At 62.3% G+C, this 55,554-nt stretch carries 54 protein-coding genes (1 of these 54 only partly in view); 12 read left to right on the forward strand and 42 right to left on the reverse strand.

Features of this window, described 5'->3' with window-relative positions; genetic code table 11:
* The 4 genes from AC0L28_RS17325 to dusB all read right to left on the reverse strand — a co-directional run.
* Positions 1-230 carry the beginning of a sensor histidine kinase NtrY-like gene (locus tag AC0L28_RS17325; RefSeq protein ID WP_287230465.1) on the reverse strand. It extends 2,056 nt beyond the left edge of the window, so 230 of the gene's 2,286 nt are visible here — the first part of the coding sequence; the start codon lies at positions 228-230; the stop codon falls past the left edge of the window.
* A gap of 169 nt (positions 231-399) precedes the next feature.
* Positions 400-1,860, reverse strand: a complete 1,461-nt coding sequence (gene ntrC, locus AC0L28_RS17330) for a nitrogen regulation protein NR(I) (RefSeq protein ID WP_023799224.1) — start codon at positions 1,858-1,860, stop codon at positions 400-402.
* Positions 1,857-2,999 carry a two-component system sensor histidine kinase NtrB gene (locus tag AC0L28_RS17335; protein WP_287260792.1) on the reverse strand — a complete coding sequence of 381 codons (1,143 nt, stop codon included), beginning with the start codon at positions 2,997-2,999 and terminating at the stop codon, positions 1,857-1,859. Before AC0L28_RS17335 ends, ntrC begins: the two co-directional genes overlap by 4 nt.
* Positions 2,996-4,024: a tRNA dihydrouridine synthase DusB gene (dusB, locus tag AC0L28_RS17340; RefSeq protein ID WP_287260791.1), complete on the reverse strand. Its 1,029-nt coding sequence runs from the start codon at positions 4,022-4,024 to the stop codon at positions 2,996-2,998. Before dusB ends, AC0L28_RS17335 begins: the two co-directional genes overlap by 4 nt.
* Positions 4,025-4,242: 218 nt before the next feature.
* Between dusB and AC0L28_RS17345 the strand changes: the two genes are divergently transcribed.
* Together AC0L28_RS17345 and AC0L28_RS17350 are read left to right on the forward strand one after the other, a co-directional pair.
* Entirely contained in the window at positions 4,243-5,472 is a 1,230-nt protein-coding gene (locus AC0L28_RS17345) for a bifunctional 2-C-methyl-D-erythritol 4-phosphate cytidylyltransferase/2-C-methyl-D-erythritol 2,4-cyclodiphosphate synthase (RefSeq protein WP_287260789.1), read from the forward strand.
* On the forward strand, positions 5,469-5,978 hold the full coding sequence (locus AC0L28_RS17350; protein WP_023799228.1) for a CinA family protein: 510 nt from the start codon (positions 5,469-5,471) through the stop codon (positions 5,976-5,978). Before AC0L28_RS17345 ends, AC0L28_RS17350 begins: the two co-directional genes overlap by 4 nt.
* On the opposite strand, the gene AC0L28_RS17355 is transcribed toward AC0L28_RS17350, so the two are convergent.
* From AC0L28_RS17355 to AC0L28_RS17430, 16 genes are all read right to left on the reverse strand, one after another.
* A complete protein-coding gene (locus tag AC0L28_RS17355; RefSeq protein ID WP_023799229.1) occupies positions 5,954-6,412 on the reverse strand; it encodes a type II toxin-antitoxin system RatA family toxin in 459 nt (152 codons plus the stop codon). The two genes, AC0L28_RS17350 and AC0L28_RS17355, sit on opposite strands and share 25 nt — an antisense overlap.
* Before the next feature lie 12 nt (positions 6,413-6,424).
* Positions 6,425-7,390 (reverse strand): lipoyl synthase, encoded by a 966-nt coding sequence (lipA, locus tag AC0L28_RS17360; protein WP_027153994.1) that lies wholly within the window; start codon positions 7,388-7,390, stop codon positions 6,425-6,427.
* A 126-nt stretch (positions 7,391-7,516) separates the two neighbouring features.
* Entirely contained in the window at positions 7,517-7,774 is a 258-nt protein-coding gene (locus AC0L28_RS17365) for a GlsB/YeaQ/YmgE family stress response membrane protein (RefSeq protein WP_023799232.1), read from the reverse strand.
* A 96-nt stretch (positions 7,775-7,870) separates the two neighbouring features.
* Positions 7,871-9,334: a dihydrolipoyl dehydrogenase gene (gene lpdA / locus AC0L28_RS17370; RefSeq protein WP_023799233.1), complete on the reverse strand. Its 1,464-nt coding sequence runs from the start codon at positions 9,332-9,334 to the stop codon at positions 7,871-7,873.
* Positions 9,335-9,353: 19 nt separating this feature from the next.
* Positions 9,354-9,992, reverse strand: a complete 639-nt coding sequence (locus AC0L28_RS17375; RefSeq protein WP_023799234.1) for an SGNH/GDSL hydrolase family protein — start codon at positions 9,990-9,992, stop codon at positions 9,354-9,356.
* A 147-nt stretch (positions 9,993-10,139) separates the two neighbouring features.
* On the reverse strand, positions 10,140-11,549 hold the full coding sequence (locus AC0L28_RS17380; protein WP_287260785.1) for a pyruvate dehydrogenase complex dihydrolipoamide acetyltransferase: 1,410 nt from the start codon (positions 11,547-11,549) through the stop codon (positions 10,140-10,142).
* Between the two features lie 101 nt (positions 11,550-11,650).
* Positions 11,651-13,036, reverse strand: coding sequence for a pyruvate dehydrogenase complex E1 component subunit beta (locus AC0L28_RS17385; RefSeq protein WP_023799236.1), 1,386 nt, complete (start codon positions 13,034-13,036; stop codon positions 11,651-11,653).
* A 15-nt stretch (positions 13,037-13,051) separates the two neighbouring features.
* A complete protein-coding gene (pdhA, locus tag AC0L28_RS17390; RefSeq protein ID WP_023799237.1) occupies positions 13,052-14,098 on the reverse strand; it encodes a pyruvate dehydrogenase (acetyl-transferring) E1 component subunit alpha in 1,047 nt (348 codons plus the stop codon).
* A 172-nt stretch (positions 14,099-14,270) separates the two neighbouring features.
* Positions 14,271-14,594, reverse strand: coding sequence for an FtsB family cell division protein (locus tag AC0L28_RS17395; protein WP_023799238.1), 324 nt, complete (start codon positions 14,592-14,594; stop codon positions 14,271-14,273).
* 199 nt (positions 14,595-14,793) lie between these two features.
* Positions 14,794-16,068 carry a phosphopyruvate hydratase gene (eno, locus tag AC0L28_RS17400; RefSeq protein WP_023799239.1) on the reverse strand — a complete coding sequence of 425 codons (1,275 nt, stop codon included), beginning with the start codon at positions 16,066-16,068 and terminating at the stop codon, positions 14,794-14,796.
* A gap of 403 nt (positions 16,069-16,471) precedes the next feature.
* Complete coding sequence (locus AC0L28_RS17405) at positions 16,472-16,837, reverse strand: PRC-barrel domain-containing protein (RefSeq protein ID WP_023799241.1); 366 nt, start codon at positions 16,835-16,837, stop codon at positions 16,472-16,474.
* A 97-nt stretch (positions 16,838-16,934) separates the two neighbouring features.
* Entirely contained in the window at positions 16,935-17,138 is a 204-nt protein-coding gene (locus tag AC0L28_RS17410; RefSeq protein WP_023799242.1) for a dodecin family protein, read from the reverse strand.
* 101 nt (positions 17,139-17,239) lie between these two features.
* Positions 17,240-18,070, reverse strand: a complete 831-nt coding sequence (gene kdsA / locus AC0L28_RS17415; protein WP_023799243.1) for a 3-deoxy-8-phosphooctulonate synthase — start codon at positions 18,068-18,070, stop codon at positions 17,240-17,242.
* Positions 18,067-18,978 carry a VOC family protein gene (locus AC0L28_RS17420; RefSeq protein ID WP_287260784.1) on the reverse strand — a complete coding sequence of 304 codons (912 nt, stop codon included), beginning with the start codon at positions 18,976-18,978 and terminating at the stop codon, positions 18,067-18,069. The genes kdsA and AC0L28_RS17420 overlap by 4 nt, the downstream gene beginning before the upstream one ends.
* Before the next feature lie 207 nt (positions 18,979-19,185).
* A complete protein-coding gene (locus tag AC0L28_RS17425; RefSeq protein WP_023799245.1) occupies positions 19,186-19,476 on the reverse strand; it encodes a Dabb family protein in 291 nt (96 codons plus the stop codon).
* Between the two features lie 108 nt (positions 19,477-19,584).
* Complete coding sequence (locus AC0L28_RS17430; RefSeq protein WP_023799246.1) at positions 19,585-19,719, reverse strand: hypothetical protein; 135 nt, start codon at positions 19,717-19,719, stop codon at positions 19,585-19,587.
* Between the two features lie 243 nt (positions 19,720-19,962).
* Between AC0L28_RS17430 and AC0L28_RS17435 the strand changes: the two genes are divergently transcribed.
* Complete coding sequence (locus AC0L28_RS17435) at positions 19,963-21,219, forward strand: SAM-dependent methyltransferase (protein WP_023799247.1); 1,257 nt, start codon at positions 19,963-19,965, stop codon at positions 21,217-21,219.
* 207 nt (positions 21,220-21,426) lie between these two features.
* Here AC0L28_RS17435 and AC0L28_RS17440 read toward each other — a convergent pair whose 3' ends face one another.
* Positions 21,427-22,692, reverse strand: a complete 1,266-nt coding sequence (locus AC0L28_RS17440) for an NAD(P)/FAD-dependent oxidoreductase (protein ID WP_023799248.1) — start codon at positions 22,690-22,692, stop codon at positions 21,427-21,429.
* Between the two features lie 241 nt (positions 22,693-22,933).
* Between AC0L28_RS17440 and AC0L28_RS17445 the strand changes: the two genes are divergently transcribed.
* A complete protein-coding gene (locus AC0L28_RS17445) occupies positions 22,934-23,590 on the forward strand; it encodes a 5-formyltetrahydrofolate cyclo-ligase (protein WP_128174463.1) in 657 nt (218 codons plus the stop codon).
* Here the strand turns inward: AC0L28_RS17445 and AC0L28_RS17450 are convergent.
* The gene (locus tag AC0L28_RS17450) at positions 23,587-24,060 is read right to left on the reverse strand and encodes an Lrp/AsnC family transcriptional regulator (protein ID WP_023799250.1); all 474 of its coding nucleotides are present in this window, start codon (positions 24,058-24,060) and stop codon (positions 23,587-23,589) included. The two genes, AC0L28_RS17445 and AC0L28_RS17450, sit on opposite strands and share 4 nt — an antisense overlap.
* Before the next feature lie 159 nt (positions 24,061-24,219).
* Between AC0L28_RS17450 and ald the strand changes: the two genes are divergently transcribed.
* On the forward strand, positions 24,220-25,335 hold the full coding sequence (ald, locus tag AC0L28_RS17455) for an alanine dehydrogenase (protein ID WP_091591151.1): 1,116 nt from the start codon (positions 24,220-24,222) through the stop codon (positions 25,333-25,335).
* A gap of 201 nt (positions 25,336-25,536) precedes the next feature.
* Entirely contained in the window at positions 25,537-26,838 is a 1,302-nt protein-coding gene (locus AC0L28_RS17460) for an outer membrane protein (protein ID WP_287173857.1), read from the forward strand.
* Positions 26,839-27,059: 221 nt separating this feature from the next.
* On the opposite strand, the gene AC0L28_RS17465 is transcribed toward AC0L28_RS17460, so the two are convergent.
* The 6 genes from AC0L28_RS17465 to AC0L28_RS17490 all read right to left on the reverse strand — a co-directional run bounded on the left by AC0L28_RS17465 (position 27,060) and on the right by AC0L28_RS17490 (position 31,773).
* Entirely contained in the window at positions 27,060-27,527 is a 468-nt protein-coding gene (locus tag AC0L28_RS17465; protein WP_287260779.1) for a DUF1203 domain-containing protein, read from the reverse strand.
* A gap of 77 nt (positions 27,528-27,604) precedes the next feature.
* Positions 27,605-28,411, reverse strand: a complete 807-nt coding sequence (dapB, locus tag AC0L28_RS17470; protein WP_128169082.1) for a 4-hydroxy-tetrahydrodipicolinate reductase — start codon at positions 28,409-28,411, stop codon at positions 27,605-27,607.
* Positions 28,412-28,523: 112 nt separating this feature from the next.
* Entirely contained in the window at positions 28,524-29,087 is a 564-nt protein-coding gene (locus tag AC0L28_RS17475; RefSeq protein ID WP_023799255.1) for a GNAT family N-acetyltransferase, read from the reverse strand.
* A 5-nt stretch (positions 29,088-29,092) separates the two neighbouring features.
* Positions 29,093-29,944 carry a 3-mercaptopyruvate sulfurtransferase gene (gene sseA / locus AC0L28_RS17480; RefSeq protein WP_287260778.1) on the reverse strand — a complete coding sequence of 284 codons (852 nt, stop codon included), beginning with the start codon at positions 29,942-29,944 and terminating at the stop codon, positions 29,093-29,095.
* A 51-nt stretch (positions 29,945-29,995) separates the two neighbouring features.
* Positions 29,996-30,739 carry an alanyl-tRNA editing protein gene (locus AC0L28_RS17485; protein WP_077377797.1) on the reverse strand — a complete coding sequence of 248 codons (744 nt, stop codon included), beginning with the start codon at positions 30,737-30,739 and terminating at the stop codon, positions 29,996-29,998.
* The gene (locus AC0L28_RS17490; protein WP_077377624.1) at positions 30,739-31,773 is read right to left on the reverse strand and encodes a cysteine synthase A; all 1,035 of its coding nucleotides are present in this window, start codon (positions 31,771-31,773) and stop codon (positions 30,739-30,741) included. Before AC0L28_RS17490 ends, AC0L28_RS17485 begins: the two co-directional genes overlap by 1 nt.
* A gap of 214 nt (positions 31,774-31,987) precedes the next feature.
* Here AC0L28_RS17490 and AC0L28_RS17495 point away from each other — a divergent pair, with 214 nt between their 5' ends.
* Together AC0L28_RS17495 and AC0L28_RS17500 are read left to right on the forward strand one after the other, a co-directional pair.
* Positions 31,988-32,809, forward strand: coding sequence for an SDR family oxidoreductase (locus AC0L28_RS17495; RefSeq protein WP_287260776.1), 822 nt, complete (start codon positions 31,988-31,990; stop codon positions 32,807-32,809).
* A gap of 95 nt (positions 32,810-32,904) precedes the next feature.
* Entirely contained in the window at positions 32,905-33,879 is a 975-nt protein-coding gene (locus tag AC0L28_RS17500) for an alpha/beta hydrolase (RefSeq protein WP_023799260.1), read from the forward strand.
* Positions 33,880-33,980: 101 nt separating this feature from the next.
* Here AC0L28_RS17500 and AC0L28_RS17505 read toward each other — a convergent pair whose 3' ends face one another.
* A complete protein-coding gene (locus AC0L28_RS17505) occupies positions 33,981-35,402 on the reverse strand; it encodes a DEAD/DEAH box helicase (protein ID WP_245277658.1) in 1,422 nt (473 codons plus the stop codon).
* A gap of 769 nt (positions 35,403-36,171) precedes the next feature.
* Here AC0L28_RS17505 and AC0L28_RS17510 point away from each other — a divergent pair.
* Positions 36,172-37,704, forward strand: coding sequence for an acyl-CoA carboxylase subunit beta (locus tag AC0L28_RS17510; RefSeq protein WP_128169087.1), 1,533 nt, complete (start codon positions 36,172-36,174; stop codon positions 37,702-37,704).
* Positions 37,705-37,739: 35 nt separating this feature from the next.
* On the opposite strand, the gene AC0L28_RS17515 is transcribed toward AC0L28_RS17510, so the two are convergent.
* Both AC0L28_RS17515 and AC0L28_RS17520 read right to left on the reverse strand, forming a co-directional pair.
* Positions 37,740-39,743, reverse strand: coding sequence for a hypothetical protein (locus AC0L28_RS17515; protein ID WP_473478977.1), 2,004 nt, complete (start codon positions 39,741-39,743; stop codon positions 37,740-37,742).
* Positions 39,740-41,272, reverse strand: a complete 1,533-nt coding sequence (locus AC0L28_RS17520; RefSeq protein ID WP_473478979.1) for an NAD(P)H-hydrate dehydratase — start codon at positions 41,270-41,272, stop codon at positions 39,740-39,742. The genes AC0L28_RS17515 and AC0L28_RS17520 overlap by 4 nt, the downstream gene beginning before the upstream one ends.
* 437 nt (positions 41,273-41,709) lie before the next feature.
* Between AC0L28_RS17520 and AC0L28_RS17525 the strand changes: the two genes are divergently transcribed.
* The gene (locus AC0L28_RS17525) at positions 41,710-42,048 is read left to right on the forward strand and encodes a P-II family nitrogen regulator (protein WP_006205430.1); all 339 of its coding nucleotides are present in this window, start codon (positions 41,710-41,712) and stop codon (positions 42,046-42,048) included.
* A gap of 54 nt (positions 42,049-42,102) precedes the next feature.
* On the forward strand, positions 42,103-43,512 hold the full coding sequence (gene glnA, locus AC0L28_RS17530; RefSeq protein ID WP_023799265.1) for a type I glutamate--ammonia ligase: 1,410 nt from the start codon (positions 42,103-42,105) through the stop codon (positions 43,510-43,512).
* A 168-nt stretch (positions 43,513-43,680) separates the two neighbouring features.
* Here glnA and AC0L28_RS17535 read toward each other — a convergent pair whose 3' ends face one another.
* Both AC0L28_RS17535 and AC0L28_RS17540 read right to left on the reverse strand, forming a co-directional pair.
* Positions 43,681-44,721 carry a glutamine synthetase beta-grasp domain-containing protein gene (locus AC0L28_RS17535; protein WP_473478981.1) on the reverse strand — a complete coding sequence of 347 codons (1,041 nt, stop codon included), beginning with the start codon at positions 44,719-44,721 and terminating at the stop codon, positions 43,681-43,683.
* A gap of 80 nt (positions 44,722-44,801) precedes the next feature.
* Entirely contained in the window at positions 44,802-45,038 is a 237-nt protein-coding gene (locus AC0L28_RS17540) for a hypothetical protein (RefSeq protein ID WP_473478983.1), read from the reverse strand.
* Between AC0L28_RS17540 and AC0L28_RS17545 the strand changes: the two genes are divergently transcribed.
* Positions 45,038-45,232, forward strand: a complete 195-nt coding sequence (locus tag AC0L28_RS17545) for a DUF2735 domain-containing protein (RefSeq protein ID WP_473478985.1) — start codon at positions 45,038-45,040, stop codon at positions 45,230-45,232. The genes AC0L28_RS17540 and AC0L28_RS17545 overlap by 1 nt on opposite strands.
* A gap of 92 nt (positions 45,233-45,324) precedes the next feature.
* Here AC0L28_RS17545 and AC0L28_RS17550 read toward each other — a convergent pair whose 3' ends face one another.
* The 9 genes from AC0L28_RS17550 to AC0L28_RS17590 all read right to left on the reverse strand — a co-directional run bounded on the left by AC0L28_RS17550 (position 45,325) and on the right by AC0L28_RS17590 (position 55,409).
* Positions 45,325-47,211, reverse strand: a complete 1,887-nt coding sequence (locus AC0L28_RS17550; RefSeq protein WP_473478987.1) for an MFS transporter — start codon at positions 47,209-47,211, stop codon at positions 45,325-45,327.
* A 286-nt stretch (positions 47,212-47,497) separates the two neighbouring features.
* Complete coding sequence (locus tag AC0L28_RS17555) at positions 47,498-48,289, reverse strand: ATP12 family chaperone protein (RefSeq protein WP_023799269.1); 792 nt, start codon at positions 48,287-48,289, stop codon at positions 47,498-47,500.
* An 11-nt stretch (positions 48,290-48,300) separates the two neighbouring features.
* Positions 48,301-49,215 (reverse strand): DMT family transporter, encoded by a 915-nt coding sequence (locus AC0L28_RS17560; RefSeq protein ID WP_473479150.1) that lies wholly within the window; start codon positions 49,213-49,215, stop codon positions 48,301-48,303.
* 11 nt (positions 49,216-49,226) lie between these two features.
* Positions 49,227-50,207 carry an RluA family pseudouridine synthase gene (locus AC0L28_RS17565; RefSeq protein WP_091591186.1) on the reverse strand — a complete coding sequence of 327 codons (981 nt, stop codon included), beginning with the start codon at positions 50,205-50,207 and terminating at the stop codon, positions 49,227-49,229.
* Positions 50,208-50,340: 133 nt separating this feature from the next.
* The gene (crcB, locus tag AC0L28_RS17570) at positions 50,341-50,718 is read right to left on the reverse strand and encodes a fluoride efflux transporter CrcB (protein ID WP_128169094.1); all 378 of its coding nucleotides are present in this window, start codon (positions 50,716-50,718) and stop codon (positions 50,341-50,343) included.
* A gap of 67 nt (positions 50,719-50,785) precedes the next feature.
* Positions 50,786-52,096 (reverse strand): replication-associated recombination protein A, encoded by a 1,311-nt coding sequence (locus AC0L28_RS17575; protein ID WP_473478990.1) that lies wholly within the window; start codon positions 52,094-52,096, stop codon positions 50,786-50,788.
* 51 nt (positions 52,097-52,147) lie between these two features.
* Complete coding sequence (locus tag AC0L28_RS17580; protein ID WP_473478993.1) at positions 52,148-53,635, reverse strand: DegQ family serine endoprotease; 1,488 nt, start codon at positions 53,633-53,635, stop codon at positions 52,148-52,150.
* 195 nt (positions 53,636-53,830) lie between these two features.
* The gene (gene rplQ / locus AC0L28_RS17585) at positions 53,831-54,262 is read right to left on the reverse strand and encodes a 50S ribosomal protein L17 (protein WP_023799277.1); all 432 of its coding nucleotides are present in this window, start codon (positions 54,260-54,262) and stop codon (positions 53,831-53,833) included.
* 136 nt (positions 54,263-54,398) lie between these two features.
* Positions 54,399-55,409 carry a DNA-directed RNA polymerase subunit alpha gene (locus AC0L28_RS17590; protein ID WP_023799278.1) on the reverse strand — a complete coding sequence of 337 codons (1,011 nt, stop codon included), beginning with the start codon at positions 55,407-55,409 and terminating at the stop codon, positions 54,399-54,401.
* Positions 55,410-55,554 lie beyond the last annotated feature (145 nt).

Here is a 55,554-nt window from a genome sequence, read left to right on the forward strand (position 1 = left end):
AGCGCGATCAGGAACAGGATGAACGCCGCATTGACGGCGATTAGCGCCAGCGTTGTGCTCTCGTCCGGCGTGATCGGCGTGGCACCGACGAGGATGGCGAAGGAGATCGCCGCCGTAACCAGCGCACCGGCAATTGCCACCACGCCCGGCAGCGCAAGCAGCCGGCGCCCGTCACTTGTGCGGGGTTCGCTGAAAAGCGTTTCGCTCAGTCTCGATGCCCGTGGAGCCATGTCGCCGTCTAGAGCCAGTGATTGCGTCGGATGTATGCAACGCATTGTGGCGATTATGCAACAAGTGTGGCCTGGACGGAACTGTTTCGGCGCTCGATCCCCCGGAAAAGGCTTCGCTCTGTCTCACCGGCCCGAAATTCGGGCACGATTTGATGAAAGAAACGGCGCTCTAAGCTTGCCTGGTCGATTTGTAGACGTTGACGCCGAGTTCGCGAATCTTCTTGCGCAGGGTGTTGCGGTTGAGCCCGAGGAGTTCCGCAGCCTTGATCTGGTTGCCGCGGGTTGCCGTCATCGACGCGAGCACCAGCGGATATTCGACCTCGGAAAGGATGCGCTGATAGAGGCCGGCGGGCGGCAAATCGCCGGCGAACGACGCAAAATAACGCTGCAGAAAATGCTCCACCGCCTGGCCGATGGACAGATCGTCGGGTATGAGATTGCCGCCGCCGGGAACGACCGGCCTCTCGCCGGTCTTCAGTTCCGCCTCGATGACTTCGGCGGAAATCTCGTCCTGCGAATAGAGCGCGGCAAGTCTGCGGACAAGATTTTCGAGCTCGCGCACGTTGCCTGGCCACGGATAGCGCTTCATCAACTCGATGCCGCCTGTAGAAATGCGCTTGGTCTGCAGGCCTTCGCTGGCGCCGAGCTTGAAGAAGTGCCGGACCAGATCCGGAACGTCCTCGGACCGCTCGCGCAACGCCGGCAGCCTTAGCGGCACGACATTCAGGCGATAGAACAGATCCTCGCGGAAAAGCCCCTGATTGATCAGCGTGCGCAGATCCTTGTTGGTGGCGGCGACGATGCGCACGTCGGTCTTGATCGGCGTGCGGCCGCCGACGGTGGTGTATTCGCCCTGCTGCAGGACACGCAGCAGGCGGGTCTGCGCCTCCATCGGCATGTCGCCGATCTCGTCAAGGAAGAGCGTGCCGCCTTCGGCCTGCTCGAAACGGCCGGTGGAGCGGTTCTGCGCGCCGGTGAAGGCGCCTTTCTCGTGCCCGAACAGTTCCGATTCAATCAGGTCGCGCGGGATCGCAGCCATGTTGATCGCGACAAAGGGGCCGCCGCGGCGGCGGCCATACTCGTGCAGCGCGCGCGCCACCAGTTCCTTGCCGGTGCCCGATTCGCCTGAAATCATTACCGTCAGGTCGGTCTGCATCATGCGCGCCAGCATGCGGTAGATATCCTGCATGGCGGCCGAGCGGCCGACCAGCGGCATCGTTTCCGGCGGCTCGTCCGCCCGTGCATCGATCTTCGGCCGTCGGGGCTCGGAAAGCGCCCGGTTGACGATGTTGAGAAGCTCGGTCAGGTCGAACGGTTTCGGCAGATATTCGTAGGCGCCGGTTTCGGAAGCGCGAATCGCGGTCATGAACGTGTTCTGGGCGCTCATGACGATGACGGGCAGTTCCGGTCGCGCCTTCTTGATGCGCGGCAGCATGTCGAAGGCGTTTTCGTCCGGCATGACCACATCGGTGATGACGAGATCGCCCTCGCCCGCGGCCACCCAGCGCCACAGCGTCGAGGCGTTGGATGTAACACGCACCTCATGGCCGACGCGCGAAAGCGCCTGATTGAGGACGGTGCGGATGGCCGCATCGTCGTCGGCGACGAGAATATTGCCGCGAACCGTCATTTGCGGTCTCCTTCGCCGTCGTCGTCTGTGCCGAACGGCGTTTCTTTCCAGGCTGGCATCAGGATGCGGAAGGTGGTTGCGCGCGGCGTCGAATCGCATTCGATGATGCCGCCATGCTCGCCGACGATTTTCGCGACCAGCGCCAGACCAAGTCCCGACCCGTTAGGCTTGGTGGTGATGAAGGGATCAAACAGGATTGGCAGGATATCTTCGGAGACGCCAGAACCGTTGTCGCGCACGCAAAATTCCAGCGGCAGCGACACGCGGCCCTGCGATCCTGGAACGGAAACACGAATGCCCGGCCGGAACGCGGTCGACAGGGTGATCTCGCCTTGCGGGTCGCCGCCAATGGCCTCGGCCGCATTCTTGACCAGGTTGAGGAACACCTGGATGAGTTGGTCGCGGTTGGCGAAAACCGGAGGCAATGATGGATCATAATCCTCCAATATCTTGATCCGCTTGGCAAAACCGTTCTTGGCAATCGCCTTCACATGGTCGAGCACGACATGGATGTTGACCGGATAGCGATCGACGGGCCGCTCGTCGGAAAACACCTCCATGCGATCGACCAGCGAGACGATGCGGTCGGTCTCGTCGGTGATCAGCCGGGTCAGCGCGCGATCCTCGTCGGAAGCCGACAATTCGAGCAGTTGGGCAGCACCCCGGATGCCGGATAGCGGGTTCTTGATCTCGTGGGCGAGCATCGCGGCAAGGCCGGTCACCGAGCGTGCCGCACCGCGGTGCGTCATCTGACGATCGATCTTGTCGGCCATCGACCGTTCCTGGAACATCACCACGACGGAGCCCGGGAATTCCGACACCGGCGCGACATAGAGGTCGACGACCTTCTCGATGCCGAGGCGCGGCGACGATACGTCGACCCGGTATTCGTTGACGGGTGCCCGGCGCTCGCGCACCTGGTCGACAAGCGTCAGCAACGGACTGCCGAATGGAATGAGCTTGGGTAATGTGTTGCGGGCGAGCATGGTCGCGCTCGAGCGGAAGAAATCCTCGGCATCGGCGTTGGCGAAGGTGATGAACCCTTCCGCATCGAGCATGATCACCGGGCGGCGGATGGTGTTGAGCACGATGTTTGCGGCGTCCGCCATGTCCGTGTTTTGTGCAACGGTGGCATTCATGCTGCGCTCCGCAGGTTCATCGGTTCGGCAGCGCTTGAAAACACCTCGTGCAACGCGGCAATGACGCGGACGGGCTCGAAGCAGGTAAGGATGGCCTTTCGCTGTTCATCGACGACGCCAGCGGCGTGGCGGTCGAGATACCAGCCAAGATGCTTGCGCGCCTGTCGCACGCCGCTTTCGATGCCGTAGAGCGACAGCATGTCGTGGTAGTGAGCAACGACGTAGTCGGCCAGCGCTTGCGGGCTTTCCAGCACACCGGGCGTCATCTCTTTTGCCGCGGCTGCCGCGATGCTGCCTGCCGTCCAGGGTGCGCCGTAGTGGGCGCGGCCGATCATCACCGCGTCGGCGCCCGACTGGTCGAGGATCATTGCTGCCTCCGCCGGCGAGCCGACATCGCCATTGGCAACGACCGGGATCGAAACAGCCTGCTTTATGCGTGCGATGGCGCGCCAGTCGGCCTTGCCCTGGTAGAACTGGCAGCGCGTGCGGCCATGTACCGTCACCATCTGAACCCCCGCCTGCTCGGCGCGGCGCGCCAGTATCGGCGCATTGAGCGCGCTTTCGTCCCAGCCGAGTCGCATCTTGACCGTGACCGGCACCTCGACGGCGCCGACCACCGCCTCGATCAGCGACAAAGCGTGATCGAGATCGCGCATCAGCGCCGAACCGGCATAGCCGCCCGTCACCTTCTTGGCCGGGCAGCCCATGTTGATGTCGATGACGTCGGCGCCCTCGCCCGCGGCTATACGGGCGCCCTCTGCCATATGCACCGCCTCACGGCCGGCAAGCTGGACCATGTGCACCGGCAGCCCGGAATGGCGGATGCGCAGGCCGCAACCGGCTCTGCCCCTGGCAAGTTCGCCGCTCGCCACCATCTCCGACACCACCAACCCGGCGCCATGCGCATAGGCACGCTGCCGGAACGGCTCATCTGTTATGCCCGACATGGGGGCGAGAAAAGCGCGATTGCGGATTCTCACACGACCCACATCCAGCGGAGATGCCAATTTGGTCAGGTCAAGCATGCACAAAAACCAAGCATTTTTAATAGCTGCACATTCACTAGCCAGAATGGCGGCAATGTGCAACGCGCAATGACGTCGCATTAAGGCGCATTTGGGAAAATGCTGGCACTAGCCAAAGTGCGGTGCGTGTTGGGGACGCTATTGGCACTTTGCATCTGCACATGATCTGTTCCGAAAAGCGATTCCACTTTCTGGGATGATGCGCTAAGCGTCTCGGCATGACAGACGCAAGCGAAAAGCAGGCTTTGGCTGCGGACGACAAGGTTGCCGTCGTTATCGTCGCGGCCGGCCGCGGCGCGCGCGCCGGTCAGGCCGACGGGCCGAAGCAATACCAAAGGATCGGCGGCCGTGCCGTCATCGCGCGCACATTGGACGTGTTTTTGGCGCATCCGGGAATCGGTCCTGTCGTCGTCGCCATCCATGCCGACGACAGCGGGCTTTTTCGCAGCGCCGCCGGCGCCAATGCCGACCGGGTGGTCACGGTGACCGGTGGCGCGTCCAGGCAGGACTCCGTGCGGCTCGGATTGCTTGCGCTGAGAAGCCATGCGCCGCGCCGGGTTCTGGTCCATGATGCCGTCCGCCCGTTCGTCGACGCGGAATTGATAGACCGCACGGTCGCCGCCATCGGCGAGCGCCAGGGAGCGCTGCCTGCCCTGCCCGTCGCCGATACGCTGAAACGTGAATCGGCCGCCGGCATGATCGGCGAGACGGTTTCCAGGAACGGGCTTCATGCCGCGCAGACGCCGCAGGGCTTCCCGTTCTGGCCGATCCTGGCTGCCCACGAAAAGGCCCATCATCTGGGCAAGGCGGACTTCACCGACGACGCCGCGATTGCCGAATGGGCGAATATTCCAGTGAAAATCGTCCCGGGCTCGCCGGAAAATGTCAAACTCACCTGGGCAAGGGATATCTCGATGGCGGATCAGCGGCTTTCCGGCGAACGGCCGCGTTTTCCGGACATCCGCACCGGCAATGGCTACGACGTCCATGCCTTCGAGCCCGGCGACCATGTCGTCCTGTGCGGCGTCTCCATCCCGCACGACAAGAAGCTGTCCGGCCATTCGGACGCCGATGTCGGCCTGCACGCCTTGACCGACGCGCTGCTCGCCACTTGCGGCGCCGGCGACATCGGCACGCATTTCCCGCCATCGGACCCGCAGTGGAAAGGCGTGGCCTCGCGGATCTTCGTCGAGCATGCGGCAGAACTGGTACGCGCGCGCGGCGGGCGCATCGCCAATGCCGACATCACGCTGATCTGCGAGGCGCCGCGCGTCGGCCCGCATCGCGAAGCGATGACCGAAATCCTTTCGGCAATGCTGGCGATTTCCCGGGACCGCATCTCGATCAAGGCGACAACCAACGAAAAGCTCGGCTTTGTCGGACGCGAGGAAGGCATAGCCGCCATCGCCACCGCCAGCGTCGTGTTTCCAGGTGATGTCCCCGAATGAGCAACAGCGATCTCGCAGATGCCCTGCTTCAAGCCTGCCAACAGCGCGGCATCATGCTGGCGACGGCCGAGAGCTGCACCGGCGGCATGATCATCGCCGCCTTGACCGACATCGCCGGCTCTTCGACAGTGGTCGACCGGGGTTTCATCACCTATTCCAACGAGGCCAAGACTGAGATGCTCGGCGTTTCCGCCGCCACGCTCGAGGCGCACGGCGCGGTCTCACGGGAAACGGCGGTCGAGATGGCGGCCGGCGCCTTGGACCATTCGCGCGCCGGGCTAACCCTTGCCGTCACCGGCATTGCCGGTCCGGGCGGCGGCTCGACGGAAAAGCCCGTCGGCCTGGTCTGGTTCGGTATCGCCTTGACCGGCCGGCCGGTCGTCAGCGAATGCCAGTTGTTTGCCGACAAAGGCCGCAAGTTCATCCGCCGGGAGACGGTCAGGCACGCGCTTGAACTGGGCTTGCGCGCGCTCGCTGCGGATCAGGCTGCCGGCGCTGCGCCATAGATGACGTCGGCGCGCTTCTCGAACGCCTCGGAAAACATGCGGAAGGCGCGATCGAACATCGCTCCCATCACCGCACCCAGAATACGACTCTTGAATTCGTAGTCGATGAAGAAGCAGACATTGCAGCCGCCGTCGGCCGGCTCGAAACGCCAGGCATTGCTCAGATATTTGAACGGACCGTCGATATATTTGACGTCGATGGCCTTCTCGTCAGGCTTTAGCAGCACCTGCGTGGTGAAAGTCTCGCGGATCGCCTTGTAGCCAATGCTCATGTCGGCGACGAGGAGGGTGCGTCCGTCGCGTTCCTTGCGCGAGCGAACCGTCAGCGCCTCGCAAAGCGGCAGGAATTGCGGATAGGATTCGACATCGGCGACCAGAGCGAACATCTGTTCCGGCGTATGCGCAACGCGGCGATGGGCTTCGAATTGTGGCATGAAACCAGTGTGTTAGGCGGACTTCTTGAGAAACGCTTCCCGTGCCGCGCGCAGCTTGGCGAAATCGTCGCCGGCGTGATGCGACGAACGCGTCAGCGGGCTCGATGCCACCAGCAGGAAGCCCTTGGTCTTGCCGATTGTCTCGAAGGACTTGAATTCCTCCGGCGTGACGAAACGGATCACCGGATGGTGCTTTTTCGATGGCTGCAGATACTGACCGATTGTCATGAAGTCGACATTGGCCGAACGCAGATCGTCCATCAATTGCAGGATCTCGTTCCGCTCCTCGCCAAGGCCAACCATGATGCCGGATTTGGTGAAGATCGAGGGATCGAGTTCCTTGACCCGCTGCAGCAGCCTGATCGAATGGAAATAGCGGGCGCCCGGCCGGACCGTCAGATAGTTCGACGGAACGGTCTCCAGATTGTGGTTGAACACATCAGGCTTGGCCGCCACCACGATCTCCAGCGCGCCGTCCTTGCGCAGGAAGTCGGGCGTCAGGATTTCGATCGTCGTCGAAGGCGTTGCCGCCCTGATGGCGCGGATGACCTCGGCAAAGTGCTGAGCGCCGCCATCGGCGAGATCGTCGCGGTCGACTGAGGTGATGACGACATGGGTTAGACCCATTTGCTTGACGGCGTGGGCGATGCGCGCCGGTTCATCGGGATCGAGCGCGGTCGGAATGCCGGTGGCGACGTTGCAGAAGGCGCAGGCGCGCGTGCAGATCTCGCCCATGATCATGAAGGTGGCGTGCTTCTTCTCCCAGCACTCACCGATATTGGGGCACCCGGCCTCTTCGCACACCGTCACCAGCCTGTGCGACTTCACGATGTCGCGCGTCTCGGCATAGCCTTTCGACATCGGCGCCTTGACGCGGATCCAGTCGGGCTTGCGCAGCACATCCTGGTCAGGCTTGTGCGCCTTTTCAGGATGCCGCAGGCGCGGCGCATTGGCGATCGTGTCGAGGACGGTGACCATCAGAAATCCAGTTCATTCGCGATCGCTTCCGGCGTTCGCTTTCCATCTAGGACTTTTCGCTGCAAAGAAAAAGGCCGCGGCGACGCATGCCGCCACAGCCGTTTTCGCATGGCAAGAGTTCAGCAACTAACGACGCACCATGCGCCCTGCCAAGATCAGCAGGCAGGCGCCAACGAAACCGGTGATCAGATAGGCGATCCAGCCGGTGCCGAAGGCGCCGATGTTGAGCGCCTGCAGGATGGCATTCAGCACGATCGCGCCGACGATGCCCAGAACGATGTTCATCAAGATGCCCATGTTGCTTTTCATGAACATCTCGGCAAGCCAGCCCGCCAGCCCGCCGATGATGATGGCTGCGATCCAGCCCACGCCATTCACGTCCATATGCCCTCTCCTCTGGTGATAAATGCATCCGGAAACGAATTACCTTACGGTTGAGTTCCTTGGCTCTCACCTTTTGAGTCTCACGCGGTCAATTTATCACGCGTTGAGCGCGCGGCCATAGGCGTCGAGCACGCTTTCCTTCATCATCTCCGACAGCGTCGGGTGCGGGAAGATCGTGTGCATCAGTTCTTCCTCGGTGGTCTCCAGGTTCATCGCCACGACAAAGCCCTGGATCAGCTCGGTCACTTCGGCACCGACCATATGCGCGCCGAGCAACTGCCCGGTCTTCCTGTCGAAGATGGTTTTTACGAAACCCTGGTCCTCGCCGAGCGCGATGGCCTTGCCGTTGGCGGCGAACTGGAAGCGGCCGACGCGGATGTCCTTGCCTTCGGCCTTGGCTTTCGCTTCGGTCAACCCGACGGAAGCAACCTGCGGGTTGCAATAGGTGCAGCCCGGAATTTTCAGTTTGTCAGTGGCGTGCACGCCGGGGACGTTGGCGATCTTCTCCACGCAGACCACGCCTTCATGCTCGGCCTTGTGGGCGAGCATAGGCGGGCCGGCAACGTCGCCGATAGCATAGATGCCGGGCACATTGGTGCTGCCGTAGCCGTCGACGACGACGCAGCCGCGATCGGTCTTCACGCCGAGCGCCTCGAGGCCGAGATTCTCGATATTGCCCTGCACGCCGACGGCCGAGATCATCCGGTCGGCGGTGATCTTCTCGACCTTGCCGTCCTTCATCTCGACATGCGCGGTTACCGAGTTCGCAGCTTTTTCGACCTTGGTGACCTTCGCATCGAGGATGATCTTCATGCCTTGCTTCTCGAACTGCTTTTGCGCGAATTTCGAGACCTCTGCGTCCTCGACCGGCATCACCGCCGGCAGCAACTCAACCACCGTCACCTCCGCGCCCATGGTGCGGTAGAATGAGGCGAATTCGATGCCGATTGCGCCCGAACCCATCACCAGCAGCGATTTCGGCATCTCCTTCGGCACCATCGCTTCGAAATAGGTCCAGATCAGCTTGCCGTCGGGCTCGATGCCGGGCAGCGCCCGCGGCCTGGCGCCGGTCGCCAGGATGATGTGCTTGGCGGTGTAGGTGCCCTCGCCCTTGACGCCCTTGGGCGCCGGCGGCTGAGGCTCCATCGGCTTCTTCGACGATTTCGACACGACGATCTCGCCCGGTCTGTCGCCGGAAGCCGCTTTGGACAGCCTGGCTTCGCCCCAGATGACATCGACCTTGTTCTTCTTCATCAGGAAGGCGACGCCGCCGTTCAGCCGCAGCGAGACCTTTCGCGAGCGGTCGACCACGGCAGCGGTATCGACGCTGACCTTGCCGTCGATCTTCAAGCCGTAGTCCTTCAAATGATCCGAATAGTGCATGATCTCGGCCGAACGCAGCAGCGCCTTGGTCGGGATGCAACCCCAGTTGAGGCAGATGCCGCCGAGATGCTCGCGCTCGACGATCGCTGTCTTGAACCCGAGTTGGGCGGAACGCACCGCCGTGACATAGCCGCCGGGGCCGGAGCCGATGATGATGACGTCGTAGTTCTCAGCCACGGATTTCTCCCATGATTCTCTAGAGTTCCAGCATGACGCGCACGATTGGCGCCAATGCCTGCCCGATTTTGCGCGTGTTCTCTGCGTCGAGATGGACGCCGTCGAGTGGCGTGGTCTCGGCCACCGAGCCGGCATCGAAGAAGCCGCAGCCGACCTCGTCGGCAAGGACGGAAAATTGTGGCGCCAGCCGCTTCGACGCTTCATCGCCGCCGGCGAACATTTCTTTGAATTCGGCGTTTTCCGTGCGGCTGACGGCGGGCGGCGCGACGATCAGGATTTGCGGCGACGGCCAATCGAACGGGTAGTCGTGACCGCGCACGATGTCGATCAGGCGCTGCATGCCTTGCTTGGCGGCGACCGGATTGCCGTGAATCCACGGCTTCATGTCGTTGGCGCCGAGCATAATGATGACCAGGTCGATCGGCGCATGCGTCATCAGGATCGTCGGCAGCACTCTTGCGCCGTTACGGTCGGCGCCGGCCAGATGGTCGTCGAAAGCCGTTGTGCGGCCGTTCAAGCCTTCGGCGATGACCTCGATACCGCCTCCCAACGTCGCCTGCAGCACACTCGGCCAGCGGTCGTTGAGCGGGTGACGATCCAGACTTGCCGCATCATAGCCCCAGGTGAGCGAATCGCCGTAGCAAAGGACTGTTTTCATGCGTTTGCCCCACTCCGGTCGAAATTCGCCTGCGCGCGCCTCACCCGCCAACCCACGAACAGCCAATGCACGACGATCGTTGCGACGCTGGAAAGGCTGAAGGCAAAAAGGCTGGTGAAGAGTTTTTCCGCACCCCCTCCTTCCTTTCTAGACCAGCATGCCCATCGGGTTTTCGATCATGCGTTTGAAGGCGACAAGGAGTTCGGCGCCGAGCGCCCCGTCGACGGCGCGGTGATCGGTCGACAATGTCACCGACATGATTGTCGCTGTTCTGATCTCACCGTTCTTGACCACCGCGCGCTCCTCGCCGGCGCCGACCGCCAGGATCGTCGCATGCGGCGGGTTGATGACGGCGGCAAAGTCCTTGATGCCGAACATGCCGAGATTGGACACCGCCGTGGTGCCGCCCTGGTATTCTTCCGGCTTCAGCTTGCGGCTGCGCGCGCGGCTGGCAAGATCCTTCATCTCGTTGGAGATGACCGACAGCGTCTTTTCGTCGGCGCGCCGGATGATCGGCGTGATCAGCCCGCCGGGGATCGACACGGCGACACCGACGTCGGCATGCTTGTGCTTGACCATGGCGCTCTCGGTCCATGACGCATTGGCATCCGGCACCGCCATCAGCGCCATTGCCATCGCTTTGATGATCATGTCGTTGACCGACAGCTTGTAGGCCGGCGCCTCACCCTTGTCGGTCTTCTTCACCGGGGCGGCCGCATTGAGCTGCGCGCGCAGGGCCAGAAGCGCATCAAGCTCGCAGTCGAGCGTCAGGTAGAAGTGCGGGATGGTGGTCGTGGCCTCGACCAGCCGGCGCGCAATGGTCTTGCGCATGTTGTCATGCGGGACAAGCTCGTAAGAGCCGTCGGCAAACAGTTTCAGCACCTGGTCGTCCGACATTGGCTTGGCTGCGGCCGCCGGAGCCGGAGCGCCGGCAGGTGCGGCTTTCGCGGCGGGTGCCGCCTTGGCGCCGCCGCTGGAAATCGCTGCGTCGACATCGGCCTTGACCACGCGTCCATGCGGGCCGGAGCCGGTCACGGCGGAGACATCGACACCGGCTTCCCGGGCGATGCGACGGGCCAGCGGCGAGGCGAAGGTGCGACCGTCCGACTGGCTGATCTCCCCCCTTGTGGGGGAGATGGCCGGCAGGCCAGAGGGGGGCGCCTCGTTCCTTGCCGCTGGCGGGACAGCGCCCCCCTCTGTCGACTTCGTCGACATCTCCCCCACGGATGGGGAGATTGGCGCCTTATCCTGTTTTGCCTCGGCCTTTGCCGGCGCAGCGCCGTCGCCGCTTTTCGCGGCAGCCGCCGCATCTTCACCTTCGGCCGCGAGCACGGCGATCAGCGCGTTGACCTTGACGCCTTCGGTGCCGGCTGGAACCACCAGCTTGGCCACCGTGCCCTCATCGACAGCTTCGACTTCCATCGTCGCCTTGTCGGTCTCGATCTCGGCGATCACATCGCCCGGCGAAACCTTGTCGCCCTCCTTGACCAGCCACTTGGCAAGATTGCCCTCTTCCATCGTGGGCGACAGGGCCGGCATGGTGATGTTGATCGGCATAGGTATTCTTCTCCCAAGCGAAATGCGTTCACCGTGTCAGCAGCGCTATACAGATAGCGAAAGAGTCTCTCTCGCAGTCGCCACCGGATCCTCCCCATTCATCAGCGATATGTGACGGCCTTGACCGCCTCGACGACCTCGCCGACATTGGGCAGCGCCAGCTTTTCGAGGTTTGCCGCATAGGGCATCGGCACGTCCTTGCCGGCAATGGTGATGACCGGCGCGTCGAGGAAATCGAAGGCGCGCTGCGACACCTGGCTGGCGATGTGGTCGCCGACCGAGCTCTGCGGGAATCCTTCCTCCACCACCACGAGACGATTGGTCTTCTTGACCGAGGCGATGATGGTGTCGAAATCGAGAGGGCGGATGGTCCTGAGGTCGATGATCTCGGCATCGATGCCCATGCCACGCAATTCGGCCTCTGCCTTCACCGTGTAGCTCATGCCGATGCCGAAAGAGACGATGGTGACATCCTTGCCCGACTTGTGGATGCGCGCCTTGCCGATCGGCAGCACGAAATCGTCGATCTTCGGCACATCGAAGGACTGGCCGTAGAGGATTTCGTTCTCGAGGAAGATGACCGGGTTCGGGTCACGGATCGCGGCCTTCAGCAATCCCTTGGCGTCGGCGGCGGTGTAGGGCATCACCACTTTGAGGCCGGGAATGTGGCTGTACCAGGCGGCATAGCACTGTGAGTGCTGGGCGGCGACGCGGGCGGCCGCGCCGTTTGGCCCGCGGAAGACGATGGGCGCGCCCATCTGGCCGCCGGACATATAGAGCGTCTTGGCGGCAGAGTTGATGATATGATCTATCGCCTGCATGGCGAAGTTGAAGGTCATGAACTCGACGATCGGCCTCAGGCCGGCCATCGCCGCGCCAACACCGACGCCGGCAAAACCGTGCTCGGTGATCGGTGTGTCGACGACGCGACGCGCCCCGAATTCCTGCAGCAGCCCTTGCGTGATCTTGTAAGCGCCCTGGTACTCGGCGACCTCCTCGCCCATCACGAAGACGTCTGCGTCACGGCGCATTTCCTCGGCCATCGCGTCACGCAGCGCTTCGCGCACCGTGGTCGAGACCATCTCCGTGCCGGCCGGGATGTCGGGATCGGCGGCGATTTCGGTTCTCGGCGCCGCGGCGACAGGTGCTGCGCCCTCGCTTTTGGCCGCAGCAGGCGCTGGCGCTGCAGTTTCCGCCTTGGCAGGTTCCTCACCGATGCCTTCGCCTGCCTTGTCGATGTCTTCACCATCAACGGCGAGCACGGCGATCAGCGTGTTGACCTTGACACCTTCGGTGCCGGCAGGAACCACGATCTTGGCTAGCGTGCCTTCGTCGACGGCCTCGACTTCCATCGTCGCCTTATCGGTTTCGATCTCGGCGATCACATCACCAGCGACAACCTTATCGCCCTCTTTCTTCAACCATTTGGAAACATTGCCCTCTTCCATAGTCGGCGAGAGAGCGGGCATGAGAATTTCGATCGGCATGGCCTTGCCCTCTCGTTACAGTACGATATCGGTCCAGAGCTCGGACGGATCCGGCTCTGCGTCGTTCTGGGCAAATTCGGCGGCGTCGGCGACAATGTCGCGGACCTCCTTGTCGACCGCTTTGAGCTCGTCCTCATCAGCCCACTTCTTGTCGAGCAGGCGCGCCTTGACCTGCTCGATCGGGTCGCGCTCGGAGCGCATCTTCTGCACTTCTTCCTTGGAGCGGTATTTTGCCGGATCGGACATCGAGTGGCCGCGGTAGCGATAGGTCTGCATTTCGAGAATCAGCGGCCCCTTGCCGTCACGGCACCATTCGGTGGCGAGATCGCCGGCTGCCTTGACTGCACGGACGTCCATGCCATCGACCTGGATGCCCGGAATCTTGAAGGAGGCGCCGCGGTGCGAAAAATCCGTCTCGGCCGACGAACGCGTTACCGAGGTGCCCATGGCATAGCGGTTGTTCTCGATGATGAAGATCACCGGCAGCTTCCACAGCGAGGCCATGTTGAAGCTCTCATAGACCTGGCCCTGATTGGCGGCGCCGTCGCCGAAATAGGTCAGTGTCACATTGTTGTTGCCACGATAGCGATTGGCGAAGGCGAGGCCGGTGCCGAGCGAAACCTGCGCGCCGACAATGCCGTGGCCGCCGTAAAAATGCTTCTCCTTGGAGAACATGTGCATGGAGCCGCCCTTGCCCCTGGACAGGCCGCCGCGGCGCCCGGTCAATTCGGCCATGACGCCGCGCGGCGACAGTTCCATCGCCAGCATGTGACCATGGTCGCGGTAGGCGGTGATCATCTGGTCGCCGTCGATCAGCGCCATCTTCATGCCGGTGACAACTGCTTCCTGGCCGATATAGAGGTGGCAGAAGCCGCCGATGAAGCCCATGCCGTAGAGCTGGCCGGCCTTTTCCTCGAAGCGGCGGATCAGCAGCATGCGCCGGTAGGCGTCAAGCTCCTCATCCTTGGTGAAGTCGACAGGTTTGGGGGCTGAAAGCCCTGCCGATTTGCCGTCGGATTTGGGTTTGGTTTTGGCAGGCGCTTTTCTGGCGGCGGTGGCCATACATCACTCCCTGTTGGCGTCTCTTGCGGACACTGAGGGAGATCAGTTCTCCCCACCGATTTGGCAAAGGCTAACACGCGGGAAAGCGTTTCGCCATGCTGAAAAATGCATGGCTGACATGCGTCTAAGCGATTAAAATCGTTGAAAATATCGGCGATTAACTTGAATTCGGTTATCTTGCCGTAGCCGGCAACATGATGGTGATTTCGTCGGCGTGGGACACATTGAGCGCCTTGCGCGCCTGCTCGTCGAGCATGTCCTTCTCCAGCGTGCCCTGATGCATGAGCTGAACACGCCGCTGCAGATCGAGCCGGCGCGCCTTGACGGCATCGAGCTTACCTTGCAGGTCGACGGCTTCGGCTTGCAACCGGTATTTGGAATAGATGCCGAATTCGCCGTGGTAGGCATGAAAGCCGAAATAGGCGAGGAACGCCACGCAGAGCGAGGGGATGATCAGCCGACCGGTATTTCTCTGCTTGTGCTGACGTGTCCACATGACCCAAATCCCTTAGAGCGCCGCGCGCGCCTGGACGCGCAAAGGGCACTCTAACCACTCTGCGACCTAGCCCTTTCTCGCCCGATTGTGCTTAATGGACGGTTACGGACGACCGGATCTGGCGGTGTTGAAACAAAAAAGGCGAGAATGCCCCGCCCTTTCGTTTTCGGATTTTCTGGGTTTTAGGATTTTCTGCGGCTCAGCCCTTCACGATCGACTTGCCGGCGTAGAGCGCCTGCTTGCCGAGCTCTTCCTCGATGCGGATGAGCTGATTGTACTTGGCCATGCGATCCGACCGCGACAGCGAACCCGTCTTGATCTGCCCGCAATTGGTGGCGACGGCGAGATCGGCGATGGTCGAATCTTCGGTTTCGCCCGAGCGGTGCGACATGACCGCGGTGTAGCCGGCTTTGTGCGCGGTCTCGACGGCATCGAGCGTTTCGGTCAGTGAGCCGATCTGGTTGACCTTGACCAGGATAGAATTGGCGACGCCCATGCGGATACCGTCGCGCAGCCGGGCCGTATTGGTGACGAACAGATCGTCGCCGACCAGCTGGGTCTTGTTGCCGATGAGGTCGGTCAGCGTTTTCCAGCCGTCCCAGTCGTCTTCGGCCAGCCCATCCTCGATGGTGATAATCGGATAGTCCGCGGCGAGCTTGGCCAGATACTTGGCCTGGGTCTTCGGATCGCGGGTCTTTTTCTCGCCTTCATAGACGTAGTTGCCGTCCTTGAAGAATTCGGTCGCGGCGCAGTCGAGGCCGAGCGCAACCTCTTCGCCCGGCTTGAAGCCGGCCTTCTCGATCGATTCCATGATGAAATCGAGCGCTGCGGGCGCGCTTTTCAAGTTAGGAGCGAAGCCACCCTCGTCGCCGACATTGGTGTTGTGGCCGGCGTCCTTCAGCCGCTTCCTCAGCGTATGGAAAATTTCCGAACCCCAGCGCAAGCCGTCACGCAGTGTCGGCGCACCGATCGGCAGGATCATGAATTCCTGGAAATCGATCGGGTTGTCGGCATGGGCGCCACCGTTGATGATGTTCATCATCGGCACCGGAAGCACATGCGCCTTAGTGCCGCCGACATAGCGGTAGAGCGGCAGGCCAGCCGCTTCCGCCGCAGCCTTGGCCACCGCCAGCGACACGCCAAGGATCGCATTGGCGCCGAGGCGGCTCTTGTTGGGTGTGCCGTCGAGCTCGATCATGGTCTGGTCGATGTGGATCTGGTTCTCGGCTTCCATCCCGCCGATCGCCTCGAACAGCTCGCCATTGACGGCCTCTACCGCCCGCAGGACGCCCTTGCCGAGGTAGCGGGCGCCGCCGTCGCGCAGCTCGACCGCCTCATGCGCGCCGGTCGAGGCGCCGGAAGGCACCGCAGCGCGGCCCATCGAGCCGTCTTCGAGCACGACGTCGACCTCGACGGTCGGGTTTCCGCGGCTGTCCAGGATTTCGCGCCCGACAATGTCGATGATGGCAGTCATTGCGATGTCCCCGATTGATCTGACGAAGCGTCGCGCACGTCTTAGCCAAAGTGCCGCAAAACGCAATCGGGGCGTCCGCAAATAGTGCCGCCACTTCCGCCACATCGAATCACGAAGCACAAATTGCTGTCATCATAAGTCATGTCAGTCATAGGCCTTGGCGGCATGCGGCTTTCTGGTTTATGCTCACAGCTGCGCGGGGCGAAACAGGAGGAGTTTCGCCATGTCTCAGTTGAGCGGTATTGTGAGTTTGTTCCTGATCGCGGCGGCGTTTTTGACGTCGTGTGACACTCAGCAGCCTCAACAGGGCGCGGTAGAGTTGTCCACCATTGCAGCGGAGTAGATATCCCAGAGAAAAGGCCCCCGGTTCAACCGGGGGCCTTTTGATTCCGGCAGAGCAAGATCAATGCCAATAAGGCTCGACCCTGTAGTAACTGTATGAAGCATCACGCGCGGCCTCGCCGTCGGCGCCCGTCAATTCGTTGATCGAATAGGCGGGAGCTGCCTTCAGTTGCTCCTTGGTGAACGGCACGACATAGCCGCCCTTGTTCTCGTCATAGTCGAGGCTCGCCCACGGAATGGCGTGGTATTTCTCGCCGATGCCGAGAAATCCGCCAAAGCCGATCACGGCAAACATGATTCCATTCGACAATTTGTCGAGCATGACATCCTCGATGTCGCCGATGTGCGTGCCTTCCGTGTTGTAGACGGAAGTGCCGATCACCCGCGAGGCAGCGATGGCTTCAGTGTGTCCTGTCTGGGTTGTCATGATGTGCTCCTCTTGTCGTTCACTTCAGCTTCGACAATGAGGAGAGGGCTGCGAAGGTTCCAGACTTTTATGGACGCGGTCATACGTACAGGGCTGATCACTCAGCGAGGATGAAGGTGACCTTCATGTTGACGCGGTAGGCGGAGATCGTGCCGTTCTCGACGACGACCTTTTGGTCCTGGATCCAGGCGCCTTCGACGTTCTTCAAAGTCTTTGCGGCGCGGGCAATCCCCTGTTCGATGGCGTCCTGAAAACTCTTATTCGACGATGATGTGATTTCGGTGACGCGGGCGACGGACATGGCTTCCTCCTCCAAGGCACTCGGTTGCCTGGGTAGCGTACAACTGGCGCCTGTTGATCACAAGTTTCGGGTCGGACTTAGGGCTGGGCCGCTGAACTTGCTCAGCCCTTGGCGACGCGATCGAATGCCATCAGCCTTTCAAGCAGCGCCCGAAGGTCCTTCAGCGGCACCATGTTGGGACCGTCGGAGGGGGCGTTGTCGGGATCCTGATGCGTCTCGATGAAGACGCCGGCGACACCGACCGCAACCGCGGCGCGCGCCAGCGTCTCGACGAAGCGCCGATCGCCGCCTGACGAGCCGCCCTGCCCGCCCGGCTGCTGCACCGAATGCGTGGCGTCGAAAATCACCGGCGCGCCGATCTCGGCCATGATCGGCAGGGCGCGCATATCGGACACCAGCGTGTTGTAGCCGAAGGACGCGCCGCGCTCGGTGACCAGCACATTGGCGTTGCCGGAACCGGTGACCTTGGCGACGACGTTCTTCATGTCCCACGGCGCGAGGAACTGGCCCTTCTTCACATTGACGACCTTGCCGGTTCTTGCCGCCGCGATCAGCAGATCGGTCTGGCGGCTGAGGAAAGCCGGAATCTGCAGGATATCGACATGCGGCGCCACGAGCGCGCACTGTTCCTCGGTGTGGATATCGGTCAGGATCGGCAGCGAAAACGCCTTGCGCAAATCGTCGAAGACGGGCAGCGCCGCATCGAGCCCGGCGCCGCGCGTGCCGCCAAGCGAGGTGCGGTTGGCCTTGTCGTAACTGGTCTTGTAGACGAGGCCCAGCCCGAGCTTCTCGGTCAGTTCCTTCAGCGCGCCAGCCATGTCGAAGGCGTGCTGGCGCGATTCAAGCTGGCACGGGCCGGCAATCAGCGACAGCGGCGCGCTGTTGCCAAAGACGACATTGCCGACGGTTACGGACGAATTGGGCTTGCTCATGCTTTCTCCTGGAAAACGAAGGCCGCACCCTGCCCGGATGCCGGCCGCACGACAATATCATCGCCGCGTATGTCATGTTCGACGGAACTTGCTGCAAGCAGCCTGGCGACCGTGTCGGCGGAACCAACTGAAAAGACGATCGCCGCGAAGCGGAGGTCCGATGGCGCGCCGGCAGGTATGCCGAAGCGCGTTTCGAAGGCGGCGGGGTCAAGCAGGGTCAAGGTCGCGTTCGGCAGGTCAAGCGCGGTGCTGCTCCCCTGCCCGGTCGCCGGACTGCGCGTCGCGATCGAAATCAATCGGTGCTGTTCGGCTGGCTCGGTGCTGACCGCCACGACTTCGATGATGCCGGTTGCGCCATTGGCGTGGACCTGCAGCGCGCTCCGGTCCACTTTCGGCGCATTGATCCGCTCGCAGGCAAACAGGAATGCATCCGTCGCCCCGGTGCCGGAGGCGAAGGCCAGTTTGAACGATGCCGTGTCGCTGTTTCCCGCCGAGTCGGTGAAGGCGCGCGAAAAGCTCAGCATGTCTCCAGCCGACAGGCCGGCTTCGACATAGCGTGCGTGTTCGGCATCGGCATTCTGGGTGCCCAGGACAAGGGCGGAAAATCCCTCATTGCCGCAGCTGTCGCGATAGGCACGATCGCGCGCGACGAAGACGTTGCCGTCAGCGACCGCTTTCGCCGCCGCTTGCGCATTGCCCACTGCCAGCAGCTCGAGATAGGTGCCGTCCTCAAGGAAGACGCAGCAGTTTTCCGTGCCGAAAGGATGGATGCCGGTCGGCGCCACAACAAAGCCAAGCGAAACCAGCCGCGCCCGCGCCACGTCGAGGCTCGCGGTCGGCAGCACAAGATGGTCAAGCGGACAAGCGCCGGGCGGATAAGCGCCGGGCGAATGAGGGCGTGCTGGCATCGTCTCGGTCATGCCGGCGCGGTGTGCATCATTCCGGAAGTTGGTTCAAGGGCCCTCGCCTGACGCGCAGGGATTTCATGGCGGCAGCGGACGCGCGATGGCTGTTCTTGGCCACGCTGCCTTGGCGACGCGCGAAAGCGGCAGGGCGCTGATCCGACCGAACCAATGGCCGCAGACGGGTGCGCTCCTGCTTCGGTCAGTTTCCCTTCAAGTCGCAGCCACAATGTCCGCCGAATAGCGCAATTCGCGCAGCGGTTTGACCTGGCTGGTTGTCTCGGCATAGAGCGGATGCGCCTTGTAGGCGGCCAGAGCGGCGTCATCCTCGAACTCGGCATAGACGACCACGTCGATCTCGTCCGAAAGCGGGTCGACCTTGCTGTTGAGCGTCACCTCGAACTGACGGGAATGGGGGATGTTGCCCAGCGCCAGCAAGCCCGTGCGTACGGCCTCGACATCCTCTTTGTGCCGTGCGCTGAAGAAAACGATATGCCGGATCAACCCCAGCCTCCTCGATCGATGTGCAGGCATGTTTTGTGTGGGCGACACGATCGCGTCAATCGGCAACGATGTCGCGGCACCAACGCGTTGGGGCGAAGGCGAGGAAACCTACATCATGCTGGTGATGTAGCGCACGATGCGGTTAATCTCCCTGACCGTGGTGTCGAGATAGCTGCCCTGATTGTAGAGCCCGTCCCAGATCAGGAAGAACGTGACGGCGCAGATGACGATGACATAACGCATGGCTAAAACTACTGCATCCGGGTGGCTGCAACCATAGTGATTCCGGCGTTGATCAGCGCCCTCCCCCAAAATCTTTCCATGATCCGTGCTCGCTTGCCTTGGCTCTTGAAGTTCCCCTTGATGACGTGAAAGATTGCTGCGGGGATTCATCGGGAAGCGGCGTTCGCGCCCTGCCGATGAACTGCGAGAGAGTTGGAAACCGGCGATTTTGCGCCGGCGCCGCAGAAGTCCCGGGGGCGTGACATGGCTCACAAGGAAGACACCGGCGTTGCGTCGGGCGACGCGGTCAGATTGGACGAATTCAATTTCGCCGAGACCGTCAAAGGCCTGCCGGCCAAGGCGCGCATGGTGCTGTCGGCGGCGATGAACCTGCAGCGTGGCTCGCTCAAGGTGAGGATGCCGGACGGCCGCGCCGTCCTCGTCGGCGGCAAGGGCCCGGGTCCGGACGCCGAACTGGTGCTCAAGAACTGGCGCTTGCCCGGCCGCGCCTTCACCGGCGGCACCATCGGCATCGCCGAATCCTACATCGACGGCGATTGGGACAGCCCCGATGTGACCAGTTTCCTCGAACTGTTCGTAGTCAATTCAGAAATCGGAGAGCGCATCGCCGGCGGCGCCAGTTGGTTGATCAACGCCGTCCAGCGTGTCCGCCACTGGTTCAACCAAAACACCCGCACCGGCTCGAAGCGCAACATTTCGGCGCATTACGATCTCGGCAACGCCTTTTACAAGGAATGGCTGGATCCGAGCATGACCTATTCGTCCGCGCTCTATGCGGCTGGCGCCAACGATCTGGAAAGCGCGCAAGCCGCCAAATATCGCGCGCTGGCCAAGGACACGGGCATCGGCGCGAACGACCACGTGCTTGAAATCGGTTGCGGCTGGGGCGGTTTTGCCGAATTCGCCGCGCGCGAGATCGGCTGCCGCGTCACCGGGCTGACGATCAGCCGCGAGCAGCATGACTTCGCCAGAGCACGCGTCCAGAAGGCTGGATTTGCCGACAAGATCGACATCAAGCTGCAGGACTACCGCGACGAAACCGGTTCCTACGACCGCATCGCCTCGATCGAGATGTTCGAGGCGGTCGGCGAAAAGTACTGGCCCGTGTTTTTCGGCAAGATGAAGGATTGCCTGCGGCCTGGCGGCACCGCCGGCCTGCAGATCATCACCATCAACGAGAAAGCCTACGATACCTATCGCGCCCGGCCGGATTTCATCCAGCGTTACGTCTTCCCGGGCGGCATGCTGCCGACGCCGTCGATCCTGAAAACGCTCGGCAAAGACCATGGCCTTGCTCATCTGCGCGAGCGCATTTTCCCGGACGACTATGCCCGCACGCTCGCCGAATGGCGCCACCGTTTTTGTGGGTCATGGGAAAAGATCGTCCCGCTCGGTTTCGACGACCGCTTCAAGAAGCTCTGGGAGTTTTACCTGCATTATTGCGAAGCCGGCTTCCGCGCCAGCTACATCGATGTCCGCCAGGTGGTTTACAGGGCTTAGGGTGGCGACGACTAATTTCCGCATGGGATCAATTGGTTCTCCGTCGAACATCAAGTCGATGGTGCGGTTCGAGGCGGCTGCTGTTCAACGACGTGCCAGCCTTCAACAGCGTGCCAAGTCCTGACCGAAGCATAGCTTCGCGCCTGAATCCGGTCGAGTCCATAAGGGAACAGATGACGTGCGGATGCATGTGCGCGGGCGGAGACGTCAGTTCCTGTCGTCGTCGCCTTGGGTGATCAGCCGCGCGCTGCGCTGCCCTGTCAGGTAGATCCATAGCCAGCTCAGCGAAACCGCAAGCCGGTTACGGAAGCCGATCAGGAAATAGATGTGCGCCAGGCCCCAAAGCCACCAGGCCAGCCGGCCGGTGAGCTTGATCCAGCCGAAATCGATCGCGGCGGCGCGCTTGCCGATCGTCGCCAGATCGCCGTCATGCCTGTAGCGGAAAGGCCGCGGGGCTGCGTCGCCGGCAAGCCGGGCCTTGATCGTCGCGGCGACATGCCGGCCCTGCTGCTTGGCGGCGGGTGCTACGCCGGGCACCATGCGGCCATCCGGCCGCAGGACGTGTGCAGCGTCACCGACGACGAAAATCTCCGGGTTGCCCGGCACGGTCAGATCAGGCTCGACCAGCACCCTGCCCGCGCGGTCCGCTGCCGCCCCCAGCCATTCGGCGGCCGGCGAAGCGGCGACGCCTGCTGCCCACAGGATAGTCCTGGCCGGCAGATGCGTTTCACCGAAGACGACACCCTCCGCGTCGCAACGTGTCACGGGCCGACCGAGTTCGACCGTCACGCCAAGCCGCTCGAGCGCCTTGCTGGCATAGTCGGAGAGTTCCGGCGCGAAATTGGGAAGGATACGGTCGCCGGCCTCGATCAGCACCACGCGCGTCTGCCGCGTATCGATGTTGCGGAACTCGCCGCGCAGCATCTCGTGCGCCAGTTCGACAATGGTGCCGGCCAGTTCCACGCCGGTCGGTCCGCCACCGACGATCGCCAGTGTCAGCAGCGCCTGGCGCCTGGCGGGATCACTTTCCCGCTCGGCCTGCTCGAAGGCGAGCAGAATGCGCCGTCGAATGGTGGTGGCGTCCTCCAGCGTCTTTAGCCCCGGTGCGAAAGGCTCCCATTCGTCATGGCCGAAATAGGCGTGGCGGGCGCCGGTGGCCAGCAGCAGCGTGTCGTAGGCGATCGCGTCGCCATCATCGAGCAGCACATTTTTGCCGGCGCGGTCGACGCCGCTGACAGTGGCGAGCAGTGTCGTCACATCCTTGCGCTTGCGCAGAAGATGGCGGATCGGCCAGGCGACTTCCGAGGTCGCCAGCGCCGTAGTCGCCACCTGATAGAGCAGCGGCTGGAAAAGATGATGGTTGCGCTTGTCGATCATGGTGATGCGCACCGGCGCACCGTCAAGCGCGCGGGTGAATTCGAGACCCCCAAAGCCCGCCCCGACGACGACGACATGATGTCTGGTTTCGTTCATCTCATTCACTCCGGGAGCAGGCTGGCCGGGAGCAGGTTGGCCGGGAGAGCAGGTGGGCCGTGAGGGCAGTTGGCCGTGAGGGCAGACTGGGGAGCAATTTCGCCAAGGCTGATGTAGCTACTTTTGTGCACCGCAACAACATCCGACTTTGCCTACTGCCGGCCCTAACATGTCGCTGTTGTACATGCCCCATCCTGCCGCCGAGTATAATTTCATCGAAAGCAGACGAAAGGAGAGGAACTTGGCTAGCGATCATGACGACGGTCCGGGGCGATATTCCTCGCCGCCTTGCTTCATGCACGAGTTCGACCCGGAATTCCGGCCGCCCCTATCCGATTGGAACGACGTGAAACGATGGCGCAAGGCCGAGCGCGAGCGGCTGATTGCGGCCCGCCTCGCTGTCCCGGCTGACGTGCGGACGGCAATGTCGCAGCGCATCGGCGAAAGCCTCGACGCGATGATCGGCGACATTGCCGGCCGCATGGTCAGCCTCTACTGGCCGTTCCGCGGCGAGCCGGATTTGCGGGCCTGGATGGCTTCCGTCAATGACCGCGGCGGCCGTACCGCGCTGCCTGTTGTCGTCGAAAAAGCCCGCCCGCTTATCTTTCGCGCCTACGTTCCGGGCGATCGGCTGGAAAAAGGTGTCTGGAATATCCCGATCCCGGCTGAAGGCGATCCGGTGCTGCCCGACATCGTCATCTCGCCGATCGTCGGCATCGATCCGGGACAGTATCGGCTGGGCTATGGCGGCGGCTTCTTCGACCGCACGCTGGCGGCGATGCCGTTCAAGCCGCTGGTCATCGGTGTCGGCTACGAACTGCAGCGCATCGCCACCATCTACCCGCAGCCGCATGATATCCCGATGGACCGGGTGGTAACGGAGGCTTTCAAAGCCTAGGCAAGTTCCGGCTTCATCCCGACCGCCGTCCGGTCGACGATCTCGCGCAAGGCGAACGACGAGTTGATCTTCGTCACATGCGGCATTGCCGACAGCCATTCCTTGTGGATGCGCTCATAGTCGACGAGGTCCTTTGCCGCGATGCGCAGGATATAATCGTATTCACCCGACATCAGGTGGCAGGACAACACATTCGGGCAGCGCTTTATCGCCGCCTCGAAATCCGACAGTGTCTTTTCGAATTGCCCCGACAGCGATATATGCACGATCGCCGTCATCTGGTGGCCAAGAGCGGCATTGGAAAGCCGGGCGTGGTAGCCGCGGATGGTTCCGGATTTCTCCAGATTGTCGAGCCGCCGCGAGCAGGCCGACTGCGACAGGCCGACCTTCTCGGCAAGCGCCGCGTTGGGTATCCGCCCATCCCGTTGCAACGTTTCGAGGATGGCGATATCAATCCTGTCGAGCGGCATTTTTCGGGATTCCTGCGACAATCCAGCTGTTTTACGCAACGATTATCGAACCGCACCGTCTTGCGCAAGCGTATTCGCAAACACCTACGCGACGATTCGTGGTTCACTGTCTCTCAACAGCGAACATGCCCCAAAAGGCTGGATCAGGAGGAGAAGAAGATGCGCGTCGGCTGCCCCCGGGAAATCAAGAACCACGAATACCGCGTCGGCCTGACGCCGGGATCGGTCCGCGAATATGTCGCGCATGGCCACGAAGTGCTGGTCGAGACCGGCGCCGGCGCCGGCATCGGCGCCGACGACAACGCCTATCGCGCCGCCGGCGCCACCATCGCCAAGACGGCCGCCGACGTGTTTGCCAAGTCCGACATGATCGTCAAGGTCAAGGAGCCGCAGCCCAACGAATGGGTCCAGCTCCGTGACGGCCAGATCCTCTACACCTATCTCCATCTCGCTCCGGATCCGGAGCAGACCAAGGGCCTGCTGGCCTCGGGCGTGACGGCCATCGCCTACGAGACGGTCACCGACGACCGCGGCGGCCTGCCGCTGCTGGCGCCGATGTCGGAAGTCGCGGGCCGCTTGTCGATCCAGGCGGGCGCCACCGCGCTGCAGAAGGCCAATGGCGGCCGCGGCGTTCTGCTCGGCGGCGTGCCCGGCGTGCTGCCTGGCAAGGTCACTGTGCTCGGCGGCGGCGTTGTCGGCCTGCATGCCGCACGGATGGCGGCCGGCCTTGGCGCCGACGTCACCATCATCGACCGCTCGATCCCGCGGCTGCGCCAACTCGACGATATCTTCGGCGGCCGCGTCCACACCCGCTACTCGACGGTCGAGGCGCTGGAAGAGGAATGTTTTTCGGCCGACATCGTCGTCGGCGCCGTGCTGATCCCGGGTGCCGCCGCGCCAAAACTCGTTTCGCGCGAAATGCTGTCGGGAATGAAGAAAGGCTCGGTGCTGGTCGATGTCGCCATCGACCAGGGCGGCTGCTTCGAGACCTCGCACGCCACAACTCATGCCGACCCGACCTATGAGGTCGACGGCGTCGTTCACTATTGCGTCGCCAACATGCCGGGCGCGGTGCCGGTCACCTCGGCCCAGGCGTTGAACAACGCGACGCTGCATTACGGCCTGCAGCTCGCCGACAAAGGCCTGAAGGCGCTGGTCGACGATCATCATTTGCGCAACGGCCTCAATGTCCACAAGGGCAAGATCACCAACCGCGCGGTGGCCGAATCGCTCGGCTATGAACTGGTCGAGCCGAAGGCCGTTCTCGCCGCCTGAACCCGCCGCTCGATCCTCTCCCGAAAGAGCCGCCGACGCCCCCGGCGGCTCTTTTTTCCACAAGAAAATTTCACGAATTGCGCTAGGCCGGCCGGCTTTACCCGTTTTGCTTGCAATGTGTCATTGTTGTGGCTTTTTTGTTACATCCGCCGGCGTGGGCAGGTGCTAGACGGCTGACGGGTTTTTCAAAAGGCAGGGGCAATGACCAGCAAACGATTCGCAAAATCTCTTCTTCTTGGCGCGGTTTCCGTACTGGCGCTCGGATCGGCTTCTCAGGCCGCCGACGCGCTTGTGCCGGTGGTCGAAACGTCGGCCTTCAACTGGAGTGGCATCTATGTCGGCTTCGGCGTTGGCGCCGGCGCCAATGTCCACGAGCTCAGCAGCGATTTCCTTCCGGGCTTCTCGTTGAACGGCATTGGTGGTGAAGGCGTATACGGTGAACTGACCGTTGGGTACGACTATATGGTGTCGCCGCGCTTCCTGATCGGCGGACTCCTGGACGCCCATATCGGCAACATTGAAACCACGCTCGATGTAGCTGGACTAGAGGCTTCGGTCCGCGAGACCTACGGTTTCGATGCTGGTCTGCGAGCCGGTTACCTGTTCACGCCGAACACGTTGGGCTATGTGCTCGGCGGCTATTCCTGGCAGAAATACAAACTCGACACCAACGCTGGTTTTGACCTGGATTGGGACCAGAGCGGTTACTTCGTCGGAGCCGGCGTTGAAACGGCCATCAACAGCAACTGGACCATCAAGACAGAATATCGCTATACCCGCTTCGGTACCAATGATGATCTGCTTTCCGAGTTCGGTTTGCCGGATGGCGCCCTCAATATCGACACGTCGCGGCATACGTTCCAGGTCGGGGCCAACTATCGCTTTGGCGCCCAGAATGGCGGCGTCGCCTCTTTTGAAGCGCCTGCCTACAACTGGACCGGCTTCTACGTCGGCGGCGCCGCCGGCGCGGGTGCGTCGGTGCATCAGATCGAGGTTCCGCCGCTTGGCGGGCTCGAGTTCAACGGGCTCGGCGGCGAAGGTGTGTTCGGCGAATTGAACGTCGGCTATGACCATGATTTCGGCAGCTGGGTCGCAGGTGTCATGGTGGATGCCCGCTACTCCGGCATGACTTCCGAGTTGGAACTTCCAGGCGGATCGATCAATCTGGATACCGATTACGGCTTCGATGTGCTTGCCCGCGTCGGTATGAAAGTCAACGAATCAACCCTCGCCTACGTGCTCGGTGGTTACAGTTGGCAGCACTTCGATCTGAACGCGTCTTCGCCGATCGGCGATATCCTCGATTGGGACTCCAGCGGCTTCTCGGTGGGTGGTGGTCTGGAAACGGCCATGTCCAGCAACGTGACCGTCGGCCTCGAGTACCGCTATTCGCAGTTCTCCGAGGAGGATTTCTCGTCGGAACTTGGGCTGCCGGACGACACTCTCACCTCGACGCCTTCGTTCCATACCGTCCGCATTGGTGCGAAGTACAAGTTCAACTAATTTTCGAGCCGTCCAGACAACAGTCAAAGCCCGTCGGTCATTCCGGCGGGCTTTTTCTTTGGGTAAAGAAATATAATGCAGGCAGCAAAAAAGCGGAGCCAAAGCCCCGCTTCCTCTGATATCGAGATCTCCCGCCGGTTCATCCGCGGTCGGCAAATCGATCGACAATCATTCCATAACGCGACATTGCGACAGGCGTACGACAGCTGCGACCGATCCGGTCACGCGCGCTCGATCCGGCACTGATAGCAGTTGTTGCGTGCCGAGCGAACATGCACATAGGCGATGTCGTCGCGCTCGAACAAACTCTCGGCCCGTGCCGCAATAGCGGCCGTTGGGATGACGCCGCCGCTGCCGTAGACGATGCGATCGTCGCTGCCGTAACCGCGCACGATGTAGTCGCTGCCTTCGAGAATTTCGGGAAGCGCCTCGGCCTCGGCAGCGCACTCGCAAGGCTCGGCATGGAGGAAGATCGGGCCGGTCTCGGCATAAGGCTGCAATTGCGGGAATGGCCGATAAGCCAGGACAAGGTAGGCTTCTCCAGCGGCGACGTTCTTCAGGCAGTGGCGGCAAGGCACGCCGTCACCGTCGGATATTTTCCGCTCTGGGATCAGGCCATAGGCGTCCGGCCCGCCGCGCTGCAAAGCTCTGACGCATTCCGTGGGCAAGGCCTTGAACTGGATGGTCATGGTGAAATCTCCGATGTCATCGACCGGAAATTACGTCGCTGCGCCAGCGCTTCCCACCCGATTCCTGCCAATCTGGATCAGTCCATCAGCGCGTCGAGACCGCGCACCAGCCCTGTGATCTCCTGTACCCGCCGGATGGCGAGCAGCGTCCCGGCCACATAAGGGGCAGCGGACGAGCCGGCGTCGTGGCGGATGGTCAGCCGCTCGTCGGGCAGGCCGAACAGCGCTTCGCAGGACAGGATGTAGGAAGGCAGGCGAAGCGCATGCACCTGCACCCCCTCGCCCGTGCCAACCGCCGCACCGCGCGTTCCCGGCACACCGGAGACCTCCGAGACCGGCCGCGCGGTCGAAGCCTTGCGGACATCGGCCAGCGCTTCGGCAAGCTCGCGCGCCGTGCCGGACGGCGCGTCGGGCTTTTTGGCGCTGGCATAGTCGATGACCTCGACATCCGGCACGTATTTCGCCGCCATCAGGGCAAACCGCTTCATCAGCGTGGCGGTGATCGAAAAATTGCCGGCGGCAATGACGCCGACACGATTGGCGCGGGCTGCAGCATCGATCTCGCCGAAATCGGCCGCACCCAGCCCCGAGGTGCCGATCACCACGTGCCGTCCGTTTTCGATGGCCAGCAGCGCATGGTCCTTCACGACATGCGGTTTGGTGTAGTCGACCAGCACGTCCGAGGGCACCTCCATTGCCTCGGCCAGCGAGGCGGCAACGATGATGCCGTTTGCCGACAGGCCGACCAGCAGGCCTGAATCCTGCCCAGCGCCGCTGCGTGACACGGCACCGGCCAGCGCCATGTCGCCTTGCGCCCCGATCGCCGGAACCAGTGCCTTGCCGACCCAGCCGGTCGCACCGGCCATCACCACCCGAATCGTCATTGATCCTCCCATCGCCATTTCGAGCGCCACGCGTTCCCTTGGATGCGTGGCGAACGCTCCAACAGTTTGCCTCCGAGCTGAAGCATCGATGAAATTCAGTCTGCGGAGAAAATCATGGCCGCATGACGCTGGCCGCACGTTCGGCGAAGGTCATTGGATGCACCATCTCCTTCTTTTGCGCGACCGGTTCAAAGCCGAGCTTCTGATAGAGCGGCAATGCCGCCGGATGGTCGAGCGTGCAGGTCTGCACCGTCACCCGCCTTGGTCCGTGCGACCAGGCGGCGTCGATCGCCGCACCCAGGAACCAGCGGCCGATGCCTTGGCCGGTGGCGTGCTCCATCATGCCGAAATAGGCCAGTTCCACTTCTCCCGGCAGATGTGGCTTCAGGTCGAAAAAGCCGGCCGGCGAGCCGTCGAGATACAGCACCCTGATATCGCGGTCCTCGCGATGGATCCCGGCAGAAAGCTCCTCGTCGCTCAGCCTCAGCACATTGACCCAGTGCCATTTGCGGCCCACCCGATCCATCAAATAGCGGTAGAAATGCAGCGGAATGTCCTTGGTTTTTAGCAATGCGATCTGGCGGTTGTACGGCAGCGGCGGCGAATAGGCCGGCGGCGCATGCATTTCGAGAAACGTCACCGTGACCTCGATGTCGTCAAGCGCGCCGTTTTCCATCACAGTCAGTCCTTGCCCGTCACGAGGGGCGTATCGCCAAGCCCACCCCATTCGGTCCATGAACCGTCGTAGAGCCTGTTGTCGGTGTGGCCTAGCGTCTCGAGCGCCAGCGTGATCGCCGCCGCCGTAACGCCTGAGCCGCAAGAGGTGACGACCGGCTTTGACAGGTCGATGCCGGCGTCCTCGATCACCTTGCGCAACCGGTCTTTCGACAGCAACTCGCCATCCTCGGCAAGCGCCGAAAACGGCGCATTGCGCGCGCCGGGCATATGGCCCGAGCGGACGCCGGCGCGAGGCTCCGGCTCGGTACCGGCAAACCGGCCAGGCGAACGCGCATCGGCGATCTGGCTTTCTCCGGTCTCGACGATCCGGCGCATGTCGGCCAGGCTGGCGACGCGAGCGGCATCGAAGTCGGCATGGAACACGCAAGGCGCGATCTTCGTCGGCTCCGCCGTCACCGGCCGTCCAGCCGCTTTCCAGCGATCGAAGCCGCCGTCCAATATGTAGACCTGGAACACCCCCATGACACGGAACATCCACCAGGCGCGCGGCGCCGAGAAGAAGCCCGGGCCGTCATAGACAACGATGGTGTCGTCGGCCGAAATGCCCATGGCGCCGACATACTGGGCGAAATGCTGCGGCGACGGCAGCGTGTGCGGCAGTGGGGAATCAGGATCCGAGATCGCATCGTGATCCAGGAAACGGGCGCCCGGAATGTGCGCTGCGTCATATTCGGCGCGCGCGTCGCGTTTCTGCGCCGGCAAATACCAGGACGCGTCGACGATGGTCAGGCCAGGCTCGCCGAGGCGCTTCTGCAACCAGTCCGCATCGACGGTGAAAGGGCTGTCTTCGGCCATTGTTCTTCTCCTGCCCGCCTTCGACAATCTGTTTATCAGGCCGGCTGTTTATCAGGCCGGCGGCATTGGTCCAAAGCGTATTCGGAAGCGCCGGTTCTCGCGACCCTTCTTCTCGATCTTGCCGATATGTATCTCGCCGACTTCTCCAGTGCTCTTCACATGAGTGCCGCCGCAAGGCTGGCTGTCGATCGAGGCGTTCTCGCCAATGCAGACCAAGCGGATCTTGCCCGTGCCGACCGGCGGCCGAACATTCTTCGATTTCACCAGTCCCGGATTGGCCGCCAACTCCTCGTCGGTGATCAGCCTGACAAAGACCGGGTGGTCGGCCCGCACCAATTCCATCAGCCGGGCCGTCACGTCTTCCCTGGTGAAGCCGGCATCCGGAATATCGAAATCGATACGGCTGTCGTCCTCGGAAACCGAGGCACCGGTGATCGGGAACGGGCAGACGACGGTAAGCAAGTGGCAGGCTGTGTGCATGCGCATCAGAAGATGCCGCCTCTGCCAATCGAGGGCAAGCTTTACCGGCTCACCGACCTCAGGCACCGCCTGCTCAGGCGGCGGCACATGGATGATGTCATCCTTGGTCTCACCGGTGATGGTGGCGGCAACAGCGATCAGGCTGCCGTCGGCGCGTTCGAGGGTGCCCGTATCGCCAGGCTGCCCGCCCGACGTGGCATAGAAGATCGTCCGGTCCAGAATGATGCCGCCACGGTCGTTGACGGCGACAACCACGGCATCAGCCGTCCTGAGATAGGCGTCGTCGCGAAACAGGGCATCCGTCCTGTAAGCCATCACGCAACCTTTTCGAACGGCACCGAGATTGTGCTCCGCTGTTCCATCCAGCCCGGCACCGGCAGCTGCTTCTGACGCAGGAATTCCGGGTTGAACAATTTCGACTGATAGCGCGTGCCGTAGTCGCAAAGCACGGTCACGATGGTATGGCCGGGACCCATCTCACGTGCCAGCCGGATCGCGCCGGCAATGTTGATGCCGGTCGAGCCGCCGACGCACAGGCCTTCCTCCTGGATCAGGTCGAAGACGATCGGCAGTGCATCCTCGTCCGGAATCTGGAAGGAGAAATCCGGCGTGAACCCTTCCAGATTGGCGGTGACCCGCCCCTGCCCGATGCCTTCGGTGATCGAGCTGCCTTCGGATTTCAGCTCGCCGCTGGTGTAGAAACTGTAGAGCGCCGCACCGAGCGGATCGGCGAGCGCGATCTTGACGTCCTTGCTCCTGGCCTTGAGCCCGAAGGCGACCCCTGCCAGTGTTCCGCCGGAGCCGACCGCCGAGACGAAACCATCGACCTTGCCGCCGGTCTGGGCCCAGATTTCTTCCGCCGTGGTGCGGGTATGGCCATCACGGTTGGCGACGTTGTCGAACTGATTGGCCCAGATCGCGCCGTTCGGCTCGGACCGGGCCATCTGCTCGGCCAGACGGCCCGACAGTTTCACATAATTGTTGGGGTTCTTGTAGGGAACGGCAGGCACCTCGATCAGCTCGGCGCCGAGCAATCTGATCGTGTCCTTCTTCTCCTGGCTTTGCGTCTCCGGGATGACGATTACGGTGCGGTAGCCAAGCGCCTTGGCAACCAGCGTCAATCCGATGCCGGTGTTGCCGGCCGTCCCCTCGACAATCACCCCGCCCGGCCTCAAAAGTCCGCGCTGCTCGGCGTCGCGGATGATGAACAGCGCGGCACGGTCCTTGACCGACTGGCCCGGATTCATGAATTCGGCCTTGCCCAGGATCTCGCAGCCGGTTTCTTCCGAGGCTTTGTTGAGGCGGATCAGAGGTGTATTGCCGATCGCTTCGATCACAGAACGGGGCATGGAGATTCCTTTATGCTTGCGGCCGAACCCTAGAAACCCGAAGCTTGGGTTTCAAGGCAAGAATTTGCCTGATCCAGCGGCATTTCCGGGCTGCAATTTCCTAAAACAGATGTTGCGTTGAGCCAATCATTGAAGCTCACCATTGAAAAGCGCTCTTTTCATCCGATTTCTTCACCGCTAGAGCACAGGCTAAGAAAAAGTCGCAGGGCATAGCATGACACTCTATCGGGCCGACCCGAAGCACGGCGTCGCCTGGATTAACGGCGGCAGCAGCGGCATCGGCCGTTCACTGGCCAAGGACCTTGCGGCGCAAGGCTATGTCGTCGCGGTGACGGCGCTCGACGACGATCCGATCGACACGCTTGTTGTCGAGACGGCGCAGATGCCGGGCCACGTCACGGCCTATCCTTGCGACGTCACCGACGAAGAACGCATGGCAAGGACGGTCGCGGCGATCGAGAAGGATCTCGGCCCGATCGTCTTGGCCGTGTTCAATGCCGGGAGCTATATTGCGACCGTCGGCGAAGACCTCACTGCCCGTGGATTTCGCCAGTCCTTCGATGTCAATTATTTCGGCATCATCAATGGCCTGGTGCCGGTCATCGAGCGCATGCGCGTCCGCGCGCGCGGCCATATCGTCTTGGTCGGTTCGGTCACTGCCTATTTCGGCTGGCCGACCACGGCCGCCTATGGCGGCACCAAGGCGGCGATCAATATCCTCGCCGAGTCGCTGAAGTACGATTTCGACAAGATGAACGTCCGCATCCAGGTGATAAACCCGGGCTTCGTCGACACCCCGCTGACCGAGAAGAATTTGCTGCCGATGCCCGGGCTGATGCCCGTCAATCGCGCCTCGCGCCGCATGGCGCGCGGCATCAAATCCGGCGGCTTCGAAGTCACCTTCCCGTGGCGCTTGTGCTGGGGCCTGAAGCTGCTCAGAATCCTGCCGAGACCGTTCTGCCGATGGGTCATCAGCACCGCGACCCGCTGGAAGGCGCGTCCGCTGAATTTCGACCGCAAGCCGCCGAGCGAATAGACCGGCCATCAAGTTGGCGCTCCCGCCGCCGGCGGGACGTCGTTGCCTGTTTGCCATCGTGGCCATAGGTTGAGATTAATTGCATGGAGTCTGCGATGGGGCGACGGATCGTGCTTGCGGTATTGGGTCTCGCCGTCATTCTCGTCCTTGCCTACGTCTTCGGCCCGCGCGCCCCAGCCGACATCACGATCCGCTTCGATCCTTCCGTGATCGGCGATGACCCGCAAGCCTACCTGGCACGCAAGGAGGCGGCCGTACCTGATATCCACGACGGGCTGGAAAAGGAAATCATCTGGGTCAATCCGATGGTTCACGCCAGGACGCCGCTGTCGATCGTCTATATCCACGGCTTTTCGGCGTCGAAGGGCGAGGTTCGTCCGCTTCCCGACGAGGTGGCCGAAGGGCTCGACGCCAATCTTTACTACACCCGTCTCACCGGTCACGGACAGGGCGGTGCCGCGATGGCGGACGGCAGCGTCAACGCCTGGATCAACGATTATGAGGAAGCGCTCGCCATCGGCCGAGCGATCGGCGACAAGGTGATCGTCATCGCCACCTCGACCGGCGGCTCGCTGGCAGCCTGGGCTGCGACGCAGCCGGGCGCATCGGACGGGGTGGCGGCCATAGCATTCATCTCGCCGAATTTCGGCGTCAAGGCTTCCGGCGCCGAACTTCTGACCATGCCGTGGGGCCGAGAGATCGCCGAGCTGGTCGCCGGCAAGGAGCGCAGCTTCGTGCCGCGCAATGCGCTGCACGAGAAATTCTGGACCTGGCGCTATCCGATCGCGGCGACGCTGCCGATGGTGGCGCTGACCGAGCTGGCCAATGGCGCGCCGGTGGAGAAGGCGACCATCCCTGCCCTGTTCATCTTTTCCGATTCGGACAAGATCGTGCGGCCGGACCGCACCCGCGACATCGCCGGGCGCTGGGGCGCGGCGCACGAACTGGTGCCGGTCGACGATACCGGCGATCGGGACAATCATGTCATTGCCGGAGACGCGCTGTCGCCAGCAACCACAGCTTTCCTGGCGCAGCGCATTGTCGTGTGGGTACAGGCGGTGGTGAAGTAGGTCTCAGGCGAAAAAGGCGACCGAAGCATCGCTCCGATCGCCTTTTTCAATTGTGAGCAGCCGGGCCGAGCCGACCGGCGCGGGCCGGATGCACTATCTGGTTACGCAGCCCGCGCTGCTGGCCGCTTGCCGCCGAAACGACGCTTGTTGTTGCCCTTGAACGCCTTGGCGCCTTCCGGCTTGCGCTCGCCGGCGAAGGCCGGCTTGTCGCCGAAGCGCTTGTTGCCGTTGTTGTGGCCGCCCGGCCGCCTGCCGTCGCGACGACCGCTGCGGTCGTTGGCCGGCTCGAAGCTGCGCTCGTTCTTTTCGGCAGGATTGCGCTGCGGGTCGGGACTGCCGAGATGATCGGCAACGATCGGCAGCTTGGTGCGGATGATGCGCTCGACCTGGCGCAGCTTGCTGTTCTCGGACGGGTCGCAAAGCGTGATGGCGATGCCGTCCATGCCGTTACGGCCGGTGCGGCCGATGCGGTGGACATAGCTCTCTGCCTCGTCCGGCAGGTCGAAATTCACCACATGGCTGATGCCGGGCACGTCGATGCCGCGCGCCGCGATATCGGTCGCAACAAGAATGCGCACCGAACCCTCGCGGAAATCGTTCAGCGCCTTCTGACGGGCGTTCTGCGACTTGTTGCCGTGGATGACGGCGGCCTTGAAGCCATCGCGCTCGAGATCCTTGGTCACCCTGTCGGCGCCATGCTTGGTGCGCGAAAAGATGATGACGGACTTCATCGCCTGGTCGGCGAGCATCGTCGCCAGAACCTGGCGCTTCTGCTTGGTGCGGGCAAAGACGACGCCCTGTACGATCTCGGCCGCCGCAGTGCTGTGCGGCGCCACTTCGACGCGGATCGGGTTCTTCAGCAGGCCTTTCGCCAGCTCGGCGATTTCGGCCGGCATGGTCGCCGAGAACAGCACCGTCTGACGGTCCGGCGCGGTCGCCCTGGCGATGCGCTTGACGTCGTTGATGAAGCCCATGTCGAGCATGCGGTCGCCTTCATCGAGCACCAGCCATTTGGTGTCGGCAAGCACGAGGTCGCCCTCACGCACCAGATCGGTCAGCCGGCCGGGCGTGGCAATCAAAATGTCGACGCCGGGAGCGATCTTCTTCACCTGGCTGAAGCGCGAGACGCCGCCAAGCACGAGTGCTGTCGAGACATGCGCGCCCTTGGCGAGCAGCTTGATCATCTCTTCGATCTGCACGGCGAGCTCACGCGTCGGCGCCAGGATCAGCGCACGAGCGGTCTTTGGCCGGCGCTTGGTGCCGAGCGCGATGATCTTCGACAGGATCGGCAGCGCGAACGCCGCGGTCTTGCCCGAACCGGTCTGGGCGATGCCGAAAATGTCACGGCCTTCCAGCTGCGGCGGGATCGCCTGGGCCTGGATCGGCTTCGGCTCGGTGAAGCCTGCGCCATGGGTCGCCTTGAGCAGCGCGCCCGTAATGCCAAGTGCTGCGAAACCCGAAAGTTCCCCAGTGTCTTTACCGGGCAGAGTGTTCTTGCCGGTCAGAGTGTTTTCGTTGGTCAAAATATTCTTCTTTCACGCGGCTCCTGGCCGCAAACATCGATGGCGGCAGGGCGCAACCTGCCGTCAAAAAAACTGTCATGAAAACGACAAGGCGGGCGGACGTTATCGTCCGCACGGCTGCGCTGTCGTGCCCGCAGGCATCATGCCACGGGGCTTTTTCGCCGCCTTGCCGATATGTCGGAAAGAGGGAAAACAGACGCAACCAGTCTCATTCGTCGAGAAGGCCGGATAGTCCGGCCCAAGCGCCTATGCCGCCGCATATGGCCCAGTTCGCCGCGAAATGCAAGGGCCGTCATGTTGCAGCGCAGCGAACCAGTCAAGAAGAGCAGCCGTGAACGTCTGCTCAAACTTCACCCGGCCATTCCCTCGCCCCATGCTGGACGAACAGAACTTCTATTTGAGTGTCTTTCACCCGATACGCTGGCGATTGGCCAGATCCAATCCGCGCCTTCGTCATCCTAGGGTCTGCGCCGCGTCGCTTCGCTCCTTGCTCCGCCCTAGGATGACGAAGTGGAGGGATGCTTCGGCTAATCTCGAAGGTCAGTGATTTGCCGCTGAGATCGGCCCGTTTGCGGCGGACGCTGCCCCAACAAGCGAAGCGAGAGCGGTTGGTAAGCCGCACCTAACAGACGGCCAGCTATGCCCGCCAGCGTATCGATCGGCGGCGAAAGCACGCCAGCGTTGCGAAAACAAAGCAGGCCGAAAAGCGGCGCTTGCGCTCGCTTACCGCCATGATTACCACAAATCAGCTTCTTTTGGGGATCGAGCGATGAAGGACGTGCTGAAGGAACTCGAGCGCCGCCGCGCCATGGCGCGCATGGGCGGTGGCAAGGCCCGTATCGACGCTCAGCACAAGAAGGGCAAACTCACCGCGCGCGAACGCATCGACGTCTTTCTCGACGAAGGCTCGTTCGAGGAGTTCGACATGTATGTCGAGCATCGCTCAACCGATTTCGGCATGGAAAAAACCAAGATCGCCGGCGACGGCGTCGTCACCGGCTGGGGTACCGTCAATGGCCGGCCGGTCTATGTCTTTGCCAAGGACTTTACCGTGTTCGGCGGCTCGCTGTCCGAGGCCCACGCCGAAAAGGTGGTCAAGGTGCAGGAGATGGCGCTGCGCAACCGCGCGCCGATCATCGGCCTCTACGACGCCGGCGGCGCCCGCATCCAGGAAGGCGTGGCAGCACTTGGCGGCTATGCCGAGATCTTCCAGCGCAATGTGCTCGCCTCCGGCGTCATCCCGCAGATTTCAGTGATCATGGGCCCTTGTGCCGGCGGCGACGTCTATTCGCCGGCAATGACCGACTTCATCTTCATGGTGCGCGGCACCTCCTACATGTTCGTCACCGGCCCGGACGTGGTGAAGACCGTCACCAACGAGACGGTAACCGCCGAGAGCCTCGGCGGCGCCTTGGTCCACACGACGAAGTCGTCGATCGCCGATGGCGCTTACGACAATGACGTCGAGGCGCTGCTGCAGATGCGCCGACTGGTCGATCTGCTGCCTGCCTCCAACACGGCTGAAATCCCCGAGATCGAGTGTTATCAGTCGGTCACCGATGACGATCTGTCGCTCGACCGACTGATCCCCGACAATGCCAATAAACCCTACGACATCAAGGAGTTGATCCTTAAAGTTGCCGATGAGGGTGATTTCTTCGAGATCCAGCAGGATTTTGCGAAAAACATCGTCACCGGTTTCGGGCGCGTCGAAGGGCGCACGGTTGGCTTCGTCGCCAACCAGCCGATGGTGCTGGCCGGCGTGCTCGATTCGGACGCCAGTCGCAAGGCGGCGCGGTTCGTGCGCTTCTGCGACTGTTTCTCGATTCCGATCGTCACCTTCGTCGACGTGCCAGGCTTCCTGCCCGGCACCGCACAGGAATATGGCGGCCTGATCAAGCACGGCGCCAAGCTCTTGTTCGCCTATGCCGAAGCGACCGTCCCGAAGATCACCGTGATCACCCGAAAAGCCTATGGCGGCGCTTATGACGTGATGGCGTCGAAGCATCTGCGCGGCGACATGAACTATGCCTGGCCGACGGCGCAGATCGCAGTGATGGGCGCCAGGGGCGCGGTCGAGATCATCTATCGCAAGGACATCGGCGATGCTGAGAAGATCGCAGCACATACAAAGGCTTACGAGGATCGCTTCCTGTCGCCCTTCGTCGCCGCCGAGCGCGGTTATGTCGACGAGGTGATCATGCCGCATTCGACCCGCCGCCGCATTGCGCGTGCGCTGCGCATGCTGCGCAACAAGGACATGCAGAACCCCTGGAAGAAGCACGACAACATTCCGTTGTGAGGCGCTGATGTCGCGAAAGCGACCACCGCAAAAGCTCACTCCGCTTCCGCGGCGCCGAACCCAGCGCCCATCGTCGCGCGGACGGCTCCAGACCACGGGGTGGCATGATTGTCGATGCGCATCTGGAAGATAAAATAGGTTGGCGAGCAGAAACCGACACCTTTCACCTTGCCGATACCGGGCGTATCGGGCGGCAGCGATTGGCACATGTAATCTTCGCGGCAGAAATGGTCGGCCGAGCAAGCCGGCCGATTGCCGCGGTTGACGGCGCCGCCCAAGCACTGGTCGAAATTATTGGTCGCCACGCAGATGTCGAATTTCTTGCCGCCGACCAGGCCGCAGATCTCGTTCGGCATCGGCTTGCCCGGCTTGAAGCCGGCAAAGGCACGGTCCTTGTCATTGCATCCGCGATAGGCGATGCCGGCCGGCACACCGATCTTCGGTGGCCGGCAGGTGTAGGCGGTGCGCGACATGTCGGTGGCGAAGGCCGCGAACTGGCCTGTAATGCTGTAGCGGTCATTGAAAGGCTGCGTGCCGTTGCTGGCGATCGAGCCGGTCAGGCATGGATGGCCGGAAAACATCTTTTCGCTGTCCTTGGGCAGCAGGCATTGCGCCAGTTTCGGCCGCACCCCCGATGCCGTCGCCAGCGCCGTGCAGACGGTGCCGCCGCCGCATTGCCAGGTCGTGCCGAAGCGGGCCGCATCCTCCGGCATCAAACACGGCATCGCCATCTCGGCCGGTGCGTAAGCGACCTCGCGGGCGTCTTTCCATGCGGCCGGCGGCGCGAAGGACAGCGGGCGGAGGCGGTTCGGCTCCTTGCCGTCGGCGGTCGCACGCAGCCAGGCTTCGCGCCGCGGCATCTCGGCATGAAGATGCGGCGAGATGCCGACCTCGATGCGGTTCAGCGGCGATGTCGTCTTGTCGTCGTGGCCGATGAAATGGAAACCGGCGGTCGAACCAGCCTGATGACAACCCTGGCAGGCGCCATTGTCGAGCCGCTCGACCAGCGCTTCCGGCGTGCGCAGCAGCTTCAGCGCGGAATAGTCCAGCCCGGAAAAATCCGCGGGATGGAACAGCGGCGTGAACGGGTGATTGGCCTGCCTTGCGCTGCCGAAAGTCGACCACGAGACGACTTTCTTGGCCAGGAATTCATCCGGGATTTCGTAGACGCCGAGATCGACCGCCGCGACATTGGCGCTGATATAATCGGAAAGTTTTGCTTTCAGCGCGGCGTCTTCCGAGAGCAGCGCCACATCCGGCGTGTTTTCCAGCGGCTTTTCGCTGACCGTCTCTCCATCGATGCCAAAAATCCGCAGGAGGTAGGCAGCCTGCCCGCCAAATTCGGTCTCCTGGCCGGAGGGAAAGCGCACCATTTGTGCGTTGAGCTCGAGCTGCTTGAAGCTCAGCCCGGCCTTTTCAAGCGGCCCGCCGATGAGCCAGCCGATATCGACGGTCTCATCGAGCTGCGGCGTCCAGCGTCCGGCAACGCCGACGCAGCCGCCATCGGCGTCCGGCGCGACGCTATAGATGGCATTGAAATTGAACGGCAGGCGCGAGGCCAGAACCTTGCCATTTTTCTTGAAGCTGTAGGCGAGGCGGTAAATGAAACGGACCTCGCCGCAGCCCCCGTCGCCTCGTATTTCGGCGAAATCACGCCGATCGAGCCGGTTGACGACACCGACCAGCCGAAAGCGCGCAGCGTCGGTCTTCAGCCAGCGCATGTCGATGATGCGGCCGACATTGCCGTCGGTGACTTCGTAGAGCGACCGCCCGCCAGCCTTCATCTCGGCGCGCAGCGCGGTAACATCGCCGGCAATCGTTTCGACGATCTGATGATAGGCCGGCGCCTTGTCATAAAGCGTCTTCAGGTCGGCCTTGCCGTCGACATCGAAAATGCCGGCGAAATCAAAACCCCTGGCGTCGAGAGCGGCGAGCACGGCCGGATCGTCGACGATCATCACCGGACCTTCGGCGCGCGCCAGGCTGGCCAAGAAAAAATTGGCGAGAATCACGGCGATCAGGGCGAGCCGACGGTTCATTCAGCGGTCATCCTGTTGCGATTTTCGGCAAGCTCGCGCAGCACCGGCACCAGCGCCAGCGGCAAGTCTTCAGCGATCAGCCCAGGTCCGAAACGGCTGCCGGCCTCAGCATGAATCCAGACCGCCGCGCAGGCGGCTTCGAAAGCCGGCATGCCTTGTGCCAGGAGGCCGGCGATGATGCCCGACAGCACGTCGCCCGAACCGGCGGTGGCCAGCCATGGCGCGCCGTTGCCGTTGATCGCCGCCCTGCCATCGGGCGCCGCGATCACCGTGTCCGCGCCCTTGTAGACGACGATGGCGCCGGCGCGCGCGGCGGCAGTGCGCGCCTTGGCCAGCTTGGACAGGTTCCTGGCTCCGGCGATGTCCGCAAACAGCCTAGCGAATTCGCCCTCATGCGGCGTCAGCACCAGCGCCGGTGCGTTCGGGCGACGGGCGGCTTCGAACAGAACGTCGGGCGTATCGCGAAACGAAGTGATGCCATCGGCATCGAGCACCAGCCCGTCGACCCTGCCGTGTTGCCGTTGTCCGGCGGCCAGTACGTCGAGGGCAAAATCGCGTGTTTTTTCGCCGACGCCAAATCCGGGTCCGAGGACGAACGCCGACGGCCGGCGGTCGCCAATGAATTTCTGCACATCCGCGATGCTGTCGACCTTTTGCAGCATGATCGAAGTCAGATGCACGGCATTCACCTGCACGGCATTCGCCGGCGACAGCACGGTCACCGCCCCTGCCCCGCTTCTGGCCGCGGCAAGCGCCGATAGCCGTGCGGCACCCGTCGCCGATGGCCCGCCGGAAAAGACGCCGACATGGCCGCGCCTGTATTTATGCGCGTCGACGGCTGGGACTGGGAAATTTTCGAGCCAAATCGGCGGGATGTTCTCGAAGGTGAGCGGTTCAAGCTGAGCAACGATATCGTCGCTAATGCCGATATCGGCAAGCACCAGCTCGCCGCACATCCCGCGCCCCGGCAACAGCAGATGGCCGGGCTTTTTTCGCGCGAATGTTACCGTGAATTGGGCGCGGAATGCCTGGCCGAGAATCTGGCCACTGTCGCCTGACACGCCTGAGGGCAGATCGACCGCGACGACAGGCAGGTTCAGTTCTGTCGCAACCTCGACCGCCCTGGCGGCATCACCGGACAGCGGCTTGGACAGCCCCGCCCCATAAAGCGCATCGACCAGGATCGAACCTTTATCGGCAGCAAATTCCGACAGCGGCCGTGGACTGACCCGGCATTCCGACGCGGCGAGCGCCGCGTCGCTGCCGGCTTTGGGCGAGCCGGATGCCCACAGCAACACGTCGACGGCGCTGTCCCTTAGAATGCGGGCGACGACATAGCCATCGCCGCCATTGTTGCCAGGCCCGCACAGCACGTGGACGCGCCTGGCAGCCGGACAATGGGCGAGCACCACCGCAGCGACTGCGCCACCTGCATTGCGCATCAGGACAATGCCGTCGAATGGTCCGGCGGAAATCGTCAGCCGGTCGGCCTCAGCCATTTCGGCCGGAGACAGAATTTCATTGCTCATGGATGCCGATCCGCATTGGCTCAAGCCGATCCTGTGGTCAAACCCCGATCCTTGTGGTCAAACCCCGATCCCTGTGGTCAAACCCCGATCCCTGTGGTCAAACATTGTCCAGTTTTCGGTTCGAAGCAAACGGCGATGAAATGGCACGATCTGTAAGCACATCGTTAGGGACAATGGCGTCCTCGAAGCACAATTGCCCGCGAAATGCTCTATCTGCCCAATTATTGTGCGGACGGTAGCGTCGACAATGTGTAGGTTCCCAGTATCCATGACGCAGCCAATGCAGCGAATGACGCGAATTTAGCCCTCAACGCGGCATGGCATCGAAATCGCGTGATACCGCTTCGAATCCGCTCAAATTGGCACAGTTCGTGCTTGAAAGAGGCGCAAGCGGGGCTCACAACCCGTCTTTTTTGACAGTGGAGGCCACTTTTTACATGAAAAAGATCGAAGCGATCATCAAGCCGTTCAAGCTAGACGAAGTGAAGGAAGCGCTTCAGGAGGCCGGGCTGCAGGGCATCACCGTAACGGAGGCCAAGGGTTTTGGCCGGCAGAAGGGCCATACCGAACTCTATCGCGGCGCTGAATATGTCGTGGATTTTCTGCCCAAGGTGAAGATCGAGGTCGTGCTCGGCGACGACGCGGTCGAAGGCGCGATCGAAGCCATTCGCAAGGCGGCCCAGACCGGCCGCATCGGCGACGGCAAGATCTTCGTCTCCAACATCGAGGAAGTCGTGCGCATCCGCACCGGCGAAACAGGGATGGACGCGGTCTGAGGATTCTGATTTCAGATCATCTCCTCGAAACGTCATCAGACAGGGAAACATGACATGACGACAGCCAAAGACATCATGAAGCAGATCAAGGACAACGACGTGAAATTCGTTGACCTGCGCTTCACAGATCCGAAGGGCAAGCTGCAGCACGTGACGATGGATGTCGTTGAGGTCGAGGAAGACATGTTTGCCGACGGCGTCATGTTCGACGGGTCCTCCATAGCCGGCTGGAAGGCGATCAACGAGTCCGACATGGTGCTGATGCCCGACACCGAGACGGTGCATATGGACCCGTTCTTCGCGCAGTCGACCATGGTCATCCTGTGCGATATCCTCGATCCGATCTCAGGAGAATCCTACAACCGCGACCCGCGCGGCACCGCCAAGAAAGCTGAAGCCTATATGAAGGCGGAAGGCATCGGCGATCAGATCTTCGTCGGCCCGGAAGCCGAGTTCTTCGTGTTCGACGACGTCAAGTACAAGGCCGATCCGTACAACACCGGCTTCAAGCTCGACTCCACCGAATTGCCGTCCAACGACGACACTGACTACGAGACCGGCAATCTAGGCCACCGCCCGCGCATCAAGGGCGGCTATTTCCCGGTGCCGCCGATCGACTCGGCGCAGGACATGCGCTCCGAAATGCTGACCGTGCTCGCCGAAATGGGCGTGCGTGTCGAAAAGCACCACCACGAAGTGGCCGCTGCCCAGCACGAGCTCGGCATCAAGTTCGACACGCTGGTCCGCAACGCCGACAAGATGCTGATCTACAAATATGTCGTGCACCAGGTCGCCAACGCCTACGGCAAGACGGCCACCTTCATGCCGAAGCCGGTCTTCGGCGACAACGGCTCGGGCATGCACGTCCACCAGTCGATCTGGAAGGGCGGCAAGCCGACCTTCGCCGGCAATGAATATGCCGGCCTCTCGGAGAGCTGCCTGTTCTACATCGGCGGCATCATCAAGCATGCCAAGGCCATCAACGCCTTCACCAACCCGCTAACCAACTCCTACAAGCGCCTGGTGCCGGGCTATGAAGCGCCGGTGCTGCTCGCCTATTCGGCCCGCAACCGCTCTGCCTCCTGCCGCATTCCATTCGGCTCGTCGCCGAAGTCCAAGCGCGTCGAGGTCCGCTTCCCCGATCCGGGCGCCAACCCCTACCTCGCCTTTGCCGCCATGCTGATGGCCGGGCTCGACGGCATCAAGAACAAGATCCACCCGGGACAGCCGATGGACAAGGATCTCTACGACCTGCCGCCTAAGGAACTGAAGAAGATCCCGACCGTCTGTGGTTCGCTGCGCGAAGCGCTGCAGAGCCTCGACAAGGACCGCGGCTTCCTGAAGGCCGGCGGCGTCTTCGACGACGACCAGATCGACAGCTACATCGAGCTCAAGATGGCCGAAGTGATGCGCTTCGAAATGACCCCGCACCCGGTCGAGTATGACATGTATTACTCGGTCTGAGCGGACGAGCTAAGCGACAAACAAAACCCCGCCGGAGCGATCCGGCGGGGTTTTTGTTTGGGATGGCGAACACTCAATCCAGCAGTTGGTGTTGTCGCCCTGACAAAAGGCCGACGCGACGGAGAGCAGTCACGGCGCAGACACTCAGTTCCGCGCCGTGACGCGTGCTCAAGCGGCAGCCGAAACCTCGGCGCTGGTCGGGACGGAGGCGATCGTCTTCAGGATCTGCGAAGCGATCTGGTAGGGGTCGCCCTGCGAGTTCGGGCGGCGATCCTCGAGATAGCCCTTGTAGCCATTGTTGATGAAGGAATGCGGCACGCGGATCGAGGCGCCGCGGTCGGCGATGCCATAGCTGAACCTGTTCCATGGCGCGGTCTCATGCTTGCCGGTCAGACGCTTGTCGTTGTCCGGCCCGTAGACGGCGATGTGATCCATCAGGTTCTTGTCGAAGGCGGCCATCAGTGCCTCGAAATAGTCCTTGCCGCCGACTTCGCGCATGTAAGCGGTCGAGAAGTTGGCGTGCATGCCGGAACCGTTCCAGTCGGTGTCGCCGAGCGGCTTGCAGTGATATTCGATATCGATGCCGTATTTCTCGGTGAGGCGCTGCATCAGGTAGCGGGCCATCCACATCTGGTCGGCGGCCTTCTTGGAGCCCTTGCCAAAAATCTGGAATTCCCACTGGCCCTTGGCCACCTCGGCGTTGATGCCTTCATGGTTGATGCCGGCGGCAAGGCAGAAGTCGAGATGCTCCTCGACGATCTGCCTGGCGACGCTGCCGACGTTGCTGTAGCCGACGCCGGTGTAGTACGGGCCTTGCGGCGCGGGGTAGCCGCTCTCGGGGAAGCCGAGCGGGCGGCCATCCTTGTAGAAGAAATACTCCTGCTCGAAGCCGAACCAGGCGCCCTCGTCGTCGAGGATGGTGGCGCGCTTGTTGGATGCATGCGGCGTCACGCCGTCCGGCATCATGACTTCGCACATGACGAGCACGCCATTGCTGCGCGCGGGGTCGGGATAGATGGCGACCGGCTTCAGCACGCAGTCGGACGAGTGGCCTTCGGCCTGCATGGTCGAGGAACCGTCGAAGCCCCACAACGGAAGCTGGTCGAGCGTCGGGAATTCGGCATATTCCTTGATCTGCGTCTTTCCACGAAGGTTGGGAACCGGGGTGTATCCATCGAGCCAAATGTACTCGAGCTTGTATTTCGTCATTCTAGCCTCTCGTTGCTTTGATCACCGAACCTTGGACGGCGCCGGCATGCCAGCCACCCTGCAGCCGACCTGCCGGATTATCAGAAAGCAATTCGTGTGCCATTTTCACCGGCCAAGGATGCGACAAAACTGACGCGCATCCCGACAAATCCGCTGCCGCGTAATCGCAATGCGTCCGGATCAATCACAAGCATGTTCTGCATAAATAACAGGCAGATACTGATCTTTTTATAATCATATTGCCTAACTGGATTGCAGAACCTATCTTCGGGAAAGATTGAATCGGCAAGGCTCTGCAGAAGAAGGGAGACCGACAATGGAAATCACTCCTACCCGTCAGTCGGCCAAAATCCTGATGTTCCCGGGGGCAGCGCGCGCTTCTGCCTCAAATTTAAGCGGAAAGGCTAAGTTCGCGGCAGAACTTGCTTCATTGCGCAACCGTACGGATTTCGGAAGCGGCTGGTATCACGAAGCGGCCATCGAGGAAGAAAAACAGGACCGGAAGAGCTAAACCATTCCTCCGCATCGCTTTTGACGAATTGCAAAGCAAGGCCCGGCGCGATCACTCGCGCCGGGCTTTTCATTTTTGCTGTCAGGCGAGGATCAGGTCTTGGCGTGCAAGTCCGTTCCCAGCGTATCCCTAACAAAGATCGTACCGATGACCAGCGACATCGCAGCGATCACCACCGGATACCAGAGGCCGTAATAGATATCGCCGCTGTAGGCGCTGAGCGCGAACACCGTCGCCGGCAGCAGGCCGCCGAACCAGCCATTGCCGATGTGATAGGGCAACGACATGCCGGTATAGCGGATGCGGGTCGGGAACATTTCTACCAGGATCGCGGCGATCGGTCCGTAGACCATGGTCACGTAAATGACCAGGATGAACAGGACGCCGATGACCTTTGCCCAGTTGACCTGTTCAGGGTCGGCAAACATCGCAAAGGCGCCTGCCGCCGGGACGTTGTAGACGGTGATCTCGGGCACCGCCGCGGCCTCATCGGCCGTCAGCAGCTTGTCCTTGACCGCCCGGTCGGCCGCAACCGTCGTCTTGTCGCCGGCGCGGATTGCGGCGGCGTCGAGCTTCAGTTCCGGATTGGCCGCGACGAAGGCGTCGAGCTTCTGGTCGGCGACCTTGGCCGCACCACGCTTCAGCGGATAGCCGCCGTCCCGCAATGCAATGTTGATTGCCTTCTTGAACGCGGCGTCGCTTGAAGTGGCCTTGTCTGCGGCTGCCACGACATCGTAGGACGTCACCGTTGCGGTGCCGATCTTGACACTGGCCGCGGTCCCCGGTGCCGCTGTGGTGACAATGTCATAGGGCACCGAGCTCTTGGCAAGGAAGTCGGTCGCAATATCGCACGACGTCAGAGGCTTGCGCGTTCCGGTCGGATTGAACTGGAACTTGCAGTCGCCAGGCGCGGCGGTAATCGTGGCACGGGTGTTTTGCTGTGCGGTGGCGAGCGCCGGATTGGCTGCCCAGGTCAGCGCCTTGAACAGCGGGAAGGTGGTGACGATCGCCAGCGCCAGGCCCGCCATGATGATCGGCTTGCGGCCGATCTTGTCGGAGAGCCAGCCGAACACGACAAAGAAGATCGTGCCGAGCGCCAGCGCGATGGCGATCATGATGTTGACCGACTGGCCGTCGACCTTGAGCACGTTCTGCAGGAAAAACAGCGCGTAGAATTGGCCGTTGTACCAAACCACGGCCTGGCCGGCAGTAAGGCCGAAAAGCGCCAAAATGGCGATCTTGGCATTCTTCCACTGTCCGAAGGCTTCCGTAAGCGGCGCCTTGGAGCCCTTGCCCTCGTCCTTCATGCGCTGGAAGGTCGGCGATTCGGCAAGCGACAGGCGAATCCAGACCGATATGCCGAGCAGAATGGCTGAGAGCAGGAATGGAACGCGCCAGCCCCAGGCCTCGAAATCCTCCTTGCTCAGCGAATTTTGCACGATAAGGATGACGACCAGCGACAGGAACAGGCCAAGTGTCGCCGTCGTCTGGATCCACGATGTGTAGAAGCCGCGACGGTCGTCGGGCGCATGCTCGGCCACATAGGTCGCCGCACCGCCATATTCACCACCGAGCGCCAGGCCCTGCAGCATGCGCAGCGCAATCAGGGTAATAGGCGCTGCAATGCCCCAGCTTGCCGAACCAGGCAGCAGGCCGACCAGGAAGGTCGACAGGCCCATGATCATGATAGTGACGAGAAAGGTGTATTTGCGACCTACGAGATCACCGATGCGGCCAAACACCAGCGCGCCGAACGGGCGCACGAGGAAGCCAGCGGCGAAAACCAGCAGCGTAAAGATGTTGCGCGTCGCTTCCGGATACGAGTTGAAGAATGTCGAGCCGATCGCTGCCGCCAATGCGCCGTAGAGATAGAAATCGTACCATTCGAAAACGGTGCCGAGCGAGGAAGCGAAGATGACTTTCTTCTCTTCCCGCGTCATTCCGCGGCTTGCTCTGCCGGCGGTCGCTGCCATTGCCATGAATTCGTCCTCCCGTGACATCTCGCTGTGCTTGATGCTGCGCGGTGTCGCCTCTGGACACGAACTCGGGCAGCTATCGCCGCGAGAAGTGACAGAAAGCGCCGCCCAGAGGCAGCCCGTCTTTGGGATTATGACTTTGGTCCAATGCATCGGCCCGAACATCGGAATCGATGTTCGGAAAGCACGATGCATAGATTCAAAGTGTTAGAGCGTATTTTGCACGTCCAACTGGAACGCACGTCGCTCTAATAGGGCAAGGCGAAACGAATGAGGGCGGCGATTGCCGTCAGCCCTTGAGCGCCTCGAGGAGACCGACGGCGGCCATCATGTCGCGCTTGCGGTGGGCACGGCGGGCGACGGCTTCCGCGTCATGGCCCCAGTGCTCGGCCTGCCAGTCCTCGTCGACATGGCCGGCGGCCCAGGCTGCCTCGCCGTCGATCTCGCCGAAATCGACGGCCAGCGCCAGCAGTGCCGATCCCGTCAGCGACGTCATGACGTGGATGGCGGCAAGCCGGAGCGGGTCGGCACGCTGGGCAAGATGAACGCCGAGCACCGCGATGCTCTCGCGCGGCTGCTCGACATGGATCACCCCTTCGGCGAGTTGAAACCGGGCGCCGAGCGCGCTCCGCGCCCAATCGATGACGGGGTCCCAATATTCGTTCTGCCGATCGACGAGCCCTTGGGGGGCATCGGCGCGATAGCAGAGCAGGTCGGACGAGGCAAAGCGCAGGATGTCTTCCAAAACCGCCTGCGGGTCGCTGGCGACGCCGTCGATGGCCGTGTTGACCAGACGCATGACCGGCATCGTCATCGGGTCGATCGTCTCGCCTTGCGCGGCGAACTCGCCGGCGACCAGAGCGGCGGCTTTTTCGGTCGGCAGGATCAGAAGCGCTTTGCCCGGCGTACGGACCGGCTTGCCATCGAGATGAACCGCAAAACCAGCTTCGGCCGGTGCGACCGAGACGGTTTTGTAGAAGCGTTTCGGCAGGTGCGTCTTCATCTGGATCTGGGCACGGCGTACCGGATCCGGATCGGAAAGCTGCTTTCCCGCTTCGAGGTCGTTGAGAATATCGCGCATGCCGGAGCCTTTCATCCGGGGATCTGTTTTCGGGCCGGCCGATTCACAATGATCAGACCGGCTGCGATGAGGCCGAGTGCCAGGAAAATACGGATGGTCAGAGGCTCGTTCAAGAAGATGGCGCCGCACAGGACGCCGAACACCGGCGAAAGGAAGGTGAAGCTCGACAGGCCCGATGCCGGATAGCGCCGCAGCAACCAGAACCAGAGCACATAGGTGAAGGCGACGATGTAGACCGCCTGGAAAAGCAAGGCCAAGGTCGGCAAAGCGGCGAAGTCGCGGACGGGCGGCCCGGCGAAAGGCAGCACCAAGGCGCCGACCATCGCAGCGCCGGCCAGTTGGTAGAGCAGCAACTTCTCGGCGCTCGTTTCCGCCAGTTTCGTGCGCTTGATGGCGATGTAGGTCAAGGCCCACAGAATGCCGGCGCCGAGACTGAGCAGATCACCAATCAGGGTCGCACCGTTATCGGCGCTCAACTGGTCGGAGAACACCGCGACCAATCCGGCGAAAGCGAGCAGAAGGCCGACGAGCCGGCGCGCGGTGATGCGTTCGTTGAGCAGGAAATGCCCGCCGACCAGCACCCAGAACGGCATGGTGTTGACCAACAAGGTGTTGCGCGCGACGGTCGTCTGTTCGAGCCCGACATAGAGAAACAGGAACTCGAGACCAAAAAGCGCGCCTGCCAGAATGCCGGCGACAAGGGTTCCGTCGCGGGTAAAAAGCGCAATGCCGCGCCAGCGGCACCAGACGAGAACGCACAGCCCGCCGATGACCGACCGTGCGATCGACAGGAAAACGGGATCGTAGCCGGCATAGGAGATCTTGGCGGCGACGTAGTTCAGCCCCCAGGAAAAGGTCAGCCCGACCATGATGGCGGCGGCGGCCATGTCGACCCTGTCGCGACGGTCGAGCGTATCTGTGGCCATGCCCACTGGAACTAGTCCTCCGCGCTGGCGTCGTCGAAGCCGATCAGGTTCCAGCTCTGGCGCATATGCGGCGGCATCGGTGCGGTGACGTCGATGAAACCCTTGTCGGGATGCGGGATGACGATGCGGCGCGCGTGCAGATGCAAGCGGTTCTGCATGCCGCCGGGAAAATCCCAATTGGTATCGGCCTCGAAATATTTGGGATCGCCGATGATCGGGCAGCCGATGTGAGCGGCATGGACGCGAAGCTGGTGGGTGCGGCCGGTATAGGGTTCCATCTCCAGCCAGGACAGGGTCTGCGCCGCCTGCTCGACGATCCGGTAATAAGACACTGCGTGGTCGGCGCCCTTTTCGCCATGCTTGGCGACGCGCACCCGATCGCCGTCGGGCGTCGGTTCCTTGATCAGCCAGGTCGAGATCTTGTCCTCGCGCTTCGGCGGCACGCCCTTGACCAGCGCCCAGTAGGTCTTCTTGGTCTCACGCGCCCGGAACGCCTCGGCAAGCTTCATGGCGGCGAGCCTGGTGCGGGCGACGACCAGCACGCCAGACGTGTCGCGGTCGAGCCGGTGCACCAGACGCGGTTTCTCGCCCTTCTGGCTGCGCCAGGCTTCCAGCATGTCGTCGACATTGCGGGTGACACCTGAGCCACCCTGGACGGCGAGGCCGGCCGGCTTGTTGAAGACGAACACTTTCGGATCTTCATGGATCAGCATCTTGGCCAGAACGTCGGCGTCGCCCTGGTTGCGGATCGAGTGACCGGTGAGCGGGCTCTCGCCCTTCTTGTCCACTTCGAGCGGTGGGATGCGAACCGTCTGGCCCGGCTCGACGCGGGTATCGGCCTTAACCCTGCCGCCATCGACACGGATCTGGCCGGAGCGCAGCAGTTTTTGCAGATGGCCGAAGCCAAGGCCCGGAAAATGGGTCTTGAACCAGCGGTCGAGCCGCATGCCCGCCTCGCCGGCCTCCACCGTGATCTGTTCTACGCCTGCCATTGTCTCGTTTTTACCCGTTTCCAGCGCATGACCTGAAATCGATCTTCGGAAAGGGTCATGCGCAAAATCAAAAAGCTGCAGCGTCCTTGGCGCGCCCTGAGGGACACGCGGCGCTGCAAGCGGGGCAATAGCATTAAGGCAGGCTTCTTGCGAGCCAAAGACCCAGAAACAGGGCAATGATCGCGCCAATGAGGCTGGCAAGGGCGTATCCGAACGCCGGCAGCGTCGCGCCGCGCTCCCACAGCGTCGCGAAATCGAGCGAAAAGGCGGAGAAAGTGGTGAAGCCGCCGAGGATGCCGGTGGCGACGAACAGCCGAAGCTCGTTCGATCCGCCGTAGCGCCGCGCCAGGGTCGTGATGAACAGGCCCATGGCAAAGGAGCCGACAATGTTGATCGCCATCGTGCCCCAGGGAAAACTCGGGCCGACAAGACGCAGCGCAACGAAATTGACGACGTGCCGGAGCCCGGCACCAATAGCGCCGCCCGCAGCAACGAGGAGGAGATTGATCATCGCCGTTTACTGCCCTTACAGGGTGGCTCGGTCAATCCCTGCCCCTGAGCGGGAAAGTAGCGCGAGCCTACTTTTTCCGCTCGCCGCGCAGCTTCGCCCAATAGTCGAGCCGCTTCCTGATATCACGCTCGAAACCGCGCGCGGGCGGATCATAGAATTTACGGCGGCCCATCTTTTCCGGAAAATAATCCTGTCCGGAAAAAGCGTCCGGCTCGTCGTGGTCGTAACGGTAGCCGGCGCCGTAATCTTCTTCCTTCATCAGCTTGGTCGGGGCGTTGAGGATGTGTTTGGGCGGCAGCAATGAGCCGAACTCCTTAGCCGCCTGAGTGGCGGCCTTGAAGGCGGTGTAGACGGCGTTGGATTTGGGCGCGCTGGCGAGATAGACCGTGGCCTCGGCGAAGGCGAGTTCGCCCTCTGGCGAGCCCAGATAGTCGTAGGCATCCTTGGCGGCATTGGCGACGACCAGCGCCTGCGGGTCTGCCAGCCCGATATCCTCCATCGCCATGCGCACCAGGCGGCGGCCGAGATAGAGCGGGTCCTCGCCGGCGTCGAACATGCGGGCGAGATAATAGAGGGCGGCGTCGGGGTCGGACCCGCGCACCGATTTGTGCAGCGCCGAGATCAGATTGTAATGGCCGTCCTGGCCCTTGTCGTAGATCGGCGCGCGGCGCTGGACGATGCGCTGCAGGCCCTCGGCGCCGAACGCCTCGCCTGACTTCGCGGCGCGCCAGACCTCTTCTGCCAGCGTCAGCGCCGCACGACCATCGCCATCGCTCATGCGGACGAGCATCGCCCTCGCCTCGTCGTCGAGCGGCAGCGCCCTGCCCTCGGTCTCCTCGGCACGCGCCAGCAGTTTTGCGATGCTGTCCTCACCGAGCGAATGGAAGACCAGCACGCGGGCGCGGGATAGAAGCGCGGCATTCAGCTCGAAGGACGGGTTTTCGGTGGTGGCGCCAACCAGCACCACGGTGCCGTCTTCCATGACAGGCAAAAAACTGTCCTGCTGGGCGCGGTTGAAGCGATGGATCTCGTCGACGAAGAGCAGCGTCTGACGGCCGTTGGTGCGGCGCAGCTTCGCCGCCTCGAACACTTTCTTCAGGTCGGCGACTCCGGAAAACACCGCCGATATCTGTTGGAACGCAAGGCTGGTTTCGCCGGCAAGCAGCCGCGCGACCGTGGTCTTGCCCGTCCCGGGCGGCCCCCAGAAGATCATCGAGCCGAGCGAGCCGGAGCAGATCAGCCGCGTCAGCGCGCCGTCGGGTCCGGTCAGATGCTCCTGGCCGACGACCTCGCTGAGGTTCTGCGGGCGCAGCCGGTCGGCCAGCGGCCTGCCGGGCGGCGCCTTTTCCGGTTCATCGACACTGAACAGATCGGCCATGCACGTCTTTTCATTGGAGCGCGATCTCGTCCGAAGGATCGACGCTCGGGCTTAGTAACGCAACACCTGGCGCAGTATCTGCCCGCCGCGCTCGACGGTAAAGCGCCACCAGCGCGTCTCCTGCATGGCTGCCTTTTCCAGGGTCGCGGCGGTATCGATGGTCAAGCCGTTGACCTCGCGAACGATGTCGCCCGGCTGGAAGCCGAAACCGGCTGCGGGCGAACCGCGATTGATGTCAATCACGGTAACACCCTTGACGTCCGTGCGGATGCCGAGCCGCTGGGCGAGCCGCGGCGACAGTTCCGCAACCTTGGCGCCGGAGAACGGGCTGCGACCGCGCAGCGTCACCTCCGCGAGTTTCGCACCTTCCGGCGCACGCTCCAGCGCGATGTCCATCGCCGCTTGCTGGCCTTTGCTCAGAACGGCGAAGCTGGCATTGGTGCCGATCGACAGCGTCGCCATCCGGTAATCCAACGCCTCGATGCTCTCGACCGGCGTGCCATTGAGCGACAGCACGACGTCACCGGCCTTGAGCCCCGCCTTGGCCGCCGGCCCGGCTTCGTCGACGGACGAAACCAGCGCCCCGGTCGGCGTCTCCAGACCGAGCGATTCGGCGATTTGCGGCGTCACGCGCTCGAATTCGGCGCCGATATAGGGCCGCTCGAAGAAGTCGCGCCCGGCCTTGGCCGCATCGGCAAAAGCGAGAACCATATTGGAGGGAATAGCAAAGCCGATGCCGATCGAGCCGCCGCTGCGGCTGTAGATCGCCGTGTTTATGCCGACCAGTTGGCCACCCATGTTGATCAGCGCACCGCCGGAATTGCCGGGATTGATCGCGGCGTCGGTCTGGATGAAGAAACTGGAATCGGAAACGCCGATGTGGCTGCGGGCAAGCGCCGAAACGATGCCGCTGGTGGTGGTCTGGCCGACACCAAAGGGGTTGCCGATGGCCAACAACAGGTCGCCGACCTCGAGCGCGTCGGAATCGCCGATGGCGACGACCGGAAATGGCTTGTCGGCGGAGATCTTGAGCACGGCGAGGTCAAGCGTCTCGTCCTTGAGCAGCACCTTGCTGTCGAATTCACGCCCGTCCGCGGTGGCGACCTTGACCTGATCGGCGTCCTTGATGACGTGGAAATTGGTGACCACTATGCCTGTCGGGTCGACCAGCACGCCGGAGCCGAGCGAGGACTGCGCACGCGGTTGCGAACGGCCGAAGAACTCTTCGAAGAACGGATCGCCGTCGAAGGGCGACCTCAGCCTGGCCGTTTGCGAGGCATAGACATTGACCACGGCCGGCGCCGTCTGCTTGACCAGCGGCGCAAACGACAGTTGCATCTCCTCGCGGCCGAACGGCACGCGCTTGTCTGGACCGGAGGTGGCATTTTCGCCTTCGGCGCCGCGCAACATGTCGGTCAGCACGTCGGACAGACCGGGATCGGCCTTGGTGTCCTGAGCCAGCGCCTGCCTGGCGGCCGGCACGACTGCCGCCGCCATCAAGGCGCAGAGTAGAACAAGGGACAGCCGTTTTACGCGCATTCCGAATCCTCCGGGGTCGGGCGCCATTGTCCCGACGATTGTGCAAAATGAAAGGCTAAGTCGATGTAATCGAATTATTCTCGAGGAAAAGACATGGGCTTAAGTCAAGACAGTCCCCGCAATGCTCCCTACCGCTGCCAGAATGCACAAAAGGGCCCGCAGGCCCTTTTGAACTCCTTGAGGGAAAACCGAAGCTTATGCGGCTGCGGCTTCCTCGTCGGTGCCTTCTGCCTCGATACGGGCACGGTCGCCGGCGCCCTTGGCCGAGGTGTCGCGATCGACGAACTCGATGACCGCCATGGCGGCATTGTCGCCGTGGCGGAAGCCCGCCTTCATGATGCGCAGATAGCCGCCGTTGCGGGTGGCGTAGCGCGGCGCGATCGTGTCGAACAGGCGCTTGACGACGCCTTCATTGCCGATCTGGGCAATCACCTGGCGGCGGGCATGCAGGTCGCCGCGCTTGCCTAGCGTCACCAGCTTCTCGACGATCGGACGCAGATCCTTCGCCTTCGGCAAGGTGGTGAGGATCTGCTCATGCTCGATGAGCGACACGGCAAGATTGGCAAACATCGACTTGCGGTGGCTTATGCTGCGGGCGAACCGGCGGCCTTTAAATCCGTGGCGCATGGCTCTTCTCCTGGTGTTGTGGGCGGTTGGCCCGGCTGTTTCGTTTTGTGAATGGTCAATAGTGAATGATGAATGGAAGGGCTCTACCTCTCCGAAGTCGCCGACCGACGACCATTCACCATTCTCAATTCACCGGTCAGTATTGATCTTCGTAACGCTTGGCGAGGTCTTCGATGTTTTCCGGCGGCCAATCCGGCACTTCCATGCCGAGGTGCAGGCCCATCGCCGCCAGGACTTCCTTGATCTCGTTCAGCGACTTGCGGCCGAAGTTCGGGGTGCGCAGCATCTCGGCTTCGGTCTTCTGGATCAGGTCGCCGATGTAGACGATGTTGTCGTTCTTCAGGCAGTTGGCCGAACGCACCGAAAGCTCGAGCTCGTCGACCTTCTTGAGCAGCGCCGGGTTGAAGGCAAGCTCGGTCACCTGCTCGGCGGCGACTTCCTTCTGCGGCTCGTCGAAATTGACGAACAGGCCAAGCTGGTCCTGCAGGATGCGGGCGGCGAAAGCCACCGCGTCCTCGCCCGAGATCGAACCGTCGGTGTCGATCGTCATGGTCAGCTTGTCGTAGTCGAGAACCTGGCCCTCGCGGGTGTTCTCGACCTTGTAGGAGACCTTCTTGACCGGCGAGTAGAGGCTGTCGACCGGGATGAGGCCGATCGGCGCGTCTTCGGCGCGATTGCGGTCGGCCGGCACGTAGCCCTTGCCGGTATCGACGGTGAACTCCATGCGGATTTCAGCGCCCTCGTCCAGCGTGCAGATGACGTGGTCGGGATTGAGGATCTCGACGTCGCCGACCGTCTGGATGTCGCCGGCCAGAACAGCGCCCGGTCCCTGCTTGCGCACGACCATGCGCTTGGGGCCGTCACCTTCCATGCGGATGGCGATTTCCTTGATGTTCAAGACGATGTCGGTCACGTCCTCGCGCACGCCGGCGATAGACGAGAATTCATGCAGAACGCCGTCGATCTGCACGGCGGTCACAGCCGCGCCACGCAGCGAAGACAGAAGCACGCGACGCAACGCGTTGCCGAGGGTCAGACCAAAGCCGCGCTCGAGCGGCTCGGCGACCAGCGTGGTCAGCGTCTTCTTCTTCGAAGAGAACTCGATCTTGTTCGGCTTGATCAGTTCCTGCCAATTTTTCTGGATCATGATGCTTTCCTTCCGTTGACCCGCCACCATCCAATCGTGGCGGGCGACCTGGAATGCCGTGGAGGAACGCTAATGACGTTCGCGCGGCGTTCGGTAATTTTTTCCCGAAAGCGCGTAGCGCTTCAGGTCTCTGTTCTTATGCATG

This window comes from Mesorhizobium sp. WSM4847 (genome assembly GCF_055811335.1).

What these genes read in the sequence shown, in the direction of transcription:
- ntrC (WP_023799224.1), bottom strand. Translation starts at nt 1,860, where the DNA reads ATGACGGTTCGCGGCAATATTCTCGTCGCCGACGACGATGCGGCCATC.
- AC0L28_RS17335 (WP_287260792.1), bottom strand. Translation starts at nt 2,999, where the DNA reads ATGAATGCCACCGTTGCACAAAACACGGACATGGCGGACGCCGCAAAC.
- dusB (WP_287260791.1), bottom strand. Translation starts at nt 4,024, where the DNA reads ATGCTTGACCTGACCAAATTGGCATCTCCGCTGGATGTGGGTCGTGTG.
- AC0L28_RS17345 (WP_287260789.1), top strand. Translation starts at nt 4,243, where the DNA reads ATGACAGACGCAAGCGAAAAGCAGGCTTTGGCTGCGGACGACAAGGTT.
- AC0L28_RS17350 (WP_023799228.1), top strand. Translation starts at nt 5,469, where the DNA reads ATGAGCAACAGCGATCTCGCAGATGCCCTGCTTCAAGCCTGCCAACAG.
- AC0L28_RS17355 (WP_023799229.1), bottom strand. Translation starts at nt 6,412, where the DNA reads ATGCCACAATTCGAAGCCCATCGCCGCGTTGCGCATACGCCGGAACAG.
- lipA (WP_027153994.1), bottom strand. Translation starts at nt 7,390, where the DNA reads ATGGTCACCGTCCTCGACACGATCGCCAATGCGCCGCGCCTGCGGCAT.
- AC0L28_RS17365 (WP_023799232.1), bottom strand. Translation starts at nt 7,774, where the DNA reads ATGGACGTGAATGGCGTGGGCTGGATCGCAGCCATCATCATCGGCGGG.
- AC0L28_RS17375 (WP_023799234.1), bottom strand. Translation starts at nt 9,992, where the DNA reads ATGAAAACAGTCCTTTGCTACGGCGATTCGCTCACCTGGGGCTATGAT.
- AC0L28_RS17380 (WP_287260785.1), bottom strand. Translation starts at nt 11,549, where the DNA reads ATGCCGATCAACATCACCATGCCGGCCCTGTCGCCCACGATGGAAGAG.
- AC0L28_RS17385 (WP_023799236.1), bottom strand. Translation starts at nt 13,036, where the DNA reads ATGCCGATCGAAATTCTCATGCCCGCTCTCTCGCCGACTATGGAAGAG.
- pdhA (WP_023799237.1), bottom strand. Translation starts at nt 14,098, where the DNA reads ATGGCCACCGCCGCCAGAAAAGCGCCTGCCAAAACCAAACCCAAATCC.
- AC0L28_RS17395 (WP_023799238.1), bottom strand. Translation starts at nt 14,594, where the DNA reads ATGTGGACACGTCAGCACAAGCAGAGAAATACCGGTCGGCTGATCATC.
- eno (WP_023799239.1), bottom strand. Translation starts at nt 16,068, where the DNA reads ATGACTGCCATCATCGACATTGTCGGGCGCGAAATCCTGGACAGCCGC.
- AC0L28_RS17405 (WP_023799241.1), bottom strand. Translation starts at nt 16,837, where the DNA reads ATGACAACCCAGACAGGACACACTGAAGCCATCGCTGCCTCGCGGGTG.
- AC0L28_RS17410 (WP_023799242.1), bottom strand. Translation starts at nt 17,138, where the DNA reads ATGTCCGTCGCCCGCGTCACCGAAATCACATCATCGTCGAATAAGAGT.
- kdsA (WP_023799243.1), bottom strand. Translation starts at nt 18,070, where the DNA reads ATGAGCAAGCCCAATTCGTCCGTAACCGTCGGCAATGTCGTCTTTGGC.
- AC0L28_RS17420 (WP_287260784.1), bottom strand. Translation starts at nt 18,978, where the DNA reads ATGCCAGCACGCCCTCATTCGCCCGGCGCTTATCCGCCCGGCGCTTGT.
- AC0L28_RS17430 (WP_023799246.1), bottom strand. Translation starts at nt 19,719, where the DNA reads ATGCGTTATGTCATCGTCATCTGCGCCGTCACGTTCTTCCTGATCTGG.
- AC0L28_RS17435 (WP_023799247.1), top strand. Translation starts at nt 19,963, where the DNA reads ATGGCTCACAAGGAAGACACCGGCGTTGCGTCGGGCGACGCGGTCAGA.
- AC0L28_RS17440 (WP_023799248.1), bottom strand. Translation starts at nt 22,692, where the DNA reads ATGAACGAAACCAGACATCATGTCGTCGTCGTCGGGGCGGGCTTTGGG.
- AC0L28_RS17450 (WP_023799250.1), bottom strand. Translation starts at nt 24,060, where the DNA reads ATGCCGCTCGACAGGATTGATATCGCCATCCTCGAAACGTTGCAACGG.
- ald (WP_091591151.1), top strand. Translation starts at nt 24,220, where the DNA reads ATGCGCGTCGGCTGCCCCCGGGAAATCAAGAACCACGAATACCGCGTC.
- AC0L28_RS17460 (WP_287173857.1), top strand. Translation starts at nt 25,537, where the DNA reads ATGACCAGCAAACGATTCGCAAAATCTCTTCTTCTTGGCGCGGTTTCC.
- AC0L28_RS17465 (WP_287260779.1), bottom strand. Translation starts at nt 27,527, where the DNA reads ATGACCATCCAGTTCAAGGCCTTGCCCACGGAATGCGTCAGAGCTTTG.
- dapB (WP_128169082.1), bottom strand. Translation starts at nt 28,411, where the DNA reads ATGACGATTCGGGTGGTGATGGCCGGTGCGACCGGCTGGGTCGGCAAG.
- AC0L28_RS17475 (WP_023799255.1), bottom strand. Translation starts at nt 29,087, where the DNA reads ATGGAAAACGGCGCGCTTGACGACATCGAGGTCACGGTGACGTTTCTC.
- sseA (WP_287260778.1), bottom strand. Translation starts at nt 29,944, where the DNA reads ATGGCCGAAGACAGCCCTTTCACCGTCGATGCGGACTGGTTGCAGAAG.
- AC0L28_RS17485 (WP_077377797.1), bottom strand. Translation starts at nt 30,739, where the DNA reads ATGGCTTACAGGACGGATGCCCTGTTTCGCGACGACGCCTATCTCAGG.
- AC0L28_RS17490 (WP_077377624.1), bottom strand. Translation starts at nt 31,773, where the DNA reads ATGCCCCGTTCTGTGATCGAAGCGATCGGCAATACACCTCTGATCCGC.
- AC0L28_RS17495 (WP_287260776.1), top strand. Translation starts at nt 31,988, where the DNA reads ATGACACTCTATCGGGCCGACCCGAAGCACGGCGTCGCCTGGATTAAC.
- AC0L28_RS17500 (WP_023799260.1), top strand. Translation starts at nt 32,905, where the DNA reads ATGGGGCGACGGATCGTGCTTGCGGTATTGGGTCTCGCCGTCATTCTC.
- AC0L28_RS17510 (WP_128169087.1), top strand. Translation starts at nt 36,172, where the DNA reads ATGAAGGACGTGCTGAAGGAACTCGAGCGCCGCCGCGCCATGGCGCGC.
- AC0L28_RS17515 (WP_473478977.1), bottom strand. Translation starts at nt 39,743, where the DNA reads ATGAACCGTCGGCTCGCCCTGATCGCCGTGATTCTCGCCAATTTTTTC.
- AC0L28_RS17520 (WP_473478979.1), bottom strand. Translation starts at nt 41,272, where the DNA reads ATGAGCAATGAAATTCTGTCTCCGGCCGAAATGGCTGAGGCCGACCGG.
- AC0L28_RS17525 (WP_006205430.1), top strand. Translation starts at nt 41,710, where the DNA reads ATGAAAAAGATCGAAGCGATCATCAAGCCGTTCAAGCTAGACGAAGTG.
- glnA (WP_023799265.1), top strand. Translation starts at nt 42,103, where the DNA reads ATGACGACAGCCAAAGACATCATGAAGCAGATCAAGGACAACGACGTG.
- AC0L28_RS17535 (WP_473478981.1), bottom strand. Translation starts at nt 44,721, where the DNA reads ATGACGAAATACAAGCTCGAGTACATTTGGCTCGATGGATACACCCCG.
- AC0L28_RS17545 (WP_473478985.1), top strand. Translation starts at nt 45,038, where the DNA reads ATGGAAATCACTCCTACCCGTCAGTCGGCCAAAATCCTGATGTTCCCG.
- AC0L28_RS17550 (WP_473478987.1), bottom strand. Translation starts at nt 47,211, where the DNA reads ATGGCAATGGCAGCGACCGCCGGCAGAGCAAGCCGCGGAATGACGCGG.
- AC0L28_RS17555 (WP_023799269.1), bottom strand. Translation starts at nt 48,289, where the DNA reads ATGCGCGATATTCTCAACGACCTCGAAGCGGGAAAGCAGCTTTCCGAT.
- AC0L28_RS17560 (WP_473479150.1), bottom strand. Translation starts at nt 49,215, where the DNA reads ATGGCCACAGATACGCTCGACCGTCGCGACAGGGTCGACATGGCCGCC.
- AC0L28_RS17565 (WP_091591186.1), bottom strand. Translation starts at nt 50,207, where the DNA reads ATGGCAGGCGTAGAACAGATCACGGTGGAGGCCGGCGAGGCGGGCATG.
- crcB (WP_128169094.1), bottom strand. Translation starts at nt 50,718, where the DNA reads ATGATCAATCTCCTCCTCGTTGCTGCGGGCGGCGCTATTGGTGCCGGG.
- AC0L28_RS17575 (WP_473478990.1), bottom strand. Translation starts at nt 52,096, where the DNA reads ATGGCCGATCTGTTCAGTGTCGATGAACCGGAAAAGGCGCCGCCCGGC.
- AC0L28_RS17580 (WP_473478993.1), bottom strand. Translation starts at nt 53,635, where the DNA reads ATGCGCGTAAAACGGCTGTCCCTTGTTCTACTCTGCGCCTTGATGGCG.
- rplQ (WP_023799277.1), bottom strand. Translation starts at nt 54,262, where the DNA reads ATGCGCCACGGATTTAAAGGCCGCCGGTTCGCCCGCAGCATAAGCCAC.
- AC0L28_RS17590 (WP_023799278.1), bottom strand. Translation starts at nt 55,409, where the DNA reads ATGATCCAGAAAAATTGGCAGGAACTGATCAAGCCGAACAAGATCGAG.